General features: G+C 72.9%; 57 protein-coding genes and 1 tRNA gene (2 of these 58 cut by a window edge). 38 read left to right on the forward strand and 20 right to left on the reverse strand.

Features of this window, described 5'->3' with window-relative positions; genetic code table 11:
- The 3 genes from AC3ANM_RS18520 to hemW form a co-directional block, all read left to right on the forward strand.
- Positions 1–583: the 3' portion of an MOSC domain-containing protein gene (locus tag AC3ANM_RS18520; RefSeq protein ID WP_488285882.1), read on the forward strand. Its footprint begins 86 nt before the window's first position; only the last 583 of its 669 coding nucleotides appear in the window; the start codon falls outside the window, past its left edge; the stop codon is at positions 581–583.
- Positions 584–724: 141 nt separating this feature from the next.
- A complete protein-coding gene (locus AC3ANM_RS18525) occupies positions 725–1,954 on the forward strand; it encodes an MFS transporter (RefSeq protein ID WP_488285883.1) in 1,230 nt (409 codons plus the stop codon).
- Between the two features lie 103 nt (positions 1,955–2,057).
- Positions 2,058–3,284, forward strand: a complete 1,227-nt coding sequence (hemW, locus tag AC3ANM_RS18530; protein ID WP_488285884.1) for a radical SAM family heme chaperone HemW — start codon at positions 2,058–2,060, stop codon at positions 3,282–3,284.
- Between the two features lie 51 nt (positions 3,285–3,335).
- Here hemW and AC3ANM_RS18535 read toward each other — a convergent pair whose 3' ends face one another.
- Both AC3ANM_RS18535 and AC3ANM_RS18540 read right to left on the reverse strand, forming a co-directional pair.
- Positions 3,336–3,824: a DUF4870 domain-containing protein gene (locus AC3ANM_RS18535; RefSeq protein WP_488285885.1), complete on the reverse strand. Its 489-nt coding sequence runs from the start codon at positions 3,822–3,824 to the stop codon at positions 3,336–3,338.
- Between the two features lie 108 nt (positions 3,825–3,932).
- Entirely contained in the window at positions 3,933–4,817 is an 885-nt protein-coding gene (locus AC3ANM_RS18540) for a DUF3097 domain-containing protein (protein ID WP_488285886.1), read from the reverse strand.
- A 77-nt stretch (positions 4,818–4,894) separates the two neighbouring features.
- On the opposite strand from AC3ANM_RS18540, the gene hrcA reads away from it, so the two are divergent.
- Genes hrcA through AC3ANM_RS18555 form a run of 3 tightly spaced genes read left to right on the forward strand, consistent with a single transcriptional unit; the run spans position 4,895 to position 7,850 of the window.
- Positions 4,895–5,926, forward strand: a complete 1,032-nt coding sequence (gene hrcA, locus AC3ANM_RS18545) for a heat-inducible transcriptional repressor HrcA (RefSeq protein ID WP_488285887.1) — start codon at positions 4,895–4,897, stop codon at positions 5,924–5,926.
- 52 nt (positions 5,927–5,978) lie between these two features.
- Positions 5,979–7,103: a molecular chaperone DnaJ gene (gene dnaJ / locus AC3ANM_RS18550; protein ID WP_488285888.1), complete on the forward strand. Its 1,125-nt coding sequence runs from the start codon at positions 5,979–5,981 to the stop codon at positions 7,101–7,103.
- Between the two features lie 3 nt (positions 7,104–7,106).
- Complete coding sequence (locus AC3ANM_RS18555) at positions 7,107–7,850, forward strand: 16S rRNA (uracil(1498)-N(3))-methyltransferase (protein WP_488285889.1); 744 nt, start codon at positions 7,107–7,109, stop codon at positions 7,848–7,850.
- Between the two features lie 18 nt (positions 7,851–7,868).
- Here the strand turns inward: AC3ANM_RS18555 and AC3ANM_RS18560 are convergent, their stop codons facing one another.
- Both AC3ANM_RS18560 and AC3ANM_RS18565 read right to left on the reverse strand, forming a co-directional pair.
- On the reverse strand, positions 7,869–8,966 hold the full coding sequence (locus AC3ANM_RS18560) for a Gmad2 immunoglobulin-like domain-containing protein (protein WP_488285890.1): 1,098 nt from the start codon (positions 8,964–8,966) through the stop codon (positions 7,869–7,871).
- Positions 8,963–9,520, reverse strand: a complete 558-nt coding sequence (locus tag AC3ANM_RS18565; RefSeq protein ID WP_488285891.1) for a SigE family RNA polymerase sigma factor — start codon at positions 9,518–9,520, stop codon at positions 8,963–8,965. The genes AC3ANM_RS18560 and AC3ANM_RS18565 overlap by 4 nt, the downstream gene beginning before the upstream one ends.
- Positions 9,521–9,590: 70 nt before the next feature.
- On the opposite strand from AC3ANM_RS18565, the gene AC3ANM_RS18570 reads away from it, so the two are divergent.
- Genes AC3ANM_RS18570 through era form a run of 5 tightly spaced genes read left to right on the forward strand, consistent with a single transcriptional unit; the run spans position 9,591 to position 13,751 of the window.
- Positions 9,591–9,953, forward strand: a complete 363-nt coding sequence (locus tag AC3ANM_RS18570; RefSeq protein ID WP_488285892.1) for a histidine triad nucleotide-binding protein — start codon at positions 9,591–9,593, stop codon at positions 9,951–9,953.
- A gap of 26 nt (positions 9,954–9,979) precedes the next feature.
- Positions 9,980–11,056 (forward strand): PhoH family protein, encoded by a 1,077-nt coding sequence (locus AC3ANM_RS18575; protein WP_488285893.1) that lies wholly within the window; start codon positions 9,980–9,982, stop codon positions 11,054–11,056.
- Positions 11,034–11,501: an rRNA maturation RNase YbeY gene (ybeY, locus tag AC3ANM_RS18580; RefSeq protein WP_488285894.1), complete on the forward strand. Its 468-nt coding sequence runs from the start codon at positions 11,034–11,036 to the stop codon at positions 11,499–11,501. The genes AC3ANM_RS18575 and ybeY overlap by 23 nt, the downstream gene beginning before the upstream one ends.
- Positions 11,502–11,508: 7 nt before the next feature.
- Entirely contained in the window at positions 11,509–12,837 is a 1,329-nt protein-coding gene (locus AC3ANM_RS18585) for a hemolysin family protein (RefSeq protein WP_488285895.1), read from the forward strand.
- Positions 12,834–13,751 (forward strand): GTPase Era, encoded by a 918-nt coding sequence (gene era, locus AC3ANM_RS18590; protein WP_488285896.1) that lies wholly within the window; start codon positions 12,834–12,836, stop codon positions 13,749–13,751. The genes AC3ANM_RS18585 and era overlap by 4 nt, the downstream gene beginning before the upstream one ends.
- A gap of 62 nt (positions 13,752–13,813) precedes the next feature.
- Here the strand turns inward: era and AC3ANM_RS18595 are convergent, their stop codons facing one another.
- The 3 genes from AC3ANM_RS18595 to AC3ANM_RS18605 form a co-directional block, all read right to left on the reverse strand.
- Complete coding sequence (locus AC3ANM_RS18595; protein ID WP_488285897.1) at positions 13,814–14,983, reverse strand: M4 family metallopeptidase; 1,170 nt, start codon at positions 14,981–14,983, stop codon at positions 13,814–13,816.
- A gap of 62 nt (positions 14,984–15,045) precedes the next feature.
- Entirely contained in the window at positions 15,046–15,675 is a 630-nt protein-coding gene (locus AC3ANM_RS18600; protein WP_488285898.1) for a class I SAM-dependent methyltransferase, read from the reverse strand.
- Between the two features lie 115 nt (positions 15,676–15,790).
- Complete coding sequence (locus AC3ANM_RS18605; protein ID WP_488285899.1) at positions 15,791–16,087, reverse strand: YciI family protein; 297 nt, start codon at positions 16,085–16,087, stop codon at positions 15,791–15,793.
- 226 nt (positions 16,088–16,313) lie between these two features.
- On the opposite strand from AC3ANM_RS18605, the gene leuA reads away from it, so the two are divergent.
- Positions 16,314–18,044 (forward strand): 2-isopropylmalate synthase, encoded by a 1,731-nt coding sequence (gene leuA / locus AC3ANM_RS18610; protein WP_488285900.1) that lies wholly within the window; start codon positions 16,314–16,316, stop codon positions 18,042–18,044.
- A 124-nt stretch (positions 18,045–18,168) separates the two neighbouring features.
- Positions 18,169–18,669 (forward strand): potassium channel family protein, encoded by a 501-nt coding sequence (locus AC3ANM_RS18615; RefSeq protein ID WP_488285901.1) that lies wholly within the window; start codon positions 18,169–18,171, stop codon positions 18,667–18,669.
- A gap of 48 nt (positions 18,670–18,717) precedes the next feature.
- Here AC3ANM_RS18615 and AC3ANM_RS18620 read toward each other — a convergent pair whose 3' ends face one another.
- Entirely contained in the window at positions 18,718–19,350 is a 633-nt protein-coding gene (locus tag AC3ANM_RS18620; protein WP_488285902.1) for an alpha-ketoglutarate-dependent dioxygenase AlkB, read from the reverse strand.
- Positions 19,351–19,651: 301 nt separating this feature from the next.
- On the opposite strand from AC3ANM_RS18620, the gene AC3ANM_RS18625 reads away from it, so the two are divergent.
- Positions 19,652–20,833 (forward strand): alanine--tRNA ligase-related protein, encoded by a 1,182-nt coding sequence (locus AC3ANM_RS18625; protein WP_488285903.1) that lies wholly within the window; start codon positions 19,652–19,654, stop codon positions 20,831–20,833.
- A 60-nt stretch (positions 20,834–20,893) separates the two neighbouring features.
- Here AC3ANM_RS18625 and AC3ANM_RS18630 read toward each other — a convergent pair whose 3' ends face one another.
- On the reverse strand, positions 20,894–21,610 hold the full coding sequence (locus AC3ANM_RS18630; protein ID WP_488285904.1) for a 3-keto-5-aminohexanoate cleavage protein: 717 nt from the start codon (positions 21,608–21,610) through the stop codon (positions 20,894–20,896).
- A 65-nt stretch (positions 21,611–21,675) separates the two neighbouring features.
- Between AC3ANM_RS18630 and AC3ANM_RS18635 the strand changes: the two genes are divergently transcribed.
- From AC3ANM_RS18635 to AC3ANM_RS18645, 3 genes are all read left to right on the forward strand, one after another.
- Positions 21,676–22,329 carry an SDR family oxidoreductase gene (locus tag AC3ANM_RS18635; protein WP_488285905.1) on the forward strand — a complete coding sequence of 218 codons (654 nt, stop codon included), beginning with the start codon at positions 21,676–21,678 and terminating at the stop codon, positions 22,327–22,329.
- A 162-nt stretch (positions 22,330–22,491) separates the two neighbouring features.
- Positions 22,492–23,229, forward strand: a complete 738-nt coding sequence (recO, locus tag AC3ANM_RS18640; protein ID WP_488285906.1) for a DNA repair protein RecO — start codon at positions 22,492–22,494, stop codon at positions 23,227–23,229.
- Positions 23,226–24,083: an isoprenyl transferase gene (locus AC3ANM_RS18645; RefSeq protein ID WP_488285907.1), complete on the forward strand. Its 858-nt coding sequence runs from the start codon at positions 23,226–23,228 to the stop codon at positions 24,081–24,083. The genes recO and AC3ANM_RS18645 overlap by 4 nt, the downstream gene beginning before the upstream one ends.
- On the opposite strand, the gene AC3ANM_RS18650 is transcribed toward AC3ANM_RS18645, so the two are convergent.
- The 6 genes from AC3ANM_RS18650 to AC3ANM_RS18675 all read right to left on the reverse strand — a co-directional run bounded on the left by AC3ANM_RS18650 (position 24,080) and on the right by AC3ANM_RS18675 (position 28,224).
- Positions 24,080–24,481, reverse strand: a complete 402-nt coding sequence (locus tag AC3ANM_RS18650; RefSeq protein ID WP_488285908.1) for a Fur family transcriptional regulator — start codon at positions 24,479–24,481, stop codon at positions 24,080–24,082. The genes AC3ANM_RS18645 and AC3ANM_RS18650 overlap by 4 nt on opposite strands.
- Positions 24,478–25,497: a metal ABC transporter permease gene (locus AC3ANM_RS18655; RefSeq protein ID WP_488285909.1), complete on the reverse strand. Its 1,020-nt coding sequence runs from the start codon at positions 25,495–25,497 to the stop codon at positions 24,478–24,480. Before AC3ANM_RS18655 ends, AC3ANM_RS18650 begins: the two co-directional genes overlap by 4 nt.
- On the reverse strand, positions 25,490–26,317 hold the full coding sequence (locus AC3ANM_RS18660) for a metal ABC transporter ATP-binding protein (RefSeq protein ID WP_488285910.1): 828 nt from the start codon (positions 26,315–26,317) through the stop codon (positions 25,490–25,492). The genes AC3ANM_RS18655 and AC3ANM_RS18660 overlap by 8 nt, the downstream gene beginning before the upstream one ends.
- Entirely contained in the window at positions 26,314–27,294 is a 981-nt protein-coding gene (locus AC3ANM_RS18665) for a metal ABC transporter substrate-binding protein (protein ID WP_488285911.1), read from the reverse strand. The genes AC3ANM_RS18660 and AC3ANM_RS18665 overlap by 4 nt, the downstream gene beginning before the upstream one ends.
- 95 nt (positions 27,295–27,389) lie before the next feature.
- On the reverse strand, positions 27,390–27,668 hold the full coding sequence (locus tag AC3ANM_RS18670) for a DUF6703 family protein (protein WP_488285912.1): 279 nt from the start codon (positions 27,666–27,668) through the stop codon (positions 27,390–27,392).
- A 118-nt stretch (positions 27,669–27,786) separates the two neighbouring features.
- The gene (locus tag AC3ANM_RS18675; protein WP_488285913.1) at positions 27,787–28,224 is read right to left on the reverse strand and encodes a DUF805 domain-containing protein; all 438 of its coding nucleotides are present in this window, start codon (positions 28,222–28,224) and stop codon (positions 27,787–27,789) included.
- 342 nt (positions 28,225–28,566) lie between these two features.
- On the opposite strand from AC3ANM_RS18675, the gene AC3ANM_RS18680 reads away from it, so the two are divergent.
- The 6 genes from AC3ANM_RS18680 (at position 28,567) to AC3ANM_RS18705 (ending at position 34,827) form a co-directional block, all read left to right on the forward strand.
- Positions 28,567–29,502, forward strand: coding sequence for a type IV toxin-antitoxin system AbiEi family antitoxin domain-containing protein (locus AC3ANM_RS18680; protein WP_488285914.1), 936 nt, complete (start codon positions 28,567–28,569; stop codon positions 29,500–29,502).
- Between the two features lie 214 nt (positions 29,503–29,716).
- Positions 29,717–31,111 (forward strand): glycine--tRNA ligase, encoded by a 1,395-nt coding sequence (locus tag AC3ANM_RS18685; protein WP_488285915.1) that lies wholly within the window; start codon positions 29,717–29,719, stop codon positions 31,109–31,111.
- Between the two features lie 138 nt (positions 31,112–31,249).
- Positions 31,250–32,206 (forward strand): ABC transporter ATP-binding protein, encoded by a 957-nt coding sequence (locus AC3ANM_RS18690; protein ID WP_488285916.1) that lies wholly within the window; start codon positions 31,250–31,252, stop codon positions 32,204–32,206.
- A complete protein-coding gene (locus AC3ANM_RS18695) occupies positions 32,203–33,051 on the forward strand; it encodes an ABC transporter permease (protein WP_488285917.1) in 849 nt (282 codons plus the stop codon). The genes AC3ANM_RS18690 and AC3ANM_RS18695 overlap by 4 nt, the downstream gene beginning before the upstream one ends.
- Before the next feature lie 34 nt (positions 33,052–33,085).
- Positions 33,086–34,222 (forward strand): sensor histidine kinase, encoded by a 1,137-nt coding sequence (locus AC3ANM_RS18700; protein ID WP_488285918.1) that lies wholly within the window; start codon positions 33,086–33,088, stop codon positions 34,220–34,222.
- Positions 34,219–34,827, forward strand: coding sequence for a response regulator (locus AC3ANM_RS18705; RefSeq protein WP_488285919.1), 609 nt, complete (start codon positions 34,219–34,221; stop codon positions 34,825–34,827). The genes AC3ANM_RS18700 and AC3ANM_RS18705 overlap by 4 nt, the downstream gene beginning before the upstream one ends.
- A 33-nt stretch (positions 34,828–34,860) precedes the next feature.
- Here AC3ANM_RS18705 and AC3ANM_RS18710 read toward each other — a convergent pair whose 3' ends face one another.
- The 3 genes from AC3ANM_RS18710 to AC3ANM_RS18720 form a co-directional block, all read right to left on the reverse strand.
- Positions 34,861–35,457: a dihydrofolate reductase family protein gene (locus AC3ANM_RS18710; RefSeq protein WP_488285920.1), complete on the reverse strand. Its 597-nt coding sequence runs from the start codon at positions 35,455–35,457 to the stop codon at positions 34,861–34,863.
- Positions 35,458–35,576: 119 nt separating this feature from the next.
- On the reverse strand, positions 35,577–37,070 hold the full coding sequence (locus AC3ANM_RS18715; RefSeq protein WP_488285921.1) for a peptide ligase PGM1-related protein: 1,494 nt from the start codon (positions 37,068–37,070) through the stop codon (positions 35,577–35,579).
- Positions 37,067–39,685: a cation-translocating P-type ATPase gene (locus AC3ANM_RS18720; RefSeq protein ID WP_488285922.1), complete on the reverse strand. Its 2,619-nt coding sequence runs from the start codon at positions 39,683–39,685 to the stop codon at positions 37,067–37,069. The genes AC3ANM_RS18715 and AC3ANM_RS18720 overlap by 4 nt, the downstream gene beginning before the upstream one ends.
- Before the next feature lie 102 nt (positions 39,686–39,787).
- Between AC3ANM_RS18720 and dusB the strand changes: the two genes are divergently transcribed.
- The 6 genes from dusB (at position 39,788) to AC3ANM_RS18750 (ending at position 44,614) form a co-directional block, all read left to right on the forward strand.
- On the forward strand, positions 39,788–40,966 hold the full coding sequence (dusB, locus tag AC3ANM_RS18725; protein ID WP_488285923.1) for a tRNA dihydrouridine synthase DusB: 1,179 nt from the start codon (positions 39,788–39,790) through the stop codon (positions 40,964–40,966).
- Positions 40,967–41,031: 65 nt separating this feature from the next.
- A complete protein-coding gene (locus AC3ANM_RS18730) occupies positions 41,032–41,307 on the forward strand; it encodes a DUF2277 domain-containing protein (RefSeq protein ID WP_488285924.1) in 276 nt (91 codons plus the stop codon).
- Between the two features lie 150 nt (positions 41,308–41,457).
- On the forward strand, positions 41,458–41,886 hold the full coding sequence (locus AC3ANM_RS18735; RefSeq protein ID WP_488285925.1) for a hypothetical protein: 429 nt from the start codon (positions 41,458–41,460) through the stop codon (positions 41,884–41,886).
- A gap of 25 nt (positions 41,887–41,911) precedes the next feature.
- A complete protein-coding gene (locus AC3ANM_RS18740) occupies positions 41,912–42,496 on the forward strand; it encodes an ATP-binding protein (RefSeq protein WP_488285926.1) in 585 nt (194 codons plus the stop codon).
- 113 nt (positions 42,497–42,609) lie between these two features.
- Positions 42,610–43,836 carry an HNH endonuclease signature motif containing protein gene (locus AC3ANM_RS18745; RefSeq protein WP_488285927.1) on the forward strand — a complete coding sequence of 409 codons (1,227 nt, stop codon included), beginning with the start codon at positions 42,610–42,612 and terminating at the stop codon, positions 43,834–43,836.
- A 199-nt stretch (positions 43,837–44,035) separates the two neighbouring features.
- Positions 44,036–44,614 carry a thymidine kinase gene (locus AC3ANM_RS18750; protein ID WP_488285928.1) on the forward strand — a complete coding sequence of 193 codons (579 nt, stop codon included), beginning with the start codon at positions 44,036–44,038 and terminating at the stop codon, positions 44,612–44,614.
- 114 nt (positions 44,615–44,728) lie between these two features.
- On the opposite strand, the gene AC3ANM_RS18755 is transcribed toward AC3ANM_RS18750, so the two are convergent.
- Positions 44,729–45,745 carry an aldo/keto reductase family protein gene (locus tag AC3ANM_RS18755; protein ID WP_488285929.1) on the reverse strand — a complete coding sequence of 339 codons (1,017 nt, stop codon included), beginning with the start codon at positions 45,743–45,745 and terminating at the stop codon, positions 44,729–44,731.
- Between the two features lie 71 nt (positions 45,746–45,816).
- Here AC3ANM_RS18755 and AC3ANM_RS18760 point away from each other — a divergent pair, with 71 nt between their 5' ends.
- The 9 genes from AC3ANM_RS18760 (at position 45,817) to AC3ANM_RS18800 (ending at position 54,093) form a co-directional block, all read left to right on the forward strand.
- Positions 45,817–46,395, forward strand: coding sequence for a YdeI/OmpD-associated family protein (locus AC3ANM_RS18760; RefSeq protein ID WP_488285930.1), 579 nt, complete (start codon positions 45,817–45,819; stop codon positions 46,393–46,395).
- A 274-nt stretch (positions 46,396–46,669) separates the two neighbouring features.
- Positions 46,670–48,757: a CARDB domain-containing protein gene (locus AC3ANM_RS18765; RefSeq protein ID WP_488285931.1), complete on the forward strand. Its 2,088-nt coding sequence runs from the start codon at positions 46,670–46,672 to the stop codon at positions 48,755–48,757.
- Entirely contained in the window at positions 48,754–49,215 is a 462-nt protein-coding gene (locus AC3ANM_RS18770) for a hypothetical protein (protein ID WP_488285932.1), read from the forward strand. Before AC3ANM_RS18765 ends, AC3ANM_RS18770 begins: the two co-directional genes overlap by 4 nt.
- Positions 49,216–49,338: 123 nt before the next feature.
- Positions 49,339–49,656: an ArsR/SmtB family transcription factor gene (locus tag AC3ANM_RS18775; protein ID WP_488285933.1), complete on the forward strand. Its 318-nt coding sequence runs from the start codon at positions 49,339–49,341 to the stop codon at positions 49,654–49,656.
- A complete protein-coding gene (locus AC3ANM_RS18780) occupies positions 49,653–50,087 on the forward strand; it encodes an SRPBCC family protein (RefSeq protein WP_488285934.1) in 435 nt (144 codons plus the stop codon). The genes AC3ANM_RS18775 and AC3ANM_RS18780 overlap by 4 nt, the downstream gene beginning before the upstream one ends.
- Positions 50,088–50,176: 89 nt before the next feature.
- On the forward strand, positions 50,177–51,418 hold the full coding sequence (locus tag AC3ANM_RS18785; RefSeq protein ID WP_488285935.1) for a deoxyguanosinetriphosphate triphosphohydrolase: 1,242 nt from the start codon (positions 50,177–50,179) through the stop codon (positions 51,416–51,418).
- Between the two features lie 36 nt (positions 51,419–51,454).
- Positions 51,455–53,401 (forward strand): DNA primase, encoded by a 1,947-nt coding sequence (gene dnaG / locus AC3ANM_RS18790; protein WP_488285936.1) that lies wholly within the window; start codon positions 51,455–51,457, stop codon positions 53,399–53,401.
- Entirely contained in the window at positions 53,401–53,934 is a 534-nt protein-coding gene (locus AC3ANM_RS18795; RefSeq protein WP_488285937.1) for a hypothetical protein, read from the forward strand. Before dnaG ends, AC3ANM_RS18795 begins: the two co-directional genes overlap by 1 nt.
- An 86-nt stretch (positions 53,935–54,020) precedes the next feature.
- Positions 54,021–54,093 (forward strand) — tRNA-Asn (locus tag AC3ANM_RS18800).
- Between the two features lie 199 nt (positions 54,094–54,292).
- On the opposite strand, the gene AC3ANM_RS18805 is transcribed toward AC3ANM_RS18800, so the two are convergent.
- Positions 54,293–54,678: the 3' portion of an LmeA family phospholipid-binding protein gene (locus AC3ANM_RS18805; protein ID WP_488285938.1), read on the reverse strand. Its footprint extends 325 nt past the window's final position; 386 of the gene's 711 nt are visible here — the last part of the coding sequence; its start codon lies off the right edge, out of view; its stop codon occupies positions 54,293–54,295.

Here is a 54,678-nt window from a genome sequence, read left to right on the forward strand (position 1 = left end):
CGCCGGACCGGTCGGGGTCGGGCCGCTGGGCCTGGCGGGCGACCGGCAGATGGACACCAGGCACCACGGCGGCCCTGACAAGGCGCTCTATGCCTACGCCGCAGAGGATGCGCGGGCCTGGTCCTCCGAGCTCGGCCGCGAGGTGGGGCCGGGTCTGTTCGGGGAGAACCTCACGACGCAGGGCCTCGACATCACCCACGCCCTGATCGGCGAGCAGTGGCGCATCGGCGAGGGCGAGGAAGCCGTCCTCGTCGAGGTCACCATGCCGCGCATCCCCTGTGCCACCTTCCAGCGCCGGATGGGGGAGGACCGCTGGGTCAAGCGGTTCACGCTGCACGGTGCTCCCGGCGCCTACCTGCGCGTCGTGCGTCCCGGAGTGCTCGAGGCCGGCATGCCCGTCGCGATGGTCCGCCGTCCTGCCCATGGGGCCACCGTCCTCGACGCGTTCGACAGGGACGCGCCGGCGGCGATGCAGGCTCTGCTCGACGCCGCGGACGCCGGCGAGCTCGACCTCGCCGACGCGATGCGGTGGCACGCCGAGCGTGTGGCAGCCCGGCAGTATCGGGGCGTGCCCTCGGACTGAGCGACCCGGCATACCGGGGTTGCGCAAAGGGGTGGAGATGCGGTTCGCCCTCAGATATCTTGATATCAAGATAAATCGAGCGACAGGGGACGAGGCGCTGTGAGCGGGGTCGGGGTGCAGGGGACAACAGCAGTGAAACCGTTGACACACAAGGGGATCCCCGTCGATCCCAACCTGCGCATCCTGGCTGGGGCGACCCTGGTCAACACGATGGGCAACGGTGCCATCACCACGACGTTCGCCCTCTACTTCACGCGCATCGTGCACATCCCGGCCGCGCAGGTCGGCCTGGCGCTGAGTGCCGCCGCCGTCGTGGCGCTTTTCGTGCAGGTGCCGATCGGGCACCTCGGTGACGTCAAGGGGCCGCGCGAGCTGCTGCGCTGGCTGACCCTGGCGACCGGTGTCGTCTCGCTCGGCCTCCTGCTGACCCACAACATCTGGGCGCTGACCGGCGTGATGATGTTCGAGGCGTTCTTCGACCGCGGCGCCGGGGCAGTGCGCAACGGGATCATCGCGCGCGTCGCCGAGGGCGGCCAGGGCGTGCGGTTCAAGGCCTACCTGCGGGCGGTCACCAACGTCGGCATCTCGGTCGGTGGGGCGCTCGGCGGGCTGGCCCTGACGATCGACAAGCCGTGGGCCTACCTGGCCGTGTTCGCGTTCAACAGCCTGACCTGCATCGTCAACTCCTTCGCGGTGGCCCGGCTGCCGCACCTGGAGAAGGCCGCGCTGCGCGCGAAGGGCGAGCCGCGGCTGCAGGTGCTGCGGGACATCCCCTTCGTCGTGATGACGGCGCTCACCGGCATCTTCGCGATGCACTTCGTCATCATCGAGGTCGCGGTGCCGCTGTGGATCGCGCACTCCACGCACGCGCCGAAGTCGCTCGTGGCGGTGACCCTGATGATCAACACCGTGATGGTCGCGATCTTCCAGGTGCGCCTGTCCCGAGGCGCCGACACGGTCATGGCGGCGTCGAGGGCGCTCCGCACCGGGGGGCTCTGGATCGGCGCGGGCTTCGGCCTCATCGCCCTCGCCGCCGGTCAGCCGGCATGGCTGGCCGTGGTCCTGCTCTGCGGCGGCGCGCTCGTGCACGTCGTCGGCGAGATGGTCGGCTCCGGCGGCCAGTGGGGCGTCCAGATGGGCCTGGCGCCGCGCGAGCGGCAGGGGCAGTACCAAGGGTTCTCCGGGATGGGCTTCTCGCTGTCCAACGTCATCGCCCCGTCACTGTCGGTGGCGTTGTGCATCAACGGCGGGGCGTGGGGCTGGGTCGTCCTCGCCGCGGTGATCATCGCCGCCGGCGCGCTCAGCGTGCCCGCCTCGGCGTGGGCGCTGCGCACCCGCGAGCGCTACGGCGTGCTCACCCACAGCGGCTGACCCGGCCGGCGTTGACCTCACCGACAGGGACGTTCCTCCGGGTCCCAAGGGCCTGCAAACCCGGAGGACCGTCCCACTCGGCGGGTGAGGGAGAATCGGCGGTATGCCGAGTGCCCTGCCCCTGGGGGAGCCTGCCCCGATTACGGGTGAGCTCCCGGCTCACGCCCTCGCCCGGCTCGGGGAGGGGCCGTTCGGGGTCTACGTCCACGTGCCGTTCTGCTCGGTGCGCTGCGGCTACTGCGACTTCAACACCTACACGCTGACCGAGCTCGGCGCCGACGGCGCCAGCGTGGCGACCTACGCCGACGCGGCGCTCGCCGAGCTCGACCTCGCTGCGAAGGTCCTCGGCGAGCGCGCCCCCGTGGTGCAGACCGTCTTCGTCGGCGGCGGCACCCCCACCATGCTGGCCCCTGGCGACCTCGTGAAGGTGCTGCACGGCATACGGGAGCGGTGGGGCCTGGCCCCCGACGCGGAGGTGACTACCGAGGCGAACCCCGACTCGGTGACGCCCGAGGCCCTGCGCACGTTGGCCGCCGGGGGCTTCACCCGGGTGAGCCTGGGCATGCAGTCGGCGGTGCCGCACGTGCTGCGCACCCTCGAGCGCACCCACGACCCGGCCAACGTCGCCCGGGCCGTGGCTGCGGCCAAGGAGGCTGGGCTGCAGGTCAGCGTCGACCTGATCTACGGCACGCCGGGGGAGTCCCTGGAGGGCTGGCGCACCAGCCTGGAGGCCGCCGTCGCCCTGGAGCCCGACCACGTGTCTGCCTATGCGCTCGTGGTCGAGGAGGGCACCAAGCTGGCCGCCCAGGTCCGCCGCGGCCAGGTGCCGGCGCCGGAGGACGACGACGAGGCCGCCAAGTACGAGCTGGCCGACGAGGTCCTCTCCGCCGCCGGCTTCGGGTGGTACGAGGTCAGCAACTGGTCCCGCAGCCCGCAGGGCCGCTGCCGCCACAACGAGGGCTACTGGGCCGGCGGCGACTGGTGGGGCATCGGCCCCGGCGCGCACAGCCACGTCGGCGGCGTGCGGTGGTGGAACGTCAAGCACCCCAACGCTTTTGCCGGTCGTCTCTCCTCCGGGCAGTCCCCGGCGGCGGGGCGGGAGCTGCTCACCGACGAGCAGCGCTACGACGAGCGCGTCCTGCTCGGCGTGCGCCTCGTGGAGGGCCTGCCGATCGAGGACCTGCGCCCCGAGGGCCGGGAGGCCGTGGCCGGGCTCATCGCCGACGGGCTGGTCGACGGACCCAGCGCCATGCGCCCGCGCCGGGTCGTGCTGACCCGGCGTGGGCGGCTGCTGGCCGACACCGTCGTGCGGCGGCTGCTCGGGCTCTGAGCGCGCTCTGGGTGCTCTGGGTGATCAGAGGGCTCAGGGCGTTGACCCGGCTCAGTGCACGAACTGGATCGCCAGCGGGTAGGTGTAGTCCCGCCCGTCGTTGGCGGCCACGGAGGCCTGGATCGTGAAGATCAGGGCGCAGACGAGCGCGGCGAAGAACGTGAGGAACCCGACCAGCACGAACATCAGCGGGATCGAGACGATGTAGATGATCGCCAGGGTGATGTGGAAGTTCAGCGCCTGCGAGGAGTGCCGGCGCACGAACGGGTCACGGTCCTTGTTCACCAGGTAGATCACCAGCGGCACGAGGAAGGACAGGAACGTGCCGCCGAGGTGGGCGAACAGCGCCCACATCCGCGCGTCACCCGGGCTCATGGGCGCCTGCCCGGCATACCCGGGGTAGGGCGCGGTGGGAGGCTGGGGGCCGCCCTGCGGCGGCACCTGGCCGTACGGCCCCTGGCTGTATGGCGCCTGGCCCGGCCCCGGGCCGTGTGGCTGCCCCTGCGGCTGGGACGGGACGTCCTGCGGTGACTCGCTCATGGCTCCCCTTGGCGTGGTGGTCTGCCGCCATCGTAGGAGCGCTCGCCGCGCCCCGGCAGGACATCGGAAGGACATCGCGGCTGCGGCCCGCCGGCGCAGCCGCAAGGCCTACCCCTCCTCGCCCGGTGCGGTCACGAAGTCGATCAGCTCCTCCACGCTGGCCAGCAGCGCCGGCTCGAGGTCGGCATACGTCCGCACGGTGCCCAGGATCCGCTTCCACGCGTGGGCGATGTCGGCCTGGGTCTCGTGCGGCCACCCGAGGGCGTCGGTGATGCCGTGCTTCCATGACTGGCCGCGGGCGATGACCGGCCACGCCTGCCACCCCAGGCGTTGCGGGCGCACGGACTCCCACACGTCGACGTACGGGTGGCCCAGGATCTTCACGTAGGGCGCGTAGCGGCGCAGCGCCCGCGCCTCCTGCACCAGCCGGCTCTCCTTGGTCCCCGGCACGAGGTGGTCCACCAGCACGCCCATCCGGCGGGTCGGGCCGGGGTCGAAGTCCCGGATGGCGGCGGCGAGGTCGTCGACGCCCTCGAGCAGCTCCACGACGACCCCCTCGATCCGCAGGTCGTCGCCCCAGACCTTCTCGACGAGCTCGGCGTCGTGCCGGCCCTCGACGAAGATCCGCGAACCGGAGGCGACCCGCGCCTTGAGGCCGTGGACGGCGCGGGAGCCGCTGGCCGTGCGGGAGGCGGCGGCGCGCGCGGCGGCTGCGGCCTCCCGGGCTGCCGTGGTCGGTGGGGTCAACGTGACGGGGGAGCCGTCCAGGAGGAACCCCGGGCCCAGGCTGAAGCCGCGGGTGCGGCCGCGCCGGTCCTCGAGGTGGACCACGTGCACCCCGCCGGCCTTCTCCACCCGCACCACGGCACCACACCACCCCGTCTCGACGTCCTCCACCACGAGGCCGTGCTCGGCTTCCACCTCGCGGGAGCGTCCACCCCGCGGGGCCTTCCAGTCTCCGGACAGGACATCGGCGCCGTATCGATCCGTCACGGCAGGCATCGTAGACTTGGCACTCAGCCGGTTTGAGTGCCAGATTCGACTGCTCGTCCCCTGAGGAGGTGGAGCCTGTGAGTGAGGAACGCCGCCTGGCTGTGCTGCGCGCCATCGTCCAGGACTACGTGCAGACCTCCGAGCCGGTCGGTTCGAAGAGCCTGCTCGAGCGTCATCAGCTCGGCGTGTCGGCGGCCACCGTGCGCAACGACATGGCCGCGCTGGAGGAGGAGGGGCTGATCTCGGCCCCGCACACCAGCGCCGGCCGGGTGCCGACCGACCTGGGCTACCGGGTCTTCGTCGACAAGCTCAGTGCCGTCAAGCCGATGAGCCCGGCGGAGCGGGCGGCCATCGCCCAGTTCCTCGAGGGCGCCGTCGACCTCGACGACGTGGTCGACCGCACCGTGCGCCTGCTGGCCACGCTGACCCGCCAGGTCGCGGTCATGCAGTACCCCTCGCTCACCCGCAGCGCGGTGCGCCACGTCGAGCTGGTGCCCGTCGGCGCGCACCGCCTCATGGTGGTGCTCATCACCAACACCGGCCGGGTCGAGCAGCGGGTCCTGGAGACCAGCCACGACCTGGTCGCCCCGACGGGGGAGCGTCTCGTCGCCGACATCCGCTCGCGGCTCAACGCCGAGGCCGCCGGCAAGCCGCTGACCGAGGCGGCCGGCCAGCTGCAGTCCCTGCCCGAGCGGTTCGAGCCGGCCCACCGGGACCTCGTGCGCGCCGTCGTGCGGGCCCTGGACGACGCCCTCGTCGAGGAGCGCGAGGAGCGGGTCGTGCTGGCCGGCACGGCCAACCTGGCCCGGTTCGGCACGGACTTCCCGCTCAGCATCGGCCCCGTGCTCGAGGCGCTGGAGGAGCACGTCGTGCTGCTCAAGCTGCTCGGGACCATGGGCGCCGACAGCGACACCGTCGCGGTGCGCATCGGCCACGAGAACCCCCACGAGGGCCTGCAGACGACCTCGGTCGTCAGCACGGGCTACGGCACCGGCCGTGACCTCGTCGCCGGCCTCGGCGTCCTCGGCCCGACCCGCATGGACTACCCCACGACGATGGCCTCGGTGCGCGCGGTGGCCCGCTACGTCTCCGAGATCCTCGCCCCCTGACCGACCGCCAACCCTGCCCGAGCCTGATTCGCAATCCTGACAAGGACTTTCGTTGAACGACTACTACCAGGACCTCGGCGTCAGCCGTGACGCGACAGCAGAAGAGATCAAGCGCGCCTACCGACGCCTCGCCCGCAAGCTCCACCCGGACGTGAACTCCGGCCCGGAGGCCGAGGACGAGTTCAAGCGCGTCTCGCAGGCCTACGACGTCCTCTCCGACCCGGAGAAGAAGCGCGCCTACGACATGGGCGCCGACCCCTACGGCGGCCAGGCCGGCGGATTCGGCCAGGGCTTCTCCTTCAGCGACATCATGGACGCCTTCTTCGGCGGTGCCGCCGGGGGCGCGGCCCGCGGGCCGCGCTCGCGCAAGCGTCGTGGCCAGGACGCCCTGATCCGCGTGGACATCGACCTGTCGCAGGCCGTCTTCGGGGCCGAGCGCGAGCTGACCGTCGACACCGCCGTCGAGTGCGGCACCTGCCACGGCGACGGCTCCCAGCCGGGCACCGGCACGCGCACCTGTGACGTGTGCGCGGGTCGCGGCGAGGTGCAGCAGGTCCAGCGCTCCTTCCTCGGCCAGGTGATGACCTCCCGTCCGTGCACCGCCTGCCAGGGCTACGGCACGGTCATCTCCGACCCGTGCTTCGAGTGCTCCGGCGACGGCCGCGTGCGGACCCGTCGCACCCTGAAGATCCGGGTGCCCGCCGGCGTGGACACCGGCACGCGCATCCAGCTCGCCGGTGAGGGTGAGGTCGGTCAGGGCGCCGGCCCGGCCGGCGACCTCTACGTCGAGATCCACGTCACCGGCCACGAGACCTTCCAGCGGCGTGGGGACGACCTGCACTGCTCGGTGGACCTGCCGATGACGGCCGCGGCGCTCGGCACGAGCTTCAAGCTCGACACCCTCGACGGGATGAAGGACCTCGAGGTCCGCCCCGGCACCCAGGCCGGCGACGTCGTGACCATGCGCGGCCTCGGCGTCACCCACCTGCGGGGCACCGGTCGCGGCGACCTCATCGTCCACGTCAACGTGCAGACCCCGACCAGGCTCGACGCCGCACAGGAGGACCTGCTGCGCCAGCTCGCCGTCCTGCGGGGGGAGGAGCGTCCCGAGGGCCAGCTCGCCCCGGTCTCCCACGGGCTGCTCGGCAAGCTGCGTGACGCCTTCCTGGGCAAGTAGCCGGTGACCGCGCCGCTGTTCTTCGTCGAGCCGGCGCAGCTGCAGGGAGCGCAGGCCGGCGCGACCGTGCTGCTCGACGGGCCGGAGGGGCGCCACGCCGCCACCGTCCGGCGGATCGGCGTGGGTGAGCCGGTGCTGCTCTCCGACGGCGCCGGCACCCGCGCCGCCGCCGTCGTGGAGGCGGCCGGGCGTGACGAGCTGACGCTGCGCCTGGAGCGGGTCGAGGTCCTCACCGCCCCGGACCCGCGGTTCGTGCTCGTGCAGGCGCTGGCCAAGGGCGACCGGGACGAGCAGGCCATCGAGTCGGCCACCGAGCTCGGCGTCGACGAGGTCGTGCCATGGCAGGCCGGGCGCAGCATCGTCGTCTGGCGTGGCGACCGCGCCGCCAAGTCCCACCGCAAGTGGGAGTCGGTGGTCCGGGCCGCGACCAAGCAGTCGCGCCGGCCGCTGGCTCCCGTCGTGGCCCCGCTGGAGACGACCCGCCAGCTCGCGGCGCGCCTGGAGGGGGCCGCGCTGGCCCTCGTGCTCCATGAGGACGCCGGTATGCCGCTCGCCTCGGTCGAGCTCCCGGCTGCCGGTGACGTCGTCCTCGTCGTGGGACCCGAGGGGGGCATCAGCCCTGAGGAGCTCGCCGCCTTCGAGGGGGCCGGTGCGCTGCCGGTGCGCCTGGGCGAGTCCGTGCTGCGCTCCTCGAGCGCGGGACCGGCCGCGCTCGCGGTGCTGAGCGCGGCCGGCCGCTGGCGCTGAGCGCCGCCCGGGGCGGGGCTACTTCACGCTGAACGTGCGGGAGGTGTCGCCGACGGTGGTCGTGCCGCTCTGCATGTCGCGCTCGTAGGCGCGGAAGGTGTACTGCCCGGCGGCGAGCGGACCGAGGTTGACCGCCCACGTGCCTCGGGTGGGGCAGCCGCTGGTGGCCTGCGTGTGGCCGGACCGGACCACGGCCGAGCCCTTCTTGAGCTGCCACTGCGAGGCGCCCTCGAAGGAGCACGACTGGCCCTTGACCACCACGGCGGACCCCGCCGGCAGCACGGCGTCGCGTCCCGGTGCGGTGATCCACAGCGTGGCCAGGTCCTCGAAGGTCTGGTCCGCCGGCGGGCGGTCGTAGGCCTTGCTGGTCGGCCAGGTGCCGAACATCGAGGTCGAGCCGTCCGCGATGGCGAAGCGCACCGGCGTGCTGGCGCCCACTGCGGCCTGCGCGGTCCAGACCAGCTCCTGCACGGCGAGACGAGTCTGCTCCTTGGTGAACCCCGAGGCGCCCTTGTTGCTCAGCGTGACCAGGATCTGCGAGGGGGTCACCGAGACGGCGGTGACGGTCGTGCCCGACCACGGCTGGAGGTAGCCGTCGGTGTTGGAGAACGGCTGGGCGTTCATGGCCAGCTTCAGCGCCGCCTTGGCGCGGTCGGCGTCACCGGCGCCGGTCCTGACCTGACCCTTGAGGAACTCGCGGTAGAGGCCCCACCGGTCGCCGTTGCCGCCGTTCGGCCCGACGAAGTAGGCCGGCAGAGTCACGGCCACCGTCGCCGGCGCCACGGCCTGGGACGGGCCGCTCGGCCGGGCCGTGGTGGTGGCAGTGGCGGTGCTGCCGGGGGACGTCATGGCCGCCGTCGTGGTCGGGCCGCTGGCGGCCGGGCCGGAGCTCGGGTGGCCGCCGCCCCGCGTGAGGGCGAACGCGCCGCCGGCGATGAGCGCGACTGCCGCCGCGGCGGCGACGGGGGCCAGCCAGCGCGGACGGACACCGGCCTCGTGGTCCTGCTGCTGCTCAGACATGGCGTGGATCCTGTCCCATTGGTCGGTCGGGGTGATCTGGTTGGCGTCGTCGCGCAGGGCGCGGCGCAGCCGCTGCTCGAGCTCGTCATCGGTCATGACGTGGCCTCCATCCGGGTCCGGAGGGCGGCGAGCCCGCGGTGGGCGTGGGCCTTGACCGAGCCGGGGGAGATGCCGAGCGCATCGGCGATCTGGGCCTCGGACAGGTCGAGGTAGTAGCGCAGCACGAGGACCTCCCGTTGGCGGCGGGGCAGCTCGCGCAGCACCGCGATGAGCTGGTCGCCCTCGGCCCGCGCCACGGCCCGGTCCTCGGCGCTGACGTCCGTGGCGCGCCACGCGCTGGTGGGCGCCGCCGCCTCATGGGCGAGGTGGCGGTCGGCGACGACCCGGTGCCGCAGCACGGACCGGGAGGCGTTGACCACGGACCGGCGCAGGTAGGCGAGGGCGGCGCCCTCGTCGCGCAGCTGGGGCCAGCGGGCGTGCATCGCGACGAACGCGTCCTGGACGGCCTCCTCGGCGACCTGCTGGTCGTGGACCAGCAGCCAGGCGAGGCGGACGAGGGAGGCCCAGTGCGCGGCATACAGGTCGGTGAGGGCCTGGCCCGCCCCCCACCGGTCGCTGCCGACGCCTGTGCGCTCCCCTCGATCGACCACGGTCAACGTTCTCACGCGTACTGGACGCGCGAGCGGTGAAAAGGGTTGACGCGCCGATAGTCTCGCTCGCATGAGCGCTCAGGAGGCACTGGCCGAGGACTGCCTGTTCTGCAAGATCATCCGGCGGGAGATCCCGGCGGACATCGTGCTGGAGAACGACCACGCCCTCGCGTTCCGCGACATCGAGCCGCAGGCCCCGGTCCACGTCCTGGTGATCCCGAAGGTGCACCACCCCGACGCCGCGTCCCTGGCGGCCGCCAAGCCGGAGGCGCTGGTCGAGGTCATGGAGATGGTCGGTGCTGTCGCGGACCAGGAGGGGCTGTGGGAGGGCTACCGCACCGTGTTCAACACCGGCGCCCGGGCCCACCAGACCGTGTTCCACGCCCACATGCACGTGCTCGGCGGGCGCGACATGACCTGGCCGCCCGGCTGATCGCGCACGCGTAGACTGGGCGCACGATGACAGACGAGCCACAGCAGAACGAGCCGGCGCAGGCGGGGGCGCCCTCCCACACGATCGTCATCCCGCGCGAAGTCTCCATGGTCTCCCTGCTGGGTCCTCGGGACGAGCTGCTGCGCACGATGGAGCGGGCCTTCCCGCACCTCGACGTGCACGTGCGCGGCAACGAGTTCCACCTCAGCGGCGCCCCGGCCGACGTGGCCCTGGTCGAGCGGCTGATCGACGAGCTGCTCGTGGTGATCGACGCAGGCCACCCGCTCAACCGTGACGCCGTCGAGCGCTCCATCGGGATGCTGCGTGAGCAGACCACCGAGCGCCCCGCCGACGTGCTGACGATGAACATCGTCTCCAACCGTGGGCGCACGATCCGGCCGAAGACGTTGAACCAGAAGCACTACGTCGACGCGATCGACGAGCACACCATCGTGTTCGGGATCGGCCCGGCCGGCACCGGCAAGACCTACCTGGCCATGGCCAAGGCGGTCGCCGCGCTGCAGGCCAAGCAGGTCAACCGGATCATCCTGACCCGTCCGGCGGTCGAGGCCGGCGAGCGCCTGGGCTTCCTGCCCGGCACCCTCAACGACAAGATCGACCCCTACCTGCGCCCGCTCTACGACGCGCTGCACGACATGCTCGACCCCGAGTCGATCCCGCGGCTCATGGCCGCCGGGACGATCGAGGTGGCACCGCTGGCCTACATGCGCGGCCGCACCCTCAACGACGCGTTCATCATCCTCGACGAGGCGCAGAACACCTCGCCGGAGCAGATGAAGATGTTCCTCACCCGGCTCGGCTTCGGCGCCAAGATGGTCATCACCGGCGACGTCACCCAGGTCGACCTGCCCGGCGGCACCCAGTCGGGGCTGCGGGTCGTGCAGGACATCCTCGACGGCGTCGACGACGTGCACTTCGCCGAGCTCACCAGCCACGACGTGGTGCGCCACCGCCTGGTGAGCGCCATCGTCGACGCCTACGGGCGCTGGGACAACGTGAACGGATCCGCCGGCAACCGCGCCGCGCGCCGAGCCAACGCCAAGGCGGTGACCGCTCCCCGTGAGCATCGACGTTCTCAATGAGACCGACTACGCCCTCGACGAGATGGAGCTCGTCGCGTGCGCGCGCTACGTCATGGAGCAGATGCGGGTCCACCCGCAGGCCGACCTGTGCCTGAAGCTCGTCGACGAGGCGGCCATGGAGGTCCTCCACGTGCAGTGGATGGACCTGCCCGGCCCGACCGACGTCATGAGCTTCCCGATGGACGAGCTGCGGCCCGGCCGTGACGGCCAGGAGCCTGACGAGGGCGTCCTGGGCGACATCGTGCTGTGCCCGTCGGTGGCCGCCCGCCAGGCCAAGGAGGCCGGCCACGCCACCGAGGAGGAGCTGCTGCTCCTGACCACCCACGGCATCCTGCACCTGCTCGGTTTCGACCACGCCGAGCCCGAGGAGGAGCGCGAGATGTTCGAGCTCCAGCGCCAGCTGCTGCTGACGTTCCTGGCCGGTCGCGGTCGCGCCGGCGCCTGAGCGCGCGATGGTCCTCCAGCTCGTCCTGGCCGCCCTGGTCAGCGTCCTGATCGCCTTCCTGCTCGCCGCCGCCGAGGCCTCGGTGTCGCGGCTGTCCCGTGTGCGTGCGGCGGAGCTGCAGGAGGAGGGGCGGCGCGGCTCGGCCGCGCTGGCGCTCATCGTCGGCGACAGCGCGGCATACATCTCGGTCGCCACGTTCGTCCGGGTGGTCGCCGAGGCGGCCGTGGCGGTGATGATCACCCTCGCCGTGGTCGGCACCGTGCACTCGTTCTGGACAGCGCTGCTGGTCAGCATCGGGGTCATGGCGCTGGTCTCCTTCGTGGTGGTCGGCGTCTCGCCGCGCACCCTCGGGCGCCAGCACGCCGACCGGATCGCGCTGCTGGCCGCGCCGACCCTGGTGCTGCTGCGCCGGGTCCTCGGCCCGGTGGCCCGCCTGCTGGTCGCGCTCGGCAACGCCGTCACCCCCGGCCACGGCTACCGCGACGGGCCGTTCGAGTCCGAGGCCGAGCTGCGCGACCTGGTCGACCTCGCCGGCGAGAGCGCGCTCATCGAGGCGGGCGAGCGGCAGATGATCCACTCCGTCTTCGAGCTCGGCGACACCCTGGTGCGCGAGGTCATGGTGCCGCGCACCGACATGGTCACCATCGAGTCGGACAAGACGCTGCGCCAGGCGATGTCGCTGTTCCTGCGCAGCGGCTTCTCCCGCATCCCCGTCGTCGGCGACGGGCCGGACGACGTGCTCGGGATGCTCTACTTCAAGGACGTCGTGCGGCGGGTCACCGCAGCCCCGGAGGCGGCGGTGCAGCCGGTGCACCACGCCATGCGCCCGGCGCAGTTCGTGCCCGAGAGCAAGCCGGTGGACGACCTGCTGGCCGAGATGCAGCGCGACCAGCTGCACGTGGCCGTCGTCGTCGACGAGTACGGCGGCACCGCCGGCCTGGTCACCATCGAGGACATCCTCGAGGAGATCGTCGGGGAGATCGCCGACGAGTACGACCGCGAGTCCCCCGGCGTGGAGCAGCTGCCCGACGGGTCGACGCGGGTCCCCGCCACGTTGCACGTGGACGACCTCGCCGAGCTGTTCGAGGTGACGATCGAGGAGGACGAGGTCGACACCGTCGGCGGCCTGCTCGGCAAGACCATCGGCCGGGTGCCGATCGTCGGCTCGCACGCCGAGGTGGGCGGGCTGAGCCTGACCGCCGAGCGCATGGGGGGACGCCGCCACCGCGTCGCCACTGTCCTCGTGCGACCCTTGGGTGCCGCCGACGGCGAGCACGACGAGCGCACCGCCGGTATGCCGGTCGCGGCGGCCGAGAGCCAGGAGGAAGTCTCGTGACGGAGGAGTTCAAGGCAGGGTTCGCCTGCCTGGTGGGTCGGCCCAACGCCGGCAAGTCGACGCTGACCAACGCGCTCGTCGGCCAGAAGGTGGCCATCACCTCGAGCAAGCCGCAGACGACGCGCCACACCATCCGGGGCGTGCTGACCACCGACCGCGCGCAGCTGATCCTCGTGGACACCCCGGGGCTGCACAAGCCGCGGACGCTGCTCGGTGAGCGGCTCAACAACCTCGTGCGCGAGACCCTGCTCGAGGTCGACGTGATCGGCTTCTGCCTGCCCGCCGACCAGAAGATCGGGCCAGGCGACACCTTCATCGCCCGCGAGCTGGCCGAGCTCAAGGCGGCCAAGCGCAAGCGGCCGATCGTGGCGATCGCGACCAAGACCGACCTGGTCGACAAGCAGCGCCTGGCCGAGCACCTCATCGCCATCGACCAGCTGGGGGAGTGGGACGCGATCATCCCCTGCTCGGCGACCCGGGGCGACCAGGTGACCGAGGTCGGCGAGCTGCTCTCCTCCTACCTGCCGGTCTCGCCGCAGCTCTACCCGGACGGGGTGCTGACCGACGAGCCCGAGGCGGTCATGATCGCCGAGCTGGTGCGCGAGGCCGCCCTGGAGGGCGTGCGCGACGAGCTGCCGCACAGCCTGGCCGTCGTGGTCGAGGAGATGCTGCCGCGCGAGGGCCGCTCGGAGGACAACCCGCTGCTGGACGTGCGCGTGCACGTGTTCGTCGAGCGTCCCAGCCAGAAGGCGATCATCATCGGCAAGGGCGGCTCACGGCTGCGCGAGGTGGGCACCAACGCCCGCCGCGGCATCGAGGCCCTGCTCGGCCAGCGGGTCCACCTCGACCTGCACGTCAAGGTCGCCAAGGACTGGCAGCGCGACCCCAAGCAGCTCCAGCGCCTGGGCTTCTAGCGGCATCTTGAGGACGGCGGTGCCGGGCCCGTGGGCCGGCACCGCCGCCGCTCAGCGCCGCGTCAGGCCAGTACCTTGACCGTGGTCCAGGCTTCCTGCACGGCGCTCGCCTCGCGGCTGTCCGCGCCGAACCGCTTGCCCGCCGCCTCGACCGTCGCGGTGGCGAAGCCGGCGAAGCCCACGTCCTTGGGCAGGCCGGAGCCGGTGAGCACGTCGTACCAGACCTGGCCGGCGCCCTCCCAGGCGTTGCCGCCGATGGCGGTGGCCGCGAGGTAGAACGCGTGGTTGGGGATGCCGGAGTTGGTGTGCACCCCGCCGTTGTCGTGCTGGTCGTCGTGGGGCAGGTCGACGAAGCCGTCCATCGTCGCCGGCTGGGGGTCCTTGCCCAGGTGCGGGTCGTCGTAGGCCGTGCCCGGCGCCTTCATCGACCGCAGCGCCACGCCCTTGACCTGCGGGGTGAACAGCCCGGCCCCGATGAGCCAGTCGGCCTGTGCGGCAGTCTGCTTCAGGGTGATCTGCTTGACCAGGGAGCCGAACACGTCCGACACCGACTCGTTGAGGGCGCCGGACTCCCCGACGTAGGTCAGCCCGGCGGTGAACTGCGTGACGCCGTGGGTCAGCTCGTGGCCGATGACGTCGATGCAGTCGGTGAAGGACCGGAACCACGTCCCGTCGCCGTCACCGAAGACCATCTGCTCGCCGTCCCAGAAGGCGTTGTCGAAGCCGGTGTCGTAGTGGACGCTGGCCACCAGCGGCAGGCCCGCCCCGTCGAGGGAGTCGCGCTGGTAGGCCGTCCAGTACAGCTGCCACGTCGCACCGAGCCCGTCGTAGGCCTCGTTGGCCGAGTCGTCGCTGACCGGCCCCTCGCCCTCGTGCCGCAGCGGCGTGCCCGGCAGGGTGGTGCCGTGCTTGGCGTCATCGACCTGCCGCTGCGGCGCGTGGCTGGCAGCCGGCCCGGCCTCGCCGGCACCCGCCACCCCCTCGCCGGGAGCGGCAGGCGTCGGGGCGTGCCGCAGGTAGGGCGGGATGATCCCCTGCTCCGGTCCCGGGGCGGGGCGCCCGCTGCCCACCCGGGCCGCGCGCGTCTCGCGGCGCCCGCGCACCTCGCGGTCGAGGCGCAGCGTGCGCTGGGCGGCAGAGGCCACCGCGGGGTCGTCGTGGCGGGTGAGCCGCTCTACGAGGTAGGGCGGCAGGATCGAGCAGATTGGTTGGTGCGTGTGTGAGTTCCCCATGACCCCACGGTGCACCCGGGGTCCGACAGCCGCACCCCGAGGACCGCTGCCGCCGCTGGAGGTCAGACGCGCACGATCGACGCCAGCCAGGCGTGTGCCCGCCCGGGGTCGATGGTGATGTCGAGGTTCGCCGGCTCGATCGTCTCCATCCGCCAGCCGTCGGCGAAGGCGCGGCGGATCTCCTCCTGCCGGATGCGGCGGGGACCCCAGTCCCCGGGCTCGGCGTTGCTGAAGCAGAGCAGGTGATATCTGGCGCCGACCGGCATCGACGCCCGCAGGCACTCGACGAGCCTGGCCCGGTCGGCGTCGTCGAAGACGTGGAGGAGCCCGCAGTCGAGAACGGTGTCGAAGGACTCGCCGAGGGCGGGGAGGTCGAGCGCGTCCTGGACGAGGAACCGGGCGGGCAGGGCCCGCTCCTCGGCCTTGCGCCGGGCGATCCCGATCGCGGTGGCTGACGTGTCGACCCCGGTGGCCTCGAGGCCGAGCGCGGCCGCCATGAGGGCGTGCTCACCGGTGCCACAGCCGACGTCGAGCACCCGGCCCACCAGACATCCCTCATCGGCCAGGGTGCGGAACGCCGGCTGGGGCCGACCGATGTCCCACGGTGGGGTTCCGGTCGCATACGCGGCATCGAAGTCGCCCGGGGTCCGGCGCGGCCCGGACTGCCCGCCGGGACGCTCTGGCTCTGTCATCGCCCCTCCACCGGGACGCACCAAGCGCCCTCCGCCATCCAGTGTGCGCGCTCAGGGCACAGCGCACAGCGCTTCGCTGAGCCGCGAAGGGGTGGGGGGCCTGGTCGGCGCCTGGTCAGACGGGCAGGGTCTCGCGGTAGCCCTCGAGCGCGGCGGCGGTCTTGGTCGGCACGAACTCGACGATCCGGTAGTCGGCCACGCCGTGCGCCGCGAACGGGTCGCCTGCGGCGCGCGCCTCGACGTCCGCCCGCTCGCCCACGGCGAGGATCACGCCGCCGTCGCGCGGGTTCTTGCGGCCCGAGGCGACGAAGACGCCGTCGGCGTAGCCGGCGTCGAGCCACGCCACGTGGTCGGCCAGCAGGGCGTCGACCCGGTCCAGCGGTGCGGTGTAGGTCAGCTCGAGGATGAACACGGGCCAGAGACTAGGCGACGTGGCGGGGTCCCAGCATGCGGGACCGCCGTCCACGCGGTGGACGCTGGCGAGGGGCGCGGCATACCCTCGGCGTGTGCGTATCGCGCAGGGAGCTCTGCTCCTCCTTCGCCGCCGCGGCGGGGCCCAGTAGGACGGCCGCCCCTCGTCGCGGAGTTCGTGTTGCCAGGCGTCACTGAAGACCCCGCGAAAAGGTAGAGGCGAGAGCATGATCCACCCCCAGCAGCCCAGCGGTATGCCGGTCGGCAAGTACCAGCCCTTCCACGAGCAGATCGTCGTCGAGCTGCCCGACCGCACGTGGCCCACGAAGCGCATGGACACGGCCCCGCGCTGGTGCGCGGTCGACCTGCGCGACGGCAACCAGGCGCTGATCGACCCGATGAGCCCCGAGCGCAAGAAGCGCATGTTCGACCTGCTGGTCCGCATGGGCTACAAGGAGATCGAGGTCGGCTTCCCCTCGGCGAGCCAGACCGACTTCGACTTCGTGCGGATGCTCATCGAGGGTGGGCACATCCCGGACGACGTGACGATCCAGGTGCTGACCCAGGCGCGGGACCACCTGATCGAGCGCACCTACGACGCGATCCGCGGCGCCAAGCAGGCCATCGTCCACCTCTACAACTCCACGTCGGTGCTCCAGCGACGCGTGGTCTTCGGCCTGGACCAGGACGGCATCATCGACATCGCGCTGCAGGGCGCCCGGCTGTGCCGCAAGCTCGAGGAGACGATCCCCGAGACCGACGTCTACTACGAGTACTCGCCCGAGTCCTACACCGGGACCGAGCTGGAGTTCGCGGCCCGGATCTGCAACGCGGTCATCGAGGTCTTCGACCCGACGCCGGACCACAAGATGATCGTCAACCTGCCGGCGACCGTGGAGATGGCCACGCCCAACGTCTACGCCGACTCGATCGAGTGGATGTCGCGCCACCTGCACCGGCGCGAGTCGCTGGTGCTGTCGCTGCACCCGCACAACGACCGCGGCACCGGTGTCGCGGCGGCCGAGCTGGGCTACCTGGCCGGCGCCGACCGGATCGAGGGCTGCCTCTTCGGCAACGGCGAGCGCACCGGCAACGTCTGCCTGGTGACACTGGGGATGAACCTGTTCAGCCAGGGCATCGACCCCGAGATCGACTTCTCCGACATCGACGAGATCCGGCGCACCGTCGAGCACTGCAACCAGCTGCCGGTGCACGAGCGCCACCCCTACGGCGGCGACCTGGTCTTCACCGCGTTCTCCGGCTCGCACCAGGACGCGATCAAGAAGGGCTTCGAGGCGATGGCTGCCGACGCCACCGCCGAGGGCAAGGGCGTGGACGACCTCACCTGGGCGGTGCCCTACCTGCCGATCGACCCGCACGACATCGGCCGCTCCTACGAGGCGGTCGTCCGGGTCAACAGCCAGTCCGGCAAGGGCGGCGTGGCCTACCTGCTCAAGTCCGAGCACCACCTCGACCTGCCCCGCCGGCTGCAGATCGAGTTCAGCGGCGTGGTCCAGGCCCGCACCGACGCCGACGGCGGCGAGGTCTCGCCGGCGCAGCTGTGGTCGACCTTCCAGGACGAGTACCTCCCGGCCGCGGGCGAGGGCTGGGGCCGCTTCGCGCTCGTCTCGATGCGCTCGGACAGCACCGTCGACGGCGCGGACCGCATCTCGGTGACGCTGACCGACCATGGCCAGGAGCGCACCGTCGAGGGCACCGGCAACGGCCCGATCGCGGCGTTCGTCGAGGCGCTGAACGGCCTCGATGTGGACGTGCGGGTCCTCGACTACCACGAGCACGCGCTCTCCTCCGGCGGCGACGCCCGTGCCGCGGCCTACGTCGAGTGCGCCGTCGGGGAGCGGGTGCTGTGGGGTGTCGGCCTGGACGCCAACATCGTCATCGCCTCGCTCAAGGCCGTCGTATCCGCGGTCAACCGCTCCCAGCGCGAGCTCGCCTGAGCCGGCGGGCGGCAGGGTGAGCCGGGACGGGGGGAGTGGCCGCGACACCGCGGCCCGGGTGGGTGCACGCCGCCGGGCCGCCGTGCCGGCGCCGCCCGCGACGCCCGGGTCTCCGGCGCCCCCGGTGCCGGCCGTCCCCCCGCCCGGGCTGCTGTCCGCGCCGGGCTGGGCGGCGATCGCCCGGATCGCCGGGGTGGTCACCGCCGTCGCCCTCGTCCTGGTGCTGGGCGGGGGTGCCCTCGCCTGGGTGTTCGAGCGCGGCCACCCGGGGTCGAACCTGCGCTCGCTGGGCGACTGCATGTGGTGGGCGCTGACCACCTTGACGACGGTCGGCTACGGCGACCACTACCCGGTCAGCGCCGGCGGGCGGGTCGTCGCCGCCGGCGTGATGGTCGGCGGGGTCGCCATCCTCGGCGGGGTCGCGGCCTCGATCGCCCTGGCCGTGACCCAGCGCCTCATCGCCCGGGCCGAGGCGATGCAGGAGGAGGTCGCCGACGTCGAGGAGGAGCTCGCCGAGTCGATGCGCGAGACCGAGTCGCTGGAGCAGCTGATGCGGGCGCTCATCGAGCGGGTCGCCGGCCTGGAGGAGCAGGTCCGCGCCCTGCGCGAGGACCGCGACCGCTGAGGGCGGCGCCCGTGGCGCCGGCAAGGCAGACGGCGGGATGGGTGGTGCTCAGCGGACCCCGCGGGGGCGGAACTGGATGCTGATGCGCGGCCCGACCGGTCTGGCGGTCTTGGGGATGGCGTGCTCCCAGGTGCGCTGGCAGGAGCCGCCCATCACGATGAGGTCGCCGTGGCCGAGCACCTGGCGGACCGTCCCGGCGCCCCCGTCGCGGGGCCGCAGCAGCAGGGCGCGAGGCGTCCCGACGGAGATGATCGCCACCATGGTGTCCTCGGTGCGGCTGCGCCCGATCGTGTCGCCGTGCCAGGCGACGCTGTCGCGTCCGTCGCGGTAGAGGCACAGCCCGGCGGTGCGGAACGGCTCGCCGAGCTCGGCGGCGTAGTGCCGGCTCAGCGCGTCGCGGGCCGCCTCCAGCACCGGGTGGGGGAGCCGGGCGCCCTCCTCGTAGAAGGAGAGCAGGCGCGGCACGTCGACCTCGCGGTCGTACATCTGGCGCCGCTCGCCGTGCCACGGCACGTCCTGCGACAGCCGGCTGAACAGCTCGTCGGAGCCGGTCACCCAGCCGGGCCGGACGTCGATCCACGCGCCGCGGGACAGCGGGGTGCGGCGCACCGCGGCGCCGAGGGAGCGGAGGCCGACCTCGTCGACCGCGTCGAGCAGTGAGCCCTGGAGTGCCACCGTCATGAGCCCACTGTACGCCTGTTCGACGCACAGGTGTTCGATCTGGGGAGGCGGGATCCAGGGTCAAAGTCCGTGGCGGCCCCGCGACCGCCCGGGCTACCGTTGAGGGCATGCAGGTCCATCAGTGCACGTCCGCAGCCACGCGAGCTCCGCGCTCGCTGGTTGCCGCTGCCTGACCCCACCCACCCCCGGCGACCGGAAACGGCTCGCCGGACGCCTGCACCGTGGCCCCTCGACTCCGTGGCCCACCGACGGCGGCACCGCCGACGTCGCCCTCCGGTCCCCCTGACCGGAAGGCCCCGCCATGGACTCCGACCTCGTCCGCACCACGTTCCTCGACTTCTACCGCGAGCGCGGTCACCAGCGCGTGCGCGGCAGCTCGCTCATCCCGCGCGACGGTGACCCCGTGTTGTTCACCACCTCGGGGATGCACCCGCTCACGCCGTACCTGCTCGGCGACCCCCACCCGCAGGGCAGCCGGCTGGTCAACGTCCAGCGCTGCCTGCGCACGACCGACCTCGACGAGGTCGGCGACGACACCCACCTGACCGTCTTCGAGATGCTCGGGAGCTGGTCGCTCGGGGACTACCCGGGGCCGACCAGCCTGCGCTGGGGCTACGAGCTGCTGCGCGAGGGCTTCGGCCTCGACCACGACCGGCTCCACGTGACCGTGTTCGCCGGCGACGAGCAGGTCGGCCCCGACCTGGAGTCGCTGCGGACCTGGCAGGAGCTCGGCGTGCCGGTGGAGCTGACCGTGGAGGACAACTGGTGGTCCAACGGGCCGACCGGTCCGTGCGGCCCCGACAGCGAGATCTTCATCTGGACCGGCGAGGACAGGCCCACGGGCACCCCCACCACCGACCCGCGGTGGGTCGAGGTGTGGAACCACGTCATGATGCGCCACCGACGCCTCGACGACGGGCGGCTCGTGCCGCTGGAACAGCCCAACGTGGACACCGGGATGGGCCTGGAACGGCTGCTCACCGTCCTCCAGGGCGTCGACTCGGTCCACGAGACCGACCTGCTCCAGCCGTGGACGCGGGTGGTGGGGAGCCTGTGGCCGCTGGAGGTGCCCACCGGCCGCATCGTCTCGGACCACCTGCGCTCGGGCGTCGTCGTGGTCGGCGACGGCGTGCGCCCGTCGAACACCGGCCGGGGCTACGTCCTGCGCCGGCTCCTGCGTCGCGTGCTGACGCTGCTCTGGCGGGAGGACCCCTCGCGCACCCTGGGTGACCTCCCCGAGCCGCTGCTCGGCGGCACGCTGCGCTCGCACGGCCAGGACCGCGGCCCGGAGCACGTGCGTGACGTGCGCCGGGTGCTGCTGGAGGAGGAGCGGCGCTTCGGTGACCTCGTCCGCCGGGGCCGGCCGATCGTGCAGCGCCGCGAGCGCGGCGGCGCGCTGACCGAGCAGGACCTGAGGGACCTGCACGAGACCCACGGCCTGCCGCGCGACCTCGTGCTCGGCCTGCTGTCGGGCCGGTCGTGAGCCGGGGCCGTGTCCTCGGGTGGCCTCAGTCGCCCGAGCAGCCTCGGCCGCCGAGGAACCTCACCCGCCGGCGCCCAGGGCCCGTGCGGCCCGCACCAGGTCGGCGTTGCCCCCGGCCCGTGTGCCGTCCGGCAGGGTCAGGGTGTCCTCCAGTCCGACCCTGGTGTCCAGGCCGCGCCGGACGGCGTCCTCGATGAGGACCCACGCCGATTCCCCCTCCCCGTGCTGGAGCCGGGGCGCGGTGACGCCGCCCTCGTCGAGCACGCCATGGATCCGGTCCACCAGGGCGACTGCTCCGGCGGCCGGCGCCCCGATCGCCTCGATGAGGACGCGGGTGAGCTGCCCGGCCAGCCCGGAGGCGACGAGGGCGCGGGCGTCGGCCTCGGTCCAGACGCCTGCCTCCACGCCGACTCCGCGCTCGAGGAGCGCGTGCATCACGTCGAGGGCGCCGTCCTCGGACAGGTTGACCGAGGCGTAGTCCGGCTCGCGCCAGGCCCGCACGAGGTCGACGCGGCGGGCGGCGTCGGGCTCGATCCATGCGCCGGTGGTGACGCCGACCGGCACGCCGCAGGCGTCGCGCACGCGGGCCACGACGGCGTCGACGACCTCTGCCGCCAGGCTCTCCCGCCCCGAGCCGTCGCGCGGGTGCAGGTGGACCGCGCGGGCGCCGGCCGCGACGCAGGCGACGGCATCCCGCGCCAGGGCCTCCGTGGACTCCGGCACGGCCGGGTGGTCGCTCCGGGTCACCGGACCGTTGAGTGCTGCCTGGAGGAGCATGGGGCCGAGGCTAGCGGCGGTGGGTGACACTGGACCGAAGCGTCACGGACCCGAGGAGGAGTCGCATGAAGGTCGTCATCGTCGGCGGGCACGGCAAGGTCGGGCTGCGGTTGGGGCAGCTGCTCTCGGCCGCGGGGGACCAACCGGTCGGGCTGATCCGCGACGAGGCCCAGGCCGGGGCGCTGCGCCTCGTGGGCGTGGAACCGGCCCTGGTCGACCTCACCGGGGCCACCGTCGAGGACCTGGCCACGGCGTTCACCGGGGCCGACGCGGTGGTCTTCAGTGCCGGCGCCGGCGGCAAGGGCGGCCCGGAGGCCACCAACGCCATCGACGGTGTGGGCGCGGTCAAGGCGGTCGACGCGGCGGTGCGCGCCGGGGTCGGCCGGTTCCTCATGGTCTCGGTCTTCATGGACGCCGGCCGCGGCCGGAACCTGTCGGACACGTTCGAGAACTACATGCGGGTCAAGCGCGACTCCGACGTCCACCTCGTCGCCAGCGGCCTGGACTGGACGATCCTGCGCCCCGGCACCCTGACCGACGAGCCCGGCACCGGGCGCATCCGCCTCGGTGCGGCGATCCCCTACGGCGCGGTCAGCCGCGACGACGTGGCGGCCACCCTGGCCGCCCTGCTGGACAGCCCGGGCAGCAGCGGGCACGTCCTCGAGCTCACCGAGGGGGAGGCGCCGGTCGCCGAGGCGGTCGCCCGCGCCCTGCGCTGACCTCCCGGGCCGGCCTGCCGGGCCTCTCGCCTCCCGGCCGGGCCGGCAGGCGCTCCTCCGCCGGGCCGGGAGGCACGGCGCAGGGGAGCCGGAGGTGAGGGCGGCACGGACCCAGCGGCACGGCATACCGGTGTCGGTGGCGGCGCGTAGGACAATGGAGGCATGCCGCTCTACCGCGACGAGGCCATCGTCCTGCGCACCCACAAGCTGGGCGAGGCCGACCGCATCGTCACCCTGCTGACCCGCTCGCAGGGCAAGGTGCGCGGGGTGGCCAAGGGGGTGCGGCGGACCAAGTCCCGCTTCGGGGCCCGGCTCGAGCCGTGCATGGTCGTCGACGTCCAGCTCTACGAGGGGCGCACGCTGGACACGGTCACGCAGGCGGAGACGCTGGCCTCCTACGGCGACGTGATCGCCCGGGACTACACGGCGTGGACCGCCGCGTCGGCGATGCTCGAGACCGCCGACCGGCTCACCGAGGAGCGCGAGCCGGCGGTGCAACAGTTCCTCCTCCTGGCCGGCGCGCTGCGCAGCCTGGCCGGCGGCGAGCACGACCCCGGCCTGGTGCTCGACGCCTACCTGCTGCGCTCGCTGGCGGTGGCCGGCTGGGCGCCCAGCTTCCACGACTGCGCCCGCTGCGGGGCCGACGGGCCGCACCGCGCGTTCAACATCGCCAGCGGCGGCACGGTCTGCCCCTCGTGCCGCACCCCGGGGTCGGCTGCGCCGGCGCCGCCGACGATGGAGCTGCTCGCGGCGCTGCTCGCCGGGGACTGGGTCCTCGCCGACGCCAGCGCCGCGCAGCACCGCCGGGAGGGCAGCGGGCTCGTCGCGGCCTTCCTGCAGTGGCACCTCGAACGCGGCGTGAGATCCTTGCGCCTCGTGGAACGAGAGCAGCGCGCATGACCCGGCCCCCCGACCCGCACCCCTCCGGGGCGCGGCCCCCAGTCCTGCCCCCCAAGCTGGTGCCCAAGCACGTCGCCATCGTGATGGACGGCAACGGCCGCTGGGCCAACCAGCGCGGCCTGCCCCGCACCGAGGGGCACAAGGCCGGTGAGGCCTCGCTGATCGACGTGGTCGCCGGCGGCATCGAGATCGGCGTCAAGCACATCTCGGCCTATGCCTTCTCGACCGAGAACTGGAAGCGCTCGCCCGACGAGGTGCGCTTCCTCATGGGCTTCAACCGCGACGTGATCCGGCGCCGGCGCGACCTGCTCAACGACTGGGGCGTGCGGGTGCGCTGGTCCGGGCGACGTCCCCGGCTCTGGGGCTCGGTCATCAAGGAGCTCGAGGCCGCCCAGGAGATGACGCGCGACAACGACGTCATCACGCTGACGATGTGCGTCAACTACGGCGGCCGGGCGGAGATCGCCGAGGCCACCCGCCGGATCGCCGAGCAGGTGCAGGCCGGCCGGCTGCGCCCGGGGTCCATCGACGAGAAGACGATCGGGCGCTACCTCGACGACCCGAGCATGCCCGACGTCGACCTGTTCGTCCGGTCCTCCGGCGAGCAGCGCACCAGCAACTTCCTGCTGTGGCAGTCGGCCTACGCGGAGATGGTCTTCCTGGACACGCTGTGGCCCGACTTCGACCGGCGCCACCTATGGCAGGCGATCCAGGTCTACGCCGAGCGCGACCGGCGCTACGGCGGGGCGATCGATGCTGCCGCCCTCGAGCCGCCGGTGGGACTCGCCGCACCCGAGACAGTCCCCGGCGGGGCGACCACCGGGGTCCCGGGCGGGGCGCCGGAGGGGCTCTAGTCGGGGCCGGCGGCGCAGTCGCTGCACGTGCCGAAGATCTCCAGGGTGTGGCTGACGTCGGTGAAGCCGTGCGAGGCACTGACCTGGCTGGCCCAGCGCTCCACCGCCGGCCCCTCCACCTCCACGGTCGCGCCGCAGCTGCGGCAGACGAGGTGGTGGTGGTGGCCGGTGCTGCAGCGCCGGTAGACGGCCTCGCCCTCGTCGGTCCGCAGCATGTCGACCTCGCCCTCGGCGGCCATGGTCTGCAGGGTCCGGTAGACCGTGGCCAGCCCGACGCTGGCGCCGCCGGCGCGCAGCCGGGCGTGCAGCTCCTGCGCCGAGCTGAAGTCGTCGGCCTCGCGCAGCAGCGCCTCGACCGCGGCGCGCTGCCGGGTGGGTCGCCTCGTGCCCTGGGTCATGGGTGCCGCACCTTCCCGCCCTCGTCCGTGGCCGCGTGCGGCTCCTCGGCGCCGAGGACGTGCTCGTCGTAGTGCCCGCCGTGGGGTGCGTGGCGGTGGCCGTCGTGCAGGTAGTCGACGTGGTCGCCGTGCACCACGGCCGGGTGGCCGCACCCGGGCCCGTGCTCGTGGTCGTGGTCCTCGGCCTCGAGGTGCCGGCGCCGGCCGACGCGCGACCACGCCGCGGAGCCGACCGCGGCCGCGAGGAAGACGCCGATCGCGAGCAGCACGATCGTGCCGCCGGAGGGCGTGTTGGCGTAGAAGGAGACCGCCACGCCACCGACGCTGGCGGCCACCCCGATGAGCACCGCCCACCGGATCGCCGAGCGGAAGCTGCCGGCCAGCTGCTGGGCGGCGGCGTTCGGCACGATCATCAGCGCGCTGATCAGCAGCAGGCCGACCACGCGCATGGCCACCACGACCGTGACGGCGGTAAGCGCCGTCAGGGCGATGTTGAGGGCGGTGACCGGCATGCCGGTGGCCCGCGCATACTCCTCGTCGTTGGCCACGGCGAACAGCCGCGGCCGCAGCACCCAGGTGCTCACGACGACCACCGCCGCCAGGGCGGCGAAGACCCAGAGGTCGCCGGACGTGGTCGTCGTGATGGCACCGAACAGGTATGCCGTGAGGTTGCTGGCCGTGCCGCTGCTGGACCGGGAGATCACCACCACGCCGGCGGCGATGCCGCCGTAGAAGAGCACGGCGAGGGCGACGTCGCCGCTGGTCCGTCCGCGGGCACGGATCAGCTCCACGACGACGGCCGCGGCGACGGCGGCGATCAGGGCGGTGAGGACCGGTGCGGTGCCGGTGACCACCCCGATGGCCACCCCGGCCAGCGCGACGTGGCCCATGCCGTCCCCGATGAGGGAGAGTCGGCGCTGGACCAGGAAGACGCCGACCATGGGCGCGGCGATGCCGACCAGCAGCGCGGCCAGCAGGGCCCGCTGCATGAAGTCGTAGCTGAGGATCTCAAGCACGAGGGCCTCCGGTGGTGTCGAGCGGGCCGGAGGTCGGCAGCGTGGCCTGACGGGCGGGGCCGGGCCTGGGCTCGTCGTCGTGGTGGTGGCCGTGGTCCAGGGCCGGCAGGGCGGCGCGCTCCTGGGCGAACCGGGCGGGGGAGCCGTCAAAGCCGATCCGGCCACCGGTCACCACGACGATCCGGGTGACGATGTCGCGCAGCGGCTCCAGCTCGTGGGTGACGATGAGCATGGTCGTGCCGCGCTCGGCCAGACGGGCGAGCACCTGGGAGAGCACCCTCTGGCTGGCCACGTCGACGCCGGCGGTGGGCTCGTCCATGACCAGTACATCGGGCTGGGCGGCCAGGGCCCGGGCGATCAGCACGCGACGCTGCTGGCCCCCGGAGAGGTGGCTGACCTCGGCGGCGGCCCGGTCTTCGAGCCCGACGAGCTCCAGGGACTCCTCGATGACGGCGCGGTCGGTGCGCCCCGGCCGGGCCCACCAGCGCAGGTGCGGCAGGCGGCCGATGGCGACGATCTCGGAGACGGTGGCCCGCACCGACGCCGAGAGCGTGTGGCGCTGCGGCACGTAGCCGACGCGGGCGTGCTCGTCGAAGTCCTCCAGCGGGGTGCCGAAGAGCTTGACCTCGCCCTCGATGTGGTCGTTCAGCCCGAGCAGGCCGCGGACCAGGGTGCTCTTGCCCGAGCCGTTCGGGCCGAGCAGGGCGATCACCTCGCCGGGCTGGACCTGCAGCGTGGCGCCGTGGAGGACCGCCCTGTCGCCGTAGCCGAACGCCGCGTCGCGCAGGCTGATCACGGGGGTGGTCGGGCGCTCGCTCATCGGCAGTCCTGTCCGGCCCGGAGGGTGCGCAGGTTGGCCTGCATCACCTGGACGTAGTCGTGGCCTGCGGAGGCCTTGGTGAGGCCCTCGAGGGGGTCGAGGACCGCGATGCGGGTGCCGGTCTCGTGGGCGACGGTGTCGGCCACCGCCGGGCTGGCGAGGGTCTCGGCGTAGACGTCACGCACGCCCCGGTCCCGCACGAGCCGGGACACCCGGGCCAGCGCGGTGGGGGAGGGCTCGGCGTCCGGCGTCAGGCCCGTGATGCCGATCTGGGTGAAGCCGTAGCGCCGCGCGAGGTAGCCGAAGGCGCTGTGGCTGGTGACGAGCCGGCGCTGCCGGCAGCTGGCGAGCCCGTCGCGCAGCTCGGTGTCGAGCGCTGCCAGTCGTTTCCGGAAGGCGGCGGCGTTGGCGACGTAGTCGCTGCGGTGGGCCGGGTCGACGGCGCTGAACCGCTCGGCGATCGCGGAGACGACGTCGGCGTAGCGCGTGGGGTCCAGCCAGAAGTGCGGGTCGGTGGTGCCGCCGCTCTCATGGCCGCCGATGACGTCGGCGGCCGGCAGCCCGAGGTCGAGCCGGGCGGCCCGGCTGACGTCGAGCGCGTTGTGGGTGGCCTGCTGGGAGATGGCGTCATCGACAGCGGGCTGGAAACCCTTCTCGTAGATGGCAACCCGAGCCTTGGCGACCGTGAGGACGTCACGCGGGCCGAGCTCGAGCTCGTGCGGCTCGGCGCCCGGCTTGGTCAGGTTGGTGACCCGCACGTGGTCGCCGCCGACCTGCTCGGCCGCGTACTGCAACGGGTAGAACGCGGCCACCACCGGCAGCCGCCCGTCCGGCGGTGCGGCGGGCGCGCAGCCGCCGAGCGCCGTCGCGGCCACGACCGACGCAGCCGCCACCCCTGCGGCCACGGCTCGTGCTGCCACGACTCGTGCTGCCACGACCGGCAGGGGAGTGGCGAGGTGGAGACGGCGGGACGGCATACCCGCAGTGTGCGGCTAATTGAGAATGATTGTCAAAACCATCGAGCGGGGTGCGCGGGTGGCTTGGTGGGCCGGAGGCGGCCCGCCCGGACGGCTCAGCCGCGGGGGAACAGCTGGGTGATGGCCAGGGCGACGGCGAGGAGCACGACCGCCGAGCGCATGAGCTTCTCCGAGCCGGTCAGGCGCGGCCAGGACAGGTACAGCAGCCAGCCGACGAACAGCGCCGCCAGGCCCATGAGGATGAAGCCGGTCGGGCCGCCCACGAGGGCGCCGACGACGAGCAGCACCAGCAGGATGAGGAAGGGGACCAGGCGGGGCAGGCGGCCCAGCCAGCTCAGGACGGGCAGGCTGGCGCGTTCGATCTTGTCTCGCACGGGGATGAGCGTACGGGAGGCTGGCAGCGCGAAGGGCGGGCCCGGGGTGGGCCCGCCCTTCGGTGGTGACCGCTGCGGCCGGGAGGCCGATCGGCAGGGGGGTTGCTCTGCTGGCTGCTCAGTAGCCGACGGTCGGCGCGGCCGGCGCAGCCTCGACGGGCGCGCCCGGGAAGCCGGGGGCGGCGATGCCCTTGGGGTTGGGGCCGTAGGCGTTGTCGCCGGGGGCGCTGTCCTGGCACAGGGCCACCAGCAGGATGATCGGGCCGGCGACCGGGATGAAGCCCATGAAGTAGTACCAGCCGGAGCGGCCGGTGTCGTGCAGGCGGCGGATGGCCGCGGCGAGCATGGGCAGCGCGTAGCCCAGGGGCACCAGTGCCGCCGCGATGACGATGGCCGGCTTCTGCGTCGCGCCGGCGATGCCACCGAAGATGGCGGCCGCGACGAGGTAGACCACGGCGTAGGACAGAACGAAGAACCAGAGCTCCGAGCGGCGGGCGCGACCGGAGAAGGTCACGTACTTGGAGAAGCCGGTGCGGAAGGCGTCGGTGAACGACATGAGTGGGGTTCCCCCTGTGGAATCGGACAAACAAGGCGGGAGGAAAGTAGCAGCACCCGCGAGGGGGCGGTAGCCCTCGTCCGGAGCCGGTCTTGCCTCCGTTTGCGCCCGCGCCCGGCAACCCGCGAGATGCCCGCGACCCCCCGGTTCGTCACCGGGACCCGGCGGGCGCCCGCGGGGTCGGGGTGACCCGTCCCGGGCTGGCGGTCACGTGGCGTCCTCGATCCGGGGGCGGGCTGGGGCGCCGGTGCGTTGTCCACAGGGGCTGGTGGGCTCGTCCCACTGTCCACAGTCCCGAGCGACGACCTGGTCCCGGTGGCCCGGGTGCGGCACGGTCACGGGATGACAGACCTGCTGAGCCTTCGCCTCGCCGCCCAAGCCGGCGTGCTGACCACGCGCGATGCCCTCGAGTGCGGCGTGACCCGGGCCGCGCTCACCCGCCTCGTCGCCGCCGGCCGCCTCGTCCGCGTCCGCACTGGTGTGTATGTCGAGCGGTCCCGGTTCGAGTCCGGCTCCCGCGACGAGCGACGTGCGCTGGTGGCGCTCGCGGTGGCGCGTCAGCTCGGGGACGGCTTCGCCGCCAGCCACGCCTCGGCACTCGCTCTCCAGGGTCTGCCCGTGCTGCCCGGCACGGAGCCTCCGACTGCCCACGTGTCCCGGACCCGGGCGGGCAAGCACCGTCCGGTGGCCGGGGTCAGCGTCCACACCTTCGTCCCACCCGGGCTCCTGGAGCGGCGCTCGGGGGTGCTGTGCGTCCGCCCGGCCGCCGCTGTCCTCCAGTGGGCTGCGTGGGCCGGGCTCGAGGCCGGAGTGGTCGCTGCGGACGCGGCACTGCACCGGCGCCTGGCGACCCGGGCCGAGCTCGTCGAGGCCTCGAAGGCGCTGCCCCTGGGGCGAGGGCGGGGCTGGGCGGCGCGGGTGCCCGAGCTCGTCGACGGGCGCTCGGAGTCGGTGGGCGAGAGCCGGACCAGGGTGTTGCTGCATGCGCTGGGGTTGCCGGCCCCGGAGCTGCAGGTCGAGATCTACGACGCCCGTGGGTTGGTCGGCATCGTCGACTTCCTCCTGCGGGGGCAACGGACCGTGGTCGAGTTTGACGGCAAGCTCAAGTACGCCGGTGCCGACGGAGCGCAGGCGCTGGTCAAGGAGAAGCTGCGCGAAGACCGGCTGCGCGCCCTCGGGTTCGAGATGGTGCGCCTGACCTGGCGGGACCTGGACGACCCGGCACTGGTGCTCCACCTGGTCCAGAGCGCCTTCGCCCGGGCTCGCCGGGCCGCCTGAGCGAGTCGGGCTCTGCCCGTCGACCCGGGTTGCGTCCGCTCAACCCGGCGGGCGCCCGTGACGTCGCGGATGCAAGCCGGGGGTTGGCGGGCATTCCTGGGGTCGGCGCGCGAGGGAGGCGAGCGTATGCGCGAGGCGGGGCTGGGAGGGGAGCACGCGGCATACGGGGTGATCGGGTCAAAACCGGTGGCGCGGGGCCGATAACCTTGGGCGCATGGCTGCTCCCACCTCCACCGTCGACACCGTTGTCAGCCTCTGCAAGCGCAGGGGCTTCGTCTTCCCGTGCGGTGAGATCTACGGAGGTACCCGCTCCGCCTGGGACTACGGTCCCCTCGGCGTCGAGCTGAAGGAGAACATCAAGCGCCAGTGGTGGAAGGCCATGGTGCAGCAGCGCGACGACGTCGTCGGCCTGGACTCCTCGGTGATCCTGCCGACCAAGACGTGGGAGGCCTCGGGCCACGTCGCGACGTTCTCCGACCCGCTGACCGAGTGCCAGTCCTGCCACAAGCGCTTCCGCGCCGACCACCTCCAGGAGGCCGTCGCCGAGAAGAAGGGCATCGCCAACCCCGACGACGTCGCGCTCGCCGACGTCGCCTGCCCCAACTGCGGCACGCGCGGCGCGTGGACCGAGCCGCGCCAGTTCTCCGGCCTGCTCAAGACCTACCTCGGCGTCGTCGAGGACGAGTCCGGCCTGCACTACCTGCGCCCCGAGACCGCGCAGGGCATCTTCCTCAACTTCGCCAACGTCATGGGCGCCTCGCGCAAGAAGCCGCCGTTCGGCATCGCCCAGACCGGCAAGTCCTTCCGCAACGAGATCACGCCGGGCAACTTCATCTTCCGCACCCGCGAGTTCGAGCAGATGGAGATGGAGTTCTTCGTCAAGCCGGGTGAGGACGAGGAGTGGCACCAGTACTGGATCGACGAGCGCACCCGCTGGTACACCGACCTCGGCATCAACAAGGACAACCTGCGCCACTTCGAGCACGCGCAGGAGAAGCTGTCGCACTACGCCAAGCGGACGGTCGACATCGAGTACCGCTTCCGCTTCGCCGGCGCGGAGTGGGGCGAGCTCGAGGGCATCGCCAACCGCACCGACTTCGACCTGTCGACGCACGCCAAGCACTCCGGCGCGGACCTGACCTACTTCGACCAGGCCACCGGTGAGCGCTGGACGCCCTACGTCATCGAGCCGGCAGCCGGCCTGTCCCGCTCGCTGATGACGTTCCTCATCGACGCCTACACCGAGGACGAGGCGCCCAACACCAAGGGCGGGGTCGACAAGCGCGTCGTGCTCAAGCTCGACAAGCGCCTTGCGCCGGTCAAGGCCGCCGTGCTCCCGCTGTCGCGCAACGCCGACCTCACGCCCAAGGCCCGTGACCTCGCGGCCCAGCTGCGCCAGCACTGGAACATCGACTTCGACGACGCCGGCGCCATCGGCCGCCGCTACCGCCGACAGGACGAGATCGGCACGCCGTTCTGCATCACCGTCGACTTCGACACCCTCGAGGACCACGCGGTGACGATCCGCGAGCGCGACACGATGAGCCAGGAGCGCGTCGCTCTCGACCAGGTCGAGGGCTGGCTCGCCAGCCGCCTCATCGGCTGCTGACCTCCTGACACCACACGGGTGAGCCCCGGTGCCCGGTGGGTGCCGGGGCTCACCCGTGCCACGGACCTGACGGATGTCATGGGTATGCCGTGACGCGCGTCGGGCGCGCCGGGTCGCCGTGCGCGTCAGGATCGCTGCATGACGACGACTTCACTGGAGTCCCTCCGGGACTCCGCAGGGGTGGGAGCCCCCGCGGCTGACGCGATCAGCCTGCGCGGGGTGCGCAAGAGCTTCGGGGCGGTCGAGGCCGTCCGCGGCATCGACCTGAGCGTCCGGCGCGGCGAGATCGTGGCCTTCCTCGGCCCCAACGGCGCCGGCAAGACCTCGACCATCGACATGGTGCTCGGCCTGTCCGTGCCGACCGCGGGGGAGGTCTCGGTCTTCGGGATGGAGCCGCACCAGGCGATCCGACGCGGTCTGGTCTCGGCGGTCATGCAGACCGGCGGCCTGCTCAAGGACCTGACCGTGCGGGAGACCGCGACCTACACGGCGAGCCTGTTCGCGCAGAGCCGCCCGGTCGACGAGGCGCTCGCGCGGGCGGGCATCACCGGGATCGCCGACCGGCTCGTCGGCAAGTGCTCCGGCGGCGAGCAGCAGCGGTTGCGCTTCGCCATGGCGCTGCTGTCCGACCCCGAGCTGGTCATCCTCGACGAGCCGACCACGGGCATGGACGTGGAGTCGCGGCGCTCCTTCTGGGCCGCCATCCGCGAGGACGCCGAGCAGGGCCGCACGGTCCTGTTCGCCACGCACTACCTCGAAGAGGCCGACTCCTACGCCGACCGGATCGTGTTGGTGCGCAAGGGAATGGTCGTCGGCGACGGCACTCCTGCGCAGATCAAGGCGATGGCGGCCGGGCGCACCGTCCGGGCCACCCTGGCCGGGGCGACCGAGGCGACGCTGCGCGGCATACCGGGTGCGGAGGGCATCGAGGTGCGCGGCGACACCGTGCTGATCCACTCGCGCGACACCGACGCCGTCGCGCGGCACCTGCTGACCACCACCGACGCCCGCGACCTCGAGATCACCGCGCGCGGGCTCGAGGACGCCTTCGTGGCCCTGACCGGCGACGACGAGACCGAGGACGTGACCCGATGAGCTCTGCGACCCGTAGCGAGACCTCTGCCGCGACCAGTGCCGCGACCAGTGCCGTGACGAGTGCCGCGCGGGACCGGGCCCTCCAGCGGCCGGTGCCCCCGAGGGGCGGCTTCAGCCCGACGATCCTGCGCCTGGAGCTGCGGCGCCTGCTGCGCAACAGGCGCACCGTGGTCTTCACGGTCGTCATGCCCGTGGTGTTCTTCCTGATCTTCGGGGTCGGCCAGAAGTACTCCAACGACAACGCCGGTCACGGCAACGTGGCCGCCTACGTGATGATCAGCATGGCCGTCTACGGCGCCATGATCGCGACGACCAGTGGCGGGGCGATGGTCTCCATCGAGCGGTCGCTCGGCTGGAGCCGGCAGCTGCGCCTGACGCCGCTGACCCCGGTGGCCTACGTCGCGACCAAGCTCGTGACAGCCATGACGATGGGACTCGCCTCGGTGGTCGTGACCTACTGCGCCGGCGCGTTCAGCCACGCGCGGATGGACGCACACCTGTGGCTGGTCACCGGCCTGATCGCCTGGGTGGGGTCCCTGGTCTTCGCCGCCTTCGGGCTGTTCATGGGCTACCTGCTGCCCAGCGACAACGTCATGCAGGTGCTCGGCCCGATCCTGGCGCTGCTGGCCTTCGGTGGCGGCCTGTTCGTGCCGCTGGACCAGATGGGCAGCACGTTCCGGACCATCGCCGGGTTCACCCCGATGTACGGCGTCAACCAGCTCGTCCACGCCCCGCTGACCGGGACCTCGTTCGACGTCCTGTGGGTGGTCAACGTGGTCGTGTGGCTGGCGATCTTCGTCGCGGGGGCCGCATGGCGCTTCCGCAAGGACACGGCGCGCGTCTGAGACGCCGGGCGGCGGTGTGGCTAGCGTGAGCGACATGACGACACTCCGGGGCTGGGGAGGAGCCGATGCGGCGGGACGACCCCGCCGCCTCGGCAACCTCTTCTCCGTGGTCTGGCTGGTGTTCCTGGTCGACCCGCTGCAGGCGGGGTGGCAGCACCGGGACACGTGGCAGGGGTGGGTCGGCATGGCCGCGACGATCCTGTTCGCCGCGGCCTACGTCGTGGCCTTCGCCCTGGTGCGCGGACGCAGCCTGCGGGCGGGCACCGTGCCCCAGCCGGCCGGTGCAGGGATCCTGCTGGTCCTGCTGGCCCTGGCCGTCGTCATGTGCTTGACGGTGGGCGAGTCGGGGCTGTCGACGTCGGTCTACCTCACGGTCACGGCGGTGATGTTCCTGCCCACGCGGGCGGCCGCCGCGGCGGTGCTCCTGCTGGCCGGGACGACCCTCGCCCTGATGAGCCTGGTGCCCGGTTGGGAGCTGATGCCGAGCCTGCTGCTCTCGATCTTCCTGGCGGCCTTCGCGATGTGGGGCGTCAGCCAGCTGATCCGGCGCAACATCGACCTGTCGATTGCCCGCGAGGAGAACGCCCGCCTGGCGGTGCAGGAGGAGCGCAACCGGGTGGCCCGGGACCTGCACGACATCCTCGGGCACTCCCTGACGGTCATCACCGTGAAGGCCGAGCTCGCCGGCCGGCTCATGGACGTCGACCCTGAGCGCGCGCGGGCCGAGGGCGCCGACCTCGAACGGCTCTCGCGGGACGCGCTCGTCGACGTCCGCCGGGCGGTGGAGGGGTATCGCGAGCTGACCCTCCCGGGGGAGCTCGCCAGGGCGCGGGCGGCCCTGCGGGCCGCCGAGATCGACGCCGACCTGCCGACGTCGACGGACATGGTGCCCGGAGACCTGCGCGAGCTCTTCGCCTGGGGGGTGCGCGAAGGGGTCACCAACGTGATCCGTCACAGCGCTGCCACACGCTGCACCGTGCGGCTCACCCCCGAGAGCGTGGAGGTGCTCGACGACGGTCGCGGCCCCCGCGACGCGGAGGTCCACAGCCGGTCCGGCAACGGGCTGCGCGGGCTGGCCGAGCGCGCCTCCGGCGCCGGGGCGACCCTCATGACCAGAACCGTTGAGCCTCAAGGGTTCTCGATGCAGATCATCGCCGGGGCAGTGTCGTGACGATCCGACTGCTGCTCGCCGACGACCAGGCGCTGGTGCGCGGCGCACTGGCCGCGCTGCTGGACCTCGAGCCGGACCTGTCCGTGGTGGCCGAGGTGGGAAGCGGCGACCAGGTCGTCCCCGCGGCCCGCGAGCACCGGCCCGACGTGGCCCTGCTCGACGTCGAGATGCCCGGCATGGACGGCATCGCCGCCACGCAGGCGCTGCGCGCGGCGATGCCCGACGTGCGGGTGCTCATCGTGACCACCTTCGGCCGGCCCGGCTTCCTGCGCCGAGCGCTCCAGGCCGGCGCGGCGGGCTTCGTCGTCAAGGACACCCCGGCCCGCCAGCTCGCCGACGCCGTGCGGCGGGTGCACTCCGGGCTGCGGGTGGTCGACCCGGCGCTCGCGGCCGACAGCCTGGTCAGCGGCGAGTCCCCGCTGACCGCACGCGAGGCCGAGGTGGTGCGCGCGGCCCGCGACGGCGGCACGGTCGCCGACCTGGCCCGCGAGCTTTTCCTCTCGGAGGGGACGGTGCGCAACCACCTCTCGTCGGTGATCGGCAAGACCGGGGCCCGCACGCGGGCCGAGGCCGTGCGGATCGCCGAGGACAACGGCTGGCTCTGAGCTGACACAGCGCCGGCCCTCTCGGCGGGGTAGTCAGCGCCGGACGGGGTACCTCAGGTGCAGCACCCTGTCGCCCTGGAGCACGACGTCGGGGTCCTCGAGCATCAGCCGGCCGTCGACCCGGCCGAAGTACCGCTTCCCGGAGCCGAAGACCACGGGGACGACGTCCATCGCCACGACGTCGACCAGGCCGAGCGCCAGCGCCTGACCGGCGGCGTCGCCCGCGGAGAGCGCCACCACCCCGTCGCCCGCGAGACGCCGGGCGACCTCGATCGCCTCGGTGACGTCGTCGACGAACGGAACGTCCGCCTCCGGGTGCCAGCCCTCCGGCCTCGGCCGGTGTGACACCACGACGAGGTGGTCGCACGCCGGTGGCCTGGCCTCCCAGCCGTTGGTCAGGTCGAACAGGTGCCGACCCACCACCGCGCAGGTGATGCTCTCCCAGAACGGCTTGACGTAGCTGTACGAGCGGTCGCTCACCGACATGCTGGGGTGACCGGAACCCTCGCCGCCCTCGAACAGCGGTCGCTGCCCGTTGAAGTACCAGTCGAACAGCGGCCCGACCTCGTCGTTGTCGTCCGCGATGAAGCCGTCAACCGACACCACGGCGTGCATCACCACAGTGCTCATCCGTGCCTCCCCACACCTCGGCAGCCCTTGAGCGGGACCCGTTGCCAACGTAGGCCTGTCCCCGAGAGCGTCGCCAGTCGCCGAGGCGCGGTCGCGCGGCCAGGGTGCCGGGAGAGGGGTCAGGGGGTCAGCCCGGCCAGGCGCCGCTGGTGCGTCACCTCGGCAGCCGTCGCCGCGATGACCCGGCACGCGGCGTCGTGCAGGCGTTGGGCGTGCGCGGCATCGAGGCCGATGGCGGTCAGGCCGATCCGGCCGTCGATGGCCAGCCCGGAGAGCATGTGCAGGACGACGCCGACCCCGGTGCGGTGGTCGAGCTGGAGCCCGGCGCGGTCCACCGCCTCGATCACCCGCTGCGAGGAGAGCCCCACCCATGACGCGTCGAGCAGGTTGTCGGTGCAGACGTAGGCACGCGGCGAGCCGTCGGCGGCGCTGACCCACTGGCCGCCCACCTCGTCGTAGTGCCCCGGCACGAGGTTGCGCAGGGCGGCATACGGGTGGGTGGTGCCGCCCTTGCGCAGGTTCACCTCGAGCGCCATGACCTGGCCGACCCCGAAGGCGTCACGGGTGGCGATGAAGTCGACCGAGACCCGGCCGATGGCGCCGGCGGCCACGAGCTGCTCGCCCACGGCGCGGGCGTGGCGCGCGACCTCGCCGGCGTGGTGCGGCTCGGCGGGGAACCGGCAGCCGAGGAAGACCTGCCCGTTGACACCACCGACGACCTGCTCGTGCGTGGCCAGCACGTCGACCCGCCCGTCCGGCAGCAGGTCGATCTGGGCGCTGGGCGTCGTCACCTCGGTCCCGGTGACCAGCTCCTCGACGATCCCGCCCTTGCGCAGCTCGGCCAGGTACGGCTCCGGCAGGGCGGTGACCCGGCGGCGCAGCACCTCGCGCGCGGCCGGCCCGGGGCCGTCCAGCAGGTTGACCACGATGTTGCCGTCGCCGGCGTAGCTGTCGTCGTGCTTGACCACGACCGCCGAGGCGTAGGGCCGGGCAGCGCGCACCGCGTCGATGGCGCGCAGCACATCGGACGCGGAGCGGACCCCCTCGACCCCGGCGGGGTGCGGCACCCCGGCGCGGGCGAACAGCCGCCGCCCCGCGCTCTTGAAGCCGAGGTGCCAGAGGGAGGGGTCCATGCCGTTGACCGGGACCTGGAGGCGCTCGGCGACCGCGACCTCGTGCTCGGTGACGTTCCACGGCTCGATGAACGCCGGTCGGTCCCCGATCATCCGGCACAGCCGGTCGAGGACGTCCGGGCGGGCGAGGACCTTCTCGGCGAGGCTGCCCGGCGAGGGGTCCTCGAGGGCGAGGACGTGGGTGCCCGCGCTCCACGCCTGCGGTCGCGGGCCGAGCGCCCGGTGGTAGGCCAGCACGTCACCCGTCGGCGCGATGGAGCTCAGCAGGGCCAGGTCGACGTGCTCCAGCCGGTGGGTCATCAGCGTGCCCAGCAGGTAGCGGTGCTCCAGGGCCAGGATGCGGTCTCCGTAGTGCTCCAGCAGCGAGGCGCTGGCGCTGTAGGACGGCAGGGCGATGACGACATGGGGCGTGCCCGAGCCCTCCCGGTTCGCGGCCAGGGCGGGCCCGAGGCCGGCCTGCAGCTGGGTGAAGGTCTTCATGGCGCACTGCTCCGCGTGGTGGTGACAGGGCGGGCGGAGGGGACGGGGCGGGCGGGCCGGCGCTTGTGACGGGCGCGCCACGCCTTGTGGAGGGCGTCGACCAGGATGACCGCCGGGATCGCCAGCGCCGCCATGGACCAGCCGAAGGCTCCCGGCCAGTGTCCACCCAGCAGGTCCTGCAGGGGAGGGGCACCGACGAAGACGAGCAGCATCGCGACCTCGGAGGCCACGGCATACAGCAGGAGCGGGTTGCCGCGCACGCCCACCCGGCCGACCCACCGCCCCTCGCTGCGGCAGGCGAACGCGTTGGCGAGCTGGCCCAGGACGACCGCCGCGAACGCGGCCCCGGAGGCCTGGCCGAGCAGGCTCGCCGCGGGGGTCTCGCCCGGCGACCAGCCCCCGACCCCGAGGACGAGGAGGAAGGTGAGCATCGAGACCAGGGCCTCGGTCGGGCCGAGGACCAGCAGGGCGCGCCGGGCGACCGGGCCGTCCATGAGCGCGCCCAGCCGCAGCCGGCCGACCATCACCCGCGGGCCCGGGGGCTCGGCGCCGAGGGCCAGGGCCGGCAGCAGGTCGGTGCCGATGTCAAGGGCGAGGACCTGGAGCACAGTGAGCGCCAACGGGATCCGGCCGCCGGAGAGCGCCCACACCGCGAACGGCGCGAGCTCGGCGACGTTGTCCGTCAGGTGGTAGGTCAGGAACCGGCGGATGTTGGTGAACGTGGCCCGGCCCAGCTCCACGGCCGCGACGATCGTGGCGAAGTGGTCGTCGAGCAGGACGACGTCTGCCGCCTCCCTCGCGACGTCGGTGCCGGAGGCGCCCATCGCGACCCCGATGTCGGCGGCGCGCAGGGCCGGGCCGTCGTTGACGCCGTCGCCGGTCATCGCCACGACGTGCCCCCGCGACTGCAGGGCGCGGGCGATGCGCAGCTTGTCCTCGGGGGTCACCCGGGCGAGGACGATGCCGTCGCGGTCGATCAGCTCCGCCAGGGCGTCGTCGTCGGGTGGCAGGTCGCGCCCGTGCAGCACGGGGGCGCTCTCGGCCGCCAGGCCGACCTCGGTCGCGATGGCCGCCGCGGTCCGTGGGTGGTCCCCGGTCACCATCGCCAGCCGTATGCCGGCCGCGCGGCACCGCGCGATGGCCTCCCCGACGTCGGGTCGGGGAGGGTCCTCGAGCCCGACGAGGCCGAGCAGGTGCAGGTCGCGCTCCGCGCGCTCGGCCGTGTCGTCCGGCAGGCCCGGTGGGCGGTGGGCCACCGCGAGCACGCGCAGCCCGCGCGCGCTGAGCGCCTCGACGGCCGCCTCGGCGCCGGCAGGGCTGTCGAGGCAGCGGTCGAGGACGACGTCGGGGGAGCCCAGCACGTGCGACCCGTCGTGGTCGACGACCGAGGAGCGCCGGCGGCGCGGGTCGAACGGGTGCCGGAGCAGCGGGGGCGGTCGGTCCGGCGCGCCGGCGCGGGTAGCGAGGACGTGCAGGGCGACGTCCATCGGGTCCCCGACGGGTCGCCACTGCCCCTCGGTCTGCGCGGCGTGTGCGTCGGGGGAGCAGCGGGCGGCGCTGTCGCCCGCCCGCTGCGCCGCAGCCACCGCGGCGGGGGTGCCCAGCAGGCGGCCGTCGGGCTGGTAGCCCTCGCCCTCCACCCGGACCGTCCCGGCGGGGGTCCAGACCTCGACCACCGCCATCTGCCCGCGGGTGAGCGTGCCGGTCTTGTCGGTGCAGATGAACGTCGTCGATCCCAGCGTCTCGACGGCCTCGAGGTGGCGCACCAGGGCCGCGCGATGGGCCATCCGCTGCGCCCCGCGCGCCAGCGAGAGCGTGACGGTGGGCAGCAGCCCCTCGGGGACGAGGGCCACGGTGACGCCGATGGCGAAGAGGAAGCTGTCGCGTCCGGCCTCGCCCAGACCCAGGGCGACGAGGAAGAAGGCGGAGCCGACCGCGACCGCGATGAGCGCGACCAGCCGGACGACACGGTGGAGCTGGGCGGCGAGGGGGCTCCGCGGCCGGCGGGCCTGCGCGGTCGCCGTGGCGATGGCTGCCAGTCGGGTCCGGGCCCCGGTGGCCACGACCTGTGCCGTGGCCTGGCCCTCGACGACGAAGGTGCCCGCATGGACGCGGTCCCCGGCGGTGGCGCCAACCGGCGCGCTCTCACCGGTCAGCATCGACTCGTCCACCCGGACCCGGCCGTCCTCGACGAGCGCGAGGTCGGCGCTGACCCGGTCGCCCGCATCGAGCAGCACCACGTCGCCGACCACGAGCCCGGCGGCGGGCACCACGACGGGGTGGCCGTCGCGTCGCACCGTCGCGTGCACCGGCATCAGGTCGCGCAGGCGGTCGGTGGCCCGGTCCGCGCGGTACTCCTGCACGAAGGAGAAGGCGCCGTTGAGCAGCACCACGACGGCGATGGCGACGCCGAGGGTGGGCATGCCGGCGATGACCGCCAGCGCGGCAGCGCCCCAGAGCATCAGGGCGAAGAAGTGCACCATCTGGGCGCCCAGCAGCAGCAACGGGTGCGCGCGGCGTGGCGGTGGCAGGGTGTTCGGCCCGTCGCGGGCCAGCCGGGCCGCCGCCTCGGCGCGGGTGAGTCCGAGCCCACCGGGCGGAGCGGTGACGGTCACGCTCACATGCTGCGCGGCATACAGGTGGGGCGGAAGGGACGTTCCTCCTCGCGGGCACGTCCGTTCGGCCTGTCGCCGCGGGCCTGAGAGAATCGGGCCACCATGACCGCAGTCCTCAAGCCCTTGCAGATCGGCCGCCACACCATCGAGTCGCCCGTCGTGCTCGCCCCGATGGCCGGAATCACCAACCGCGCGTTCCGGCGGCTGTGCCGGGAGTACGGCGACGTCGGCACCGGCGCGAGCGGTGGGACCTCGCTCTACGTCAGCGAGATGATCACCTCGCGGGCGCTGGTGGAGCGCACGCCGGAGTCGATGCGGCTGATCCAGCACGACGCGGAGGAGAACCCGCGCTCGATCCAGCTCTACGGCGTCGACCCGGCCACGGTGCGGGCGGCGGTGCGGATGCTGGTGACCGAGGACCGTGCCGACCACATCGACCTCAACTTCGGCTGCCCGGTGCCCAAGGTGACCCGCAAGGGTGGGGGAGCGGCCCTGCCGTGGAAGACCGAGCTGTTCCGGGCCATCGTCAGCGGGGCGGTCCAGGAGGCCAGCCCGTATGACGTGCCGGTCACCATCAAGATGCGCAAGGGCATCGACACGGACCACCTGACGTTCCTCGAGGCCGGCCGGATCGCCGAGGGCGAGGGTGTGGCCGCCGTGGCGCTGCATGCGCGCACGGCGTCGCAGGCCTACTCCGGGCAGGCCGACTGGCCGGCGATCCGGGCGCTGAAGGACGTGGTCACCTCGATCCCCGTGCTGGGCAACGGGGACATCTGGTCGGCCGAGGACGCGCTCGCGATGGTGGAGCAGACCGGGTGCGACGGCGTGGTCGTCGGTCGGGGCTGCCTGGGGCGGCCGTGGCTGTTCACCGACCTCGCCGCTGCCTTCGCCGGGACGCAGGCGCGGGTGCGCCCGACCCTGCGTGAGGTGACCGACACGATGAGGCGGCACACGGCATACCTCGCGGAGTTCTACGACTCCGAGCTCAAGGCGTGCCGCGACATCCGCAAGCACATCGCGTGGTACCTCAAGGGTTTCCGCGCCGGGCAGCACGTCCGGCACCACCTCGCGCTCGTCGACTCCCTTGACGCCCTTGACGAGCTGATCGGCACGCTGGACCTCGACCAGGAGTGGCCGGGGGAGCCGGCGGAGGGGCAGCGTGGCCGGGCCGGTTCGCCGCGCAACGTCGCCCTGCCCGAGGGGTGGCTGGAGAGCCGTGAGCTGACCGGGGCGGCCGCGGAGGCCGTGGCGCAGGCCGAGATGTCGGTCTCGGGCGGCTGAGCCTCACACGAAAGGGGCGGGGCGAACGGGCTGACCGACGGCCCTCGGCGTGGCAAGGTCGGAGCATGTGCCGGAACATCAGGACGCTGCACAACTTCGAGCCGCCCGCCACGAGTGACGAGGTGCATGCCGCCGCGCTGCAGTACGTGCGCAAGGTCAGCGGCATGACCAAGCCGTCGGCGGCCAACGCGTCGACCTTCGAGGCGGCGGTGGCCGAGGTCGCCCACATCACCCAGCACCTGCTCGAGGACCTCGTGACCCAGGCCGCGCCGCGGGACCGTGAGGTCGAGGCGGCGCGGGCACGGGCGCGCAATGCGGCCCGGTTCGGCACGCCCGCCTAGGGGGCGGCCGGGCTCGACAGCGGCTGAGACAGTGACCCCTGGGTTGGTGTTGTGATCGGGGACAGGTGGGGTGTGGTCGCCGGCGAGACCACCATGCCCTACCCCTGTGACAGGTTCGTGTCCTCGCCGGCGCTTCAGGCTTGGCGGGGCGTGACCGTCGAGGCGGCCCCCGCCGCCGTGTGGCCGTGGCTGACGCAGGTGCGGGCCGCACCGTACTCCTACGACTGGATCGACAACGGCGGTCGCCGGTCGCCCCGTCACCTGGTGGGGCTGGCCGAGCCACGGGTGGGCGAGCCGTTCACGATCAGCGCCGGGCGCCGGCTCGGACGGATCCTGTCGGTCGAGACCGGGCACCAGCTGACGGCCACGATCATGGGGGTCTTCATGTCCTACCTCCTGGTCACGACGGGTCAGGAGAGGACCCGGCTGCTGCTCAAGGTCGTCATGCCGACCAGCCGGTTCCTCGCTCCCGCGCTGTCGGTCGGTGACCTGGTCATGGCCCGGCGGCAACTGTTGAACCTGAAGGCGCTGGCGGAGGAAAGCGGAACCAGCGGCTCGTGCCGAGCCGGTCCCGCGTGAGGGCTGCAGGCGCGCTGAATGCGGCATGAGCGAGGTCAGCGATGATGACGCGACCGCTCAGATGGGGAAGCGAATGACACGACCGACTCTCTTCCTGACCGTTGGACTGCCAGGCACGGGGAAGACCACAGAAGCGCGGCGTATCGAGGTCGAGGAGAAGGCTCTTCGCCTCACGAAGGACGAGTGGGTCAAGGCCCTCTACGGGCTCGAGAACCCGCCGTCGGCCTCGGACGTGATCGAAGGGCGGCTCATCGAGATCGGGCTGCGCGCCCTCGAGCTCGGCATCAACGTCGTCATCGACTTCGGTCTCTGGGGTCGAGACGAGCGCTCCGCGCTACGGCAGGCAGCCGCCGCCCTCGGCGCGGCGGTGGAGATGCGCTACTTCGAGCTCCCGCAGACCGAGCAGCGGAGACGACTTGACCGGCGCCAGGCCGAAGCGCCGCACACGACGTGGCGCATGTCCGACGAGGAGCTCGACGAGTGGGCTGCCATCATCAGCGTCCCGACACCAGGGGAGCTCGACGGCAGTGAACCCATCGACTGCCCGCCGGCCGGATTCGCGACGTGGGAGGGCTGGCGCAGGCATCGCTGGCCTCCGTCGGTCGCCTGACACCAAGGACCATCTGAACCACCTGTGTCGGTGGTCGAATGTATGTTCGAATCATGCATCAGGGGGATCGTCGTCACGGGGCCGCGGCCAGCGGGTCTGGTGGCGTGCCCGCGGTGTCTTTCGTCGACCGGATGGCCGCCGTGGAGGTGGCCGAGTCAACCCTGGCCGGGCTCGAGGACGTGCTGCACCAGTGCCAGGGGGCTGCCCTCGGTCCGGCTTTCGGTGCCTTGGATGCGCTGTCGCGTCGGGTGGAGGCCGCCAAGGTGGCGGTGCTGGGCGAGGCTCTGGAGCGGGGTGAGGTGGTCTCGTCGTGCGCGTCGGCGACGGCGTGGGTGCTGGAGTGGGCGCCGTCCTACCGGTCCGGTGGGGTCAGGGACCTGGTCAGCGTCGCGCAGGCGTGTATCGGGCGCCCGGTCGTGGCCGGTCAGGTGCTCGACCACGGCAGCGTGCAGCGCCTCCGCGCGTGCGTGCTGTCCGGGCGGGTCGGGGTGCGCGGGGCGGCGGTGGCGCTGGCCGAGATGCACAAGCTCGCGCCCCGCCTGACGCCGGCGGCGGTGCCGACGGTGTGGGAGGGGTTCCTCCATGTGGCCGAGACCGACGGTCCGCGGGAGGTCCGGGCGTTGCGGGAGCAGATCATCGCCACCTACGGGCGGGACCGTGAGTTCCAGGTCCGCCAGGACCGGCTCAAGCACGGCGTCTCGCTGTCGCCGGGGCGGGCCGGTGACGGGATGGTGGAGTACCTGCTGCGCCTGGACCCCGAGGGGGCGAGCGTGCTGGAGGCGGCGATCGGGCCGTTGTCCGCGCCGCAGCCGGCTGAGGGTGTTTCGGACCTGCGCAGCAGCGACCAGCGGCGCGGGGACGCGCTGGTCGAGGTGTGCCGTCGGTCGGCGGCGGCCGGGGAGGACATCTCGGCCCAGCCCAAGGCCATGGTCTACGTGACGATGGACCACGAGAAGCTTCGGGACGCCTGTGGCGCCGGGACGGTGCTGGGCAACGGGACCCTGTTGGCCCCGGAGACGGTCCGGCGGATCGCCTGCGACGCGGGGATCATCCCGGTGGTGCTGGGCGCCGACGGCGAGATCCTGGACCTGGGAAGGACCAGGCGGCTCTTCACCCCGGCGCAGCTGAGGTACCTGTGGCTGCGCGACCAAGGGTGCACGATCCCGGGGTGCACGGTCCCGCCGTGGTGGTGCGACGGGCACCACGTCATCCACTGGGTCGACGGCGGACCCACCGACCGGCGCAACGCCGCCCTGCTCTGCGGGCGGCACCACACGATCGTGCACCAGCGAGGGTTGACCGCCACGGTCACCGACGCCGGGGTGACCTGGCATCTATGACGACCCCGCCCCGTGCCCGGTCGGAGACGGCCGGGCCCGCGGCATGTGCCCATAACACTCGCGATCCGCTGCCGACCTCCGGGAGTCGACGGACTACGCAACGCCCGGGATGGCAGGATGTCGCCTCGTGTCCATCGGCGTCTCACAGCAGTCATTGCCAGGTCTGGCCGCCCGTCCGGCAACCCGTCCCACCCGGCGGATGCCCACGACGAACGGCCTGAGCGACCTCACGGTGATCGTCGGCCCGATGAAGAGCGGTAAGTCGCTGGAGCTCATCAGCCTGCTCTCGCCGCTGGCGTACTCCGACGTCACGCACCGCGTCTACCAGTCGGCGCGGCACCAGCGCGACGACAAGGTCACCTCCCGCAGCGGGAGCAGCCTGGTGACGACCAAGACCATGACGCTCGAGCCGCTGCTGGACGACGACGTCGACGTCGTCGGCGTGGACGAGATCCACATGTTCGACGTCGCCGACGTGGAGGTGCTGGGCACCCTGATCGAGCGCGGGACCCGCGTCGTCGCGACCGGCATCGACCTGGACCACCGAGGCGAGCTGTTCGCGCCGGTTCGGGCGCTGTTCGAGCTCGGCCCGCAGGTCGTGACCCACCGCCGCGCCGTGTGCGACGTCTGCCGCGAGTTCCGCGCCGTCTACACGCAGGTGCTCGACCGCGACCGTGCCTTCACCACCCGGCTCGCGCCGTCGACGCCGCTGCCGGACGACGGCACCTTCAGCTACGAGGCGCGCTGCCGGTCCTGCTTCATCTTCCCGACCGACTGACGCCACGGCATCGTCGACGAACCCAGGATCGACGCGGACCCACGCCAACCGACCGCTCCGGTGAGCCGCCCCCGCGGGTGAGGGGGCGGCATACCGGAGGTGGGGCTGCCGGGGTCAGCGGATCGGGAACTCCGCGCGTCGCGGCATCCGGGTCTGGCCCGGGTCGCGCTCGACCGAGCCGTCGAGGACCTCGTCGATCGCGGCCATGAGGTCGGCCTCGAGGCGCACCCCGGAGGCCTTCGCGTTCTCGGTGACCTGCTCCGGGCGCGAGGCGCCGATGATCGCGGCGGAGACGTTGTCGTTCTGCAGCACCCACGCCACGCCGAGCTGGGCCATGGTCAGGCCGGCCTGCTCGGCCAGGGGCCGCAGCCGCTGCACCCGGTCGAGGAGCACGTCGTCGGCCAGCCAGCGACCGACCATGTCGGCGCCGCCCTTGTCGTCGGTGGCGCGCGAACCCGCCGGCGGTGCCTGGCCGGGCACGTACTTGCCGGTCAGCACGCCCTGGGCCAGCGGCGACCACACGATCTGGCCGATCCCGAGCGCCTTCGACGTGGGGACCACCTCGGCCTCGATGACGCGCCAGATCATGGAGTACTGCGGCTGGCTGGACACGAACGGGATGTGCAGCTCGCGGGCAAGGCGGTGACCCTCGCGCAGCTGCTCGGCGTTCCACTCCGAGACGCCGATGTAGAGCGCCTTGCCTTGGCGGACAACGTCGGCGAAGGCCTCCATCGTCTCCTCCAGCGGCGTCATGTCGTCATAACGGTGGGCCTGGTAGACGTCGACGTAGTCGGTCCCGAGCCGCTCCAGCGAGCCGTTGATCGACTCGTGGATGTGCTTGCGCGACAGGCCGTGCGCGTTGGGCCCACGGCCACCGGCGGGGAAGTAGACCTTGGTGAGGACCTCCACCTCCTCGCGCTTCACTCCGGCCAGCGCCCGGCCCAGCACCGTCTCGGCCGCGGTGTCGGCGTAGGTGTCCGCGGTGTCGAAGGTCGTGATGCCCTCCTCCAGCGCCTGCCGCACGCACGCCAGCGCCTGATCCTCCTCGACCTGCGAGCCGTGGGTGAGCCAGTTGCCGTAGGCGATCTCCGAGATGCGCAGCCCGCTGCTGCCGAGGTTCCTGAAGTGCATGACCTGAGACTAGGCAGGGGGCACGGGCGCGGTGCGCCCGCCCTGTCGGTGGCTGTGGTGACAATGCCGGTATGCCGGACCGTCCCGCCACGTTCTTCGCCGCACCGCAGCCCTGGCGTGCCTGGCTCGAGGCGCACCACGCCACGGCGGATGAGCTCTGGGTCGGTTTCCACAAGCGCCACACGCGGGAGCCGTCGCTGACCTGGCCGGAGTCGGTCGACGAGGCGCTGTGCTTCGGCTGGATCGACGGCCTGCGCCAGCGCATCGACGACGACCGCTACCGGATCCGCTTCACGCCCCGGCGGCCCACGAGCATCTGGAGCGCGGTCAACCTCGCCCGGATCGAGGAGCTCATCGCGGCGGGACTCGTGGCGGAGGCGGGCCTTGCGGCGTACCGGCGCCGGGCCGTGCGGGAGGAGCCGGTCTACTCCTACGAGCGGCAGCCGGCGGACCTGCCTCCGGAGTATGCCGCGCTGCTGGCCGCCGACCCGGCGGCCCAGGCGTGGTGGGACTCCCGGCCGCCGTCCTACCGCCGCCCGGCGACGAACTGGGTGCTGTCGGCCAAGCGGCAGGAGACCCGGGACCGCCGCATCGCCCACCTCGTGGCCGACTGCTCCGCCGGGCGCCCCATCAAGCCGCTCAGCTACTGAGGCGTCGGGCTCCCGAGCAGCCGCCGCCTGCGGTCGGCCGGCCGCCCATCGCAGCCGAAGGGAAGAGGCGCGCGCAAGGGCCGCGGACAGAGTCGCCGAGGCGTCGCGCACGCTCGGGCGGCCCGGCTGACGCCGACATCTCAGGTCAAGAGATGGCAGGTGGCCGTAACGCCCGAGGTGGCCGCCTCGTTCCCCGGGCAACGAGGCCGCTCCGGCCCGTCAGCCGCGTGGACGGCGCAAGTGCCGTCCCCCCGCCCTCGAGGGAGCTCCTCGCATGTCGGTTGGTTCGTTCGCAGTACGCCGCAGGCGCGGCATCAGCCTGGCGGCCACGGCCGCACTCATCCTGGTCGCCGGTGCCGGCGCCAAGGCGCTGGCCGCCACCCCGTCCGAGGGCTCGGTGTCGGACACGGCGCCCTCGACCCAGTGGACCGCCGGTCCCTTCGCCGCACCGAACGTCACCGGCACGGCCGGCGACGTGTCCTGCGGGCCGGGCCTGTGCGACGACTACGCGCTGCACGTCAGCACCCCGTCCGGCTACGGCAACACCCACCAGCTCACGGTCAAGGTCGGGTGGGCCAACACGGCGGCCGACTTCGACGTCTACCTGCTCGACAAGGCGGGCACCGTCGTCGGGTCCTCGGCCTCCAACGCCGACCCCGAGGTCATCCAGGTGCCGCCCACGACCGGCGACTACACGGTGCGCGTCGTGCCGTTCAACCCGCTGGGGGAGTCGGTCACCGGGACTGCGGCACTGACTGACATCCCGGCCAACCCGCCGCCGGGCACCGACACCCCGCCGACCTTCAGCCAGTACGGCGCGCCGGAGTCGTACCCGCAGGCGCACAGCGCCGGCGAGCCGTCGATCGGCAACAGCCACAAGACCGGGGCGACCTTCTACCAGGCGCTCTACGACACCTACAAGGCCACCTGGGATGACAGCGTGACCCCGTCGAAGGTGAGCTGGAGCAACGTGTCGGCCACGGCCGCCAACGGCTGTCCGACCGGCGGCACCGCCTCGCTGGACCCGATCGGCTTCACCGACCCGGTGACCGGCCGTGTCTTCGAGAGCCAGCTGGCCGGCAAGACCTCGCTGATGTGCTTCTCCGACGACGACGGCAAGACGTGGTCACCGAGCCAGGGCGGCGGCATCAACTCGGGCGTGGACCACCAGACCGTGGGCGGTGGTGCGTGGCCTGCGGGCTCGGTCGGCTCGCTCCCGACGAGCAGCTACCCCCGGGCGGTCTACTACTGCAGCCAGGACGTCGCAGACGCCAGCTGTGCCTCCAGCCACGACGGCGGCACGACCTTCGGCCCGGCCGTCCCGATGTACTCCCTGCTCGACTGCGGCGGCCTGCACGGGCACGTCAAGGTCGCCCCGGACGGCACGGTCTACGTGCCCAACAAGGGCTGCGGCAGCAACCAGGGCGTGGCGGTCTCCGAGGACGGCGGCACCACGTGGTCGGTCCGCACCGACCCGGCCAGCACCCCCGGAGACTCCGACCCCAGCGTCGGCATCGGCGCCAACGGCACGGTCTACATGGGCTACCAGGCGGCCGACGGCACGCCGCGGGTCGCCGTGAGCCGGGACAAGGGCAAGACGTGGACCGACGACCAGAACGTCGGCGCGAGCCTGGGCATCCACAACACCGTCTTCCCCGCCGTGGTCGCCGGTGACGACGACCGGGCCTCGTTCGCCTTCATCGGCACCACGACGGCCGGCAACTACCAGGACGCCACGAACTTCCACGGCGACTGGCACCTCTACGTCTCCACGACGTACGACGGCGGCAAGTCCTGGGTCACGGTCGACACCACGCCCACCGACCCGGTGCAGCGCGGGTCGATCTGCACCGGCGGCACCACCTGCGGCAACGACCGCAACCTGCTGGACTTCATGGACGCCACCGTCGACAAGGACGGTCGCGTGCTGGTCGGCTACGCCGACGGCTGCACCGGCGCCTGCGCGGCACCGGGTGGGGCGCAGAACTTCGACGCCTACGCGACGATCGCCCGCCAGCAGAGTGGCAAGACGCTGTATGCCGCGAACGACCCCCAGCCCAACCTCACCCCGAGCGCGTTGTCGGTGAGCAGGGCGAGTGGGCTGTACGTCCCGACTGCGACGCTGGCCAACACCGGCGCCGCCGTCGCCAAGGGGGCGACGCTCCAGCTCCTGGTCGACGGCAAGGTCGTCTCGACGTCGACGGCGAGCGACCTGGGCGCCGGGGCGAGCCGGACAGTCACGTTCGCCGGGCTGAAGCTGGCCAAGGGGACGCACACCGTCCTGGTGGTGGCCGACCCCGCCAACACGGTCCAGGAGTCCGACGAGGGGGACAACAAGCGGTCCACGACGGTGACGTCGTGACGGGTGGCAGGGCCGGAGGCCTCGCCGTCGCCCTGGCGGCGGTGATGGTCGGTGGCGCCCTCAGCGGCTGCGAGAGCGCCGAGCAGAAGGCCACCGAGGCCGTCGCCGACCAGATGGCCGTCTGCGCCAAGGACGCGAAGGCGGTGGCGCTGCCCACGGACTTCCCGGCCTCCGCGGCGCTGCCCCAGGACGTGGTCGTCACGAAGGTGGAACAGCGCGACGGGGGCCGTACGGTGCTCACCGCGGTGTCACCACAACCGTTCAAGCCCACGCTGGCGGCGATGCAGGCACGTTTCTCCTCCGGGGGCTGGACGCTCTCCGAGGGGGAGGTGGAGGAGGCCGACGCGGAGTCCAACTTCGCCGGCAACGGCATGAAGGGCCGGTGGGCGATTCGCGCCATGGACTCCTGCGCCGGAAACACGGCGGTCTCCCTGGTGACGGCCTCGGCGGGCTCGTAGGGCCCAGCCGGCAGGGAGATCGCCGCGAGGGCCCCGGAGCTCGCTCCGGGGCCCTCGTGCGTGCCCTGTCGATGTCGTGCGATGTCGTTGTTTCTGGATTAACCAAATGGTTAACTGTTTCGGGTGAGCATCCATCGCACCTTCGCCGCTCTGGGGGACCCGACCAGGCAGGCGATGGTCGAGCGGCTCGGTCGTGGAGAGGCCACCGTCGGTGAGCTCGCCGCGCCCCACGACATCAGCCTGCCGGCCGTGACCAAGCACCTACGGGTGCTGGAGTCGGCCGGGCTGGTGACGCGCACCCGACAGGGTCGGACCGTGGTGTGCCGGCTCAACAGCACGCCGCTGGTCGAGGCGCAGACGTGGATCACCGACCGCCGCCGGCTCTGGAACGCCAACCTGGACCGCCTCGAGCGGTTCCTCAGCGAGGAGAAGGACGCATGACCGCCGATGCCATCACCACCACCGACACGACCATCGTCATGGAGCGCGTCCTCGACGTCCCGATCGCCCGTGTGTTCGCGGCCTGGACCGACCCGGCGCTGATGGCCCAGTGGTACTGCCCCAACCCCGCGTGGGAGATCCGGGTCGAGCGCGACCTCAGGGTGGGTGGCGACTACACGCTGTCCATGGGGCCGCACGACGTCGTCGGCCGCTACACGGCGATCGAGGAGCCGACCCTGCTCGAGTTCACCTGGGCCTGGGTCGAGTTCGACTCTGCCCCGTCGTTGGTGCGGGTGGAGCTGACCGCGGTCGACGGCGGGACCAGGCTCGTGCTAACCCACTCCGACCTGAGTGACGCCGACGACGTGAGGAACCACGCCGAAGGCTGGGTGGGCTGCCTGATGCGGCTGCCCGGAGCCCTGGCCGGCTGAGGGGTCGAGCGGGCGCCGGCCGCGGTGCCCCGCCCACCAGAGGTGTGCCGCGCCGCCCGAGCCGGCCGCGCGGCATACAGTGCGTCCTCGTGAGCACCTACGCGGCGGCCGACCGGGAGCGCTGGGTCCGGGAGGACCCGGCACACAAGCGGGCCGACCGCGACGACTTCGCGCGGGACCGCGCCCGGGTGGTGCACTCCTCGGCGCTGCGGCGCCTGTCCGCCAAGACGCAGGTCGTGCAACCGACCAGCGACGACTTCGTGCGCAACCGGCTGACGCACTCCCTCGAGGTGGCCCAGATCGGGCGCGAGTTCGGTGCTGCGCTCGGGTGTGACGCCGACGTCGTGGACACCGCGTGCCTGGCCCACGACCTCGGGCACCCGCCGTTCGGGCACAACGGGGAGACGGCCCTGGCCGCCGTGGCCGCGGACATCGGCGGGTTCGAGGGCAACGCCCAGACGCTGCGGCTGCTCACCCGGCTGGAGGCCAAGCGCACCCACCCGGACGGGCGGCCGGCCGGGCTCAACCTCACCCGCGCCAGCCTCGACGCTGTCCTGAAGTACCCGTGGCAGCGCGGCGAAGCCCCTTATGAGACAGGCAAGTTCGGCGTGTATGCCGATGACGTGCCCGTCTTCGAGTGGGTCCGCTCCGGGGTGGACCCTTCGGACCCCGCGCGCCGGTGCCTCGAGGCCCAGGTCATGGACTGGTCGGACGACGTGGCCTACTCGGTCCACGACGTGGAGGACGCCGTCGCCTCGGGCCGGGTCGTGCTGGAGGACCTGCGCTCGGAGTCGCGGATGGCCCCGGTCATCGAGGTCGCCCGCCGCGCCTACGCCCCCGACCTGTCGGAGCAGGACCTCGGGCTGGCGCTCGGGCGGCTGCTGGACACCGGCTGGATCCCGTTGTCCTGGAACGGCTCCCGGGCCGACCTCGCAGCTCTGAAGGACATGACCAGCCGGCTGATCGGCCGGTTCGTCCTCGTCGTCGAGGAGGCGACCCGCGCCGCACACGGCTCGGGTGACCTCACCCGCCACGCGGCCGACCTCGTCGTGCCGGAGGGGGTGCGGGCGGAGTGCGCCCTGCTCAAGGGCGTGGCCGCGCACTTCGTCATGAACGCCACCGAGCGGCTGGAGGTGATGGCGCGACAGCGGCACGTGCTGCGCGACCTCGTCGAGGCGATCGTGGACGACCCGCAGGAGCGCCTCGACGTGACCTACCTGCACGACTGGCGCGCGGCGCAGGACGACGCCGCCGCACTGCGGGCCGTGGTCGACCAGGTGGCGAGCCTGACCGACCTGCGTGCCATGGCGCTGCACGCGATGTGGGTGTGAGCACCTAGACTCGCCGGGGCACACCTAGGAGGGTCAGTGGCGGGTCGGATCAAGGCCGACGACGTGGCTCTGGTCAAGGAGCGGTCGTCCATCGAGGACGTCGTGCGCGAGCACGTGACGCTGCGGACCGCCGGACCCGGGTCGCTCAAGGGGCTGTGCCCCTTCCATGACGAGAAGACACCCTCGTTCAACATCCGCCCGGCCGTCGGGGCCTGGCACTGCTTCGGCTGCGGCGAGGGCGGCGACGTCATCTCCTTCGTCCAGAAGGTCGAGCACCTCACCTTCACGGAGGCGATCGAGCGGCTCGCCGGCAAGCTCGGCATGGAGCTGCACTACGAGGAGGGCGGGGGACCCCGCGAGGAGGGGCTCGGCAAGCGCTCGCGGCTCGTGGAGGCGCACCGGGTGGCCACCGAGTTCTACGCCTCCTCCCTGGTCGACCTCGCCGAGGCGCGGGCCGGGCGCGACTTCCTGCGCGAGCGCGGCTTCGACCGGGTGGCTGCCGAGCGGTTCGGCGTCGGGTTCTCCCCGCGCACCGGCGAGGCGCTGACCCGGCACCTGCGCGGCAAGGGCTTCAGCGAGGACGAGATCGTCACCGCCGGGCTCGCGGGGCGCGGCCAGCGCGGGCTCTACGACCGGTTCCGGGGCCGGCTGATGTGGCCGATCCGCGACATCACCGGCGACGTCGTCGGCTTCGGCGCGCGCCGGCTCTTCGACGACGACCGCATCGAGGCCAAGTACCTCAACACGGCCGAGACCACGATCTACAAGAAGTCGCACGTGCTCTACGGCCTCGACCTGGCCAAGAAGGCCATCTCGCGCGACCGTCAGGCCGTGGTGGTCGAGGGCTACACCGACGTCATGGCGTGCCACCTCGCCGGCATCGAGACGGCCGTCGCCACGTGCGGCACGGCCTTCGGTGTCGACCACATCAAGGTGCTGCGCCGCCTCATGCGCGACGAGAGCGACCTGGCGCCGGCCAAGGTGGTCTTCACCTTCGACGGCGACGCCGCCGGGCAGAAGGCCGCCATGCGGGCGTTCAACGACGACCAGCGCTGGGCCTCGCAGTCGTTCGTGGCGGTGGAGGGCTCCGGCAAGGACCCGTGCGAGCTGCGCCAGTCGGGGGGAGACCTGGCGGTGCGTGCGCTCATCGAGGACGCCGTGCCGATGTTCGAGTTCGCCGTGCGCACGACCCTGCGCCGCTTCGACCTCGGCAACGCTGAGGGCCGGGTGCAGGGCCTGCGCGCCGTGGCGCCCATCATCAACGGGATCCGTGACCGGTCGCTGCGCCCGGAGTACACCCGCACCGTGGCGGGCTGGATCGGCGTCGAGGTCGAGCAGGTCGCCTCCGAGGTCGCCCGGGCGAGCCGGATGGCGGCGCGCGACGCGGCCGGAGGCGGCGCCGGCGGCCACGGTGGCCCGACCGGCCAGGGCGCCGCGCACGACGGCCCGTCGGCGGGCGAGGAGCACGGCCGCGAGGACGTGCCGGTCATGCCGCACCCGGACCTGCGCGACCCGGTGGTCCTCGCCGAGCGCCAGCTGCTCCAGGCGGTGCTGCAGTTCCCCGCGCTGCTCGACGCGGCCGAGTTCGACGCCGTCGACCCCTCAGCGTTCACCGCTCCGGCCCACCGGGCGGTCCACGACGCCATCCGCGCCGCGGGAGGGCCGGCGGCGGCCACCGGCACCGGGGTGTGGGCCGACAAGGTCACCGAGGCCGCAGCGGGCGCCGTGCGTCCCCTCGTCAGCGAGCTGGCCGTGGCGCCGCTGCCGACCAAGGTCGACCCGTCCACGGGCCTGCCCGAGCGCCGCTACGTCAGCTCGCTGCTGGTGCGGGTCCAGGAGGTGGGCCTGACCCGCCGCATCGGGGACGCGCTCAGCGCCCTGCGCCGGATGGAGTCCGGGGAGCCCGAGGCAGCGCGAGCGCTCTCGGTGGAGCTCCAGGGGCTGCAGCGCCAGCTCATCGCCCTGCGTGACAGGCTGGGCTGATGCCCTCCCTGTCGCGCCTGCGGCGCCTCCAGCCCGACCTGCCCGCCGCAGTCACCGCCGCGCTCGAGCTCGGGCGCGGGGAGCGCGTGCTCGCCCACGCGACCGACGAGACGAGCGGCTCGGCCGTGGTCGCCACGACCTGGGCGCTGGCCGCCGTGCAGCCCGACGGCGTCATGGTGCTGCGCCGTCCGTGGCACCTCGTCGACGCCGGCGTGTGGCAGCACGAGGGGTTCACCCTCACCGTGACCTTCGTCGACGGCACCCGGCCCGTGCAGTGGGCCCTCGGCGAGCAGCGCACGCTGCTGCCGGAGGTCCTGCGCGAGCGCGTGCAGGCCAGCGTCGTGCTCGCGCAGCGGCTTTCGGTGGGGGAGCGGCGGACGGCCCGCGTCGCCATCCGCAAGGACCTGCAGACCGGCTCGCTGCTCTCCCAGACCCTGCTCGGTCGGGGCGTGCGGGCGGCCGACCCGCTCGTCCAGGAGCAGGTCTCCCTGGCCCTCGCCGAGCTCCGGGACCAGGTCGGCCTGAGCGGCTGAGGAGGGCCCCGGCGCGCGGGCGGGTCTGGTTCGGAACCACCCGAAACCTTTGCTACAGTTACGCCCGCGAGCGCAGCCCGCAACAATCCCCTGTAGCTCAATTGGCAGAGCAGCCGGCTGTTAACCGGCAGGTTATTGGTTCGAGTCCAATCGGGGGAGCTCACCAGCAAGGCCCGGATCCACGCGGATCCGGGCCTTCGTCGTTCCCAGGGGGACAGGCCCGGCGCGACACCGGACGAGCCACCCACGAGCGGTATGCCGGGTGCGGTCGTCCGCACCCGGCATACCGGTGGCGTGCGCGTGGGGACGACGCCAGGGGCGTCCGACGCGCGGCGCGCGAGGCGCAGGGGGGCGGCGCTCAGGGCAGCGCGAGCGTCGTGTGCCGGGCCCCCACGGCGAGCGCCAGTCCGGACGCGTCGGGGTGGGCCGAGGTGACCGTGAAGCCCATCGCGAGCTTCGGCAAGGGGAAGGTCCGGTCCAGGGCGGCGGCCAGGATCGTCCGCAGGAGCGGGGGGCTCTGCTGCAGGTCCTGGTCGGAGACCTTCACCCGCAGGCGGCCGCCCTGCACGGAGACGTGGGCCCGGGCCTTGAGCTGGACCGCTCCGGGAGGGGTGTCGATGACGGCCCGCAGGGCGACCTGTCCGGAGCCGCCGGAGGAGAAGTGCAGCTGCAGGCCGTCAGCGGAGAGCCGGCTGTTCACCAGGCGGTCCAGCTCGGCGTAGCCGATGTGGGCGGAGGCATCCG

The organism is Oryzihumus sp. JJN4-3R, from assembly GCF_057747915.1.

What these genes read in the sequence shown, in the direction of transcription:
- hemW (WP_488285884.1), top strand. Translation starts at nt 2,058, where the DNA reads ATGCCGAGTGCCCTGCCCCTGGGGGAGCCTGCCCCGATTACGGGTGAG.
- AC3ANM_RS18535 (WP_488285885.1), bottom strand. Translation starts at nt 3,824, where the DNA reads ATGAGCGAGTCACCGCAGGACGTCCCGTCCCAGCCGCAGGGGCAGCCA.
- AC3ANM_RS18560 (WP_488285890.1), bottom strand. Translation starts at nt 8,966, where the DNA reads ATGACCGATGACGAGCTCGAGCAGCGGCTGCGCCGCGCCCTGCGCGAC.
- AC3ANM_RS18570 (WP_488285892.1), top strand. Translation starts at nt 9,591, where the DNA reads ATGAGCGCTCAGGAGGCACTGGCCGAGGACTGCCTGTTCTGCAAGATC.
- AC3ANM_RS18575 (WP_488285893.1), top strand. Translation starts at nt 9,980, where the DNA reads ATGACAGACGAGCCACAGCAGAACGAGCCGGCGCAGGCGGGGGCGCCC.
- AC3ANM_RS18585 (WP_488285895.1), top strand. Translation starts at nt 11,509, where the DNA reads ATGGTCCTCCAGCTCGTCCTGGCCGCCCTGGTCAGCGTCCTGATCGCC.
- AC3ANM_RS18595 (WP_488285897.1), bottom strand. Translation starts at nt 14,983, where the DNA reads ATGGGGAACTCACACACGCACCAACCAATCTGCTCGATCCTGCCGCCC.
- AC3ANM_RS18600 (WP_488285898.1), bottom strand. Translation starts at nt 15,675, where the DNA reads ATGACAGAGCCAGAGCGTCCCGGCGGGCAGTCCGGGCCGCGCCGGACC.
- leuA (WP_488285900.1), top strand. Translation starts at nt 16,314, where the DNA reads ATGATCCACCCCCAGCAGCCCAGCGGTATGCCGGTCGGCAAGTACCAG.
- AC3ANM_RS18620 (WP_488285902.1), bottom strand. Translation starts at nt 19,350, where the DNA reads ATGACGGTGGCACTCCAGGGCTCACTGCTCGACGCGGTCGACGAGGTC.
- AC3ANM_RS18625 (WP_488285903.1), top strand. Translation starts at nt 19,652, where the DNA reads ATGGACTCCGACCTCGTCCGCACCACGTTCCTCGACTTCTACCGCGAG.
- AC3ANM_RS18630 (WP_488285904.1), bottom strand. Translation starts at nt 21,610, where the DNA reads ATGCTCCTCCAGGCAGCACTCAACGGTCCGGTGACCCGGAGCGACCAC.
- AC3ANM_RS18635 (WP_488285905.1), top strand. Translation starts at nt 21,676, where the DNA reads ATGAAGGTCGTCATCGTCGGCGGGCACGGCAAGGTCGGGCTGCGGTTG.
- recO (WP_488285906.1), top strand. Translation starts at nt 22,492, where the DNA reads ATGCCGCTCTACCGCGACGAGGCCATCGTCCTGCGCACCCACAAGCTG.
- AC3ANM_RS18645 (WP_488285907.1), top strand. Translation starts at nt 23,226, where the DNA reads ATGACCCGGCCCCCCGACCCGCACCCCTCCGGGGCGCGGCCCCCAGTC.
- AC3ANM_RS18650 (WP_488285908.1), bottom strand. Translation starts at nt 24,481, where the DNA reads ATGACCCAGGGCACGAGGCGACCCACCCGGCAGCGCGCCGCGGTCGAG.
- AC3ANM_RS18660 (WP_488285910.1), bottom strand. Translation starts at nt 26,317, where the DNA reads ATGAGCGAGCGCCCGACCACCCCCGTGATCAGCCTGCGCGACGCGGCG.
- AC3ANM_RS18665 (WP_488285911.1), bottom strand. Translation starts at nt 27,294, where the DNA reads ATGCCGTCCCGCCGTCTCCACCTCGCCACTCCCCTGCCGGTCGTGGCA.
- AC3ANM_RS18675 (WP_488285913.1), bottom strand. Translation starts at nt 28,224, where the DNA reads ATGTCGTTCACCGACGCCTTCCGCACCGGCTTCTCCAAGTACGTGACC.
- AC3ANM_RS18680 (WP_488285914.1), top strand. Translation starts at nt 28,567, where the DNA reads ATGACAGACCTGCTGAGCCTTCGCCTCGCCGCCCAAGCCGGCGTGCTG.
- AC3ANM_RS18685 (WP_488285915.1), top strand. Translation starts at nt 29,717, where the DNA reads ATGGCTGCTCCCACCTCCACCGTCGACACCGTTGTCAGCCTCTGCAAG.
- AC3ANM_RS18690 (WP_488285916.1), top strand. Translation starts at nt 31,250, where the DNA reads ATGACGACGACTTCACTGGAGTCCCTCCGGGACTCCGCAGGGGTGGGA.
- AC3ANM_RS18695 (WP_488285917.1), top strand. Translation starts at nt 32,203, where the DNA reads ATGAGCTCTGCGACCCGTAGCGAGACCTCTGCCGCGACCAGTGCCGCG.
- AC3ANM_RS18700 (WP_488285918.1), top strand. Translation starts at nt 33,086, where the DNA reads ATGACGACACTCCGGGGCTGGGGAGGAGCCGATGCGGCGGGACGACCC.
- AC3ANM_RS18710 (WP_488285920.1), bottom strand. Translation starts at nt 35,457, where the DNA reads ATGAGCACTGTGGTGATGCACGCCGTGGTGTCGGTTGACGGCTTCATC.
- AC3ANM_RS18715 (WP_488285921.1), bottom strand. Translation starts at nt 37,070, where the DNA reads ATGAAGACCTTCACCCAGCTGCAGGCCGGCCTCGGGCCCGCCCTGGCC.
- dusB (WP_488285923.1), top strand. Translation starts at nt 39,788, where the DNA reads ATGACCGCAGTCCTCAAGCCCTTGCAGATCGGCCGCCACACCATCGAG.
- AC3ANM_RS18730 (WP_488285924.1), top strand. Translation starts at nt 41,032, where the DNA reads ATGTGCCGGAACATCAGGACGCTGCACAACTTCGAGCCGCCCGCCACG.
- AC3ANM_RS18740 (WP_488285926.1), top strand. Translation starts at nt 41,912, where the DNA reads ATGAGCGAGGTCAGCGATGATGACGCGACCGCTCAGATGGGGAAGCGA.
- AC3ANM_RS18750 (WP_488285928.1), top strand. Translation starts at nt 44,036, where the DNA reads ATGCCCACGACGAACGGCCTGAGCGACCTCACGGTGATCGTCGGCCCG.
- AC3ANM_RS18755 (WP_488285929.1), bottom strand. Translation starts at nt 45,745, where the DNA reads ATGCACTTCAGGAACCTCGGCAGCAGCGGGCTGCGCATCTCGGAGATC.
- AC3ANM_RS18760 (WP_488285930.1), top strand. Translation starts at nt 45,817, where the DNA reads ATGCCGGACCGTCCCGCCACGTTCTTCGCCGCACCGCAGCCCTGGCGT.
- AC3ANM_RS18765 (WP_488285931.1), top strand. Translation starts at nt 46,670, where the DNA reads ATGTCGGTTGGTTCGTTCGCAGTACGCCGCAGGCGCGGCATCAGCCTG.
- AC3ANM_RS18780 (WP_488285934.1), top strand. Translation starts at nt 49,653, where the DNA reads ATGACCGCCGATGCCATCACCACCACCGACACGACCATCGTCATGGAG.
- AC3ANM_RS18795 (WP_488285937.1), top strand. Translation starts at nt 53,401, where the DNA reads ATGCCCTCCCTGTCGCGCCTGCGGCGCCTCCAGCCCGACCTGCCCGCC.